The sequence below is a fragment of the Mesorhizobium montanum genome (genome assembly GCF_033977145.1).
Taxonomy (GTDB): domain Bacteria; phylum Pseudomonadota; class Alphaproteobacteria; order Rhizobiales; family Rhizobiaceae; genus Mesorhizobium; species Mesorhizobium montanum.
Genome location: NZ_JAVIJF010000009.1, coordinates 165,321 through 220,549 on the forward strand (window position 1 = coordinate 165,321; position 55,229 = coordinate 220,549).

The 55,229-nt window shown below is 63.6% G+C and carries 53 protein-coding genes and 1 pseudogene (2 of these 54 cut by a window edge); 22 read left to right on the forward strand and 32 right to left on the reverse strand.

Annotated features, from left to right (window positions below; translation table 11 throughout):
* From aztB to RFM68_RS14600, 3 genes are all read left to right on the forward strand, one after another.
* Positions 1-281 carry the 3' portion of a zinc ABC transporter permease AztB gene (gene aztB / locus RFM68_RS14590; RefSeq protein WP_320233749.1) on the forward strand. Its footprint begins 595 nt before the window's first position, so the window shows 281 of its 876 coding nt (coding positions 596-876); its start codon lies off the left edge, out of view; its stop codon occupies positions 279-281.
* Positions 282-313: 32 nt separating this feature from the next.
* Positions 314-1,255 carry a zinc ABC transporter substrate-binding protein AztC gene (aztC, locus tag RFM68_RS14595; RefSeq protein WP_320233678.1) on the forward strand — a complete coding sequence of 314 codons (942 nt, stop codon included), beginning with the start codon at positions 314-316 and terminating at the stop codon, positions 1,253-1,255.
* A 212-nt stretch (positions 1,256-1,467) separates the two neighbouring features.
* The gene (locus RFM68_RS14600) at positions 1,468-1,806 is read left to right on the forward strand and encodes a protein tyrosine phosphatase family protein (protein WP_320233679.1); all 339 of its coding nucleotides are present in this window, start codon (positions 1,468-1,470) and stop codon (positions 1,804-1,806) included.
* A gap of 19 nt (positions 1,807-1,825) precedes the next feature.
* Here RFM68_RS14600 and RFM68_RS14605 read toward each other — a convergent pair whose 3' ends face one another.
* On the reverse strand, positions 1,826-2,293 hold the full coding sequence (locus tag RFM68_RS14605) for an Lrp/AsnC family transcriptional regulator (RefSeq protein WP_320233680.1): 468 nt from the start codon (positions 2,291-2,293) through the stop codon (positions 1,826-1,828).
* A gap of 138 nt (positions 2,294-2,431) precedes the next feature.
* Here RFM68_RS14605 and hppD point away from each other — a divergent pair, with 138 nt between their 5' ends.
* From hppD to RFM68_RS14620, 3 genes are all read left to right on the forward strand, one after another.
* Positions 2,432-3,547 (forward strand): 4-hydroxyphenylpyruvate dioxygenase, encoded by a 1,116-nt coding sequence (gene hppD, locus RFM68_RS14610; RefSeq protein WP_320233682.1) that lies wholly within the window; start codon positions 2,432-2,434, stop codon positions 3,545-3,547.
* A 62-nt stretch (positions 3,548-3,609) separates the two neighbouring features.
* The gene (locus tag RFM68_RS14615; RefSeq protein ID WP_320233683.1) at positions 3,610-3,837 is read left to right on the forward strand and encodes a type II toxin-antitoxin system Phd/YefM family antitoxin; all 228 of its coding nucleotides are present in this window, start codon (positions 3,610-3,612) and stop codon (positions 3,835-3,837) included.
* A complete protein-coding gene (locus RFM68_RS14620) occupies positions 3,834-4,208 on the forward strand; it encodes a type II toxin-antitoxin system VapC family toxin (RefSeq protein WP_320233684.1) in 375 nt (124 codons plus the stop codon). The genes RFM68_RS14615 and RFM68_RS14620 overlap by 4 nt, the downstream gene beginning before the upstream one ends.
* Here the strand turns inward: RFM68_RS14620 and RFM68_RS14625 are convergent.
* Genes RFM68_RS14625 through hmgA form a run of 4 tightly spaced genes read right to left on the reverse strand, consistent with a single transcriptional unit; the run spans position 4,182 to position 7,983 of the window.
* On the reverse strand, positions 4,182-4,748 hold the full coding sequence (locus RFM68_RS14625; protein ID WP_320233685.1) for a DinB family protein: 567 nt from the start codon (positions 4,746-4,748) through the stop codon (positions 4,182-4,184). The genes RFM68_RS14620 and RFM68_RS14625 overlap by 27 nt on opposite strands.
* A 12-nt stretch (positions 4,749-4,760) precedes the next feature.
* On the reverse strand, positions 4,761-5,774 hold the full coding sequence (locus RFM68_RS14630; RefSeq protein ID WP_320233686.1) for a fumarylacetoacetate hydrolase family protein: 1,014 nt from the start codon (positions 5,772-5,774) through the stop codon (positions 4,761-4,763).
* On the reverse strand, positions 5,771-6,658 hold the full coding sequence (locus RFM68_RS14635; protein ID WP_320233687.1) for an MBL fold metallo-hydrolase: 888 nt from the start codon (positions 6,656-6,658) through the stop codon (positions 5,771-5,773). Before RFM68_RS14635 ends, RFM68_RS14630 begins: the two co-directional genes overlap by 4 nt.
* 11 nt (positions 6,659-6,669) lie before the next feature.
* A complete protein-coding gene (gene hmgA, locus RFM68_RS14640; RefSeq protein WP_320233688.1) occupies positions 6,670-7,983 on the reverse strand; it encodes a homogentisate 1,2-dioxygenase in 1,314 nt (437 codons plus the stop codon).
* A gap of 127 nt (positions 7,984-8,110) precedes the next feature.
* Here hmgA and RFM68_RS14645 point away from each other — a divergent pair, with 127 nt between their 5' ends.
* A complete protein-coding gene (locus RFM68_RS14645) occupies positions 8,111-8,554 on the forward strand; it encodes a MarR family winged helix-turn-helix transcriptional regulator (protein WP_320233689.1) in 444 nt (147 codons plus the stop codon).
* Between the two features lie 193 nt (positions 8,555-8,747).
* Here the strand turns inward: RFM68_RS14645 and tdh are convergent, their stop codons facing one another.
* Genes tdh through RFM68_RS14660 form a run of 3 tightly spaced genes read right to left on the reverse strand, consistent with a single transcriptional unit; the run spans position 8,748 to position 11,488 of the window.
* Positions 8,748-9,782: an L-threonine 3-dehydrogenase gene (tdh, locus tag RFM68_RS14650; protein ID WP_320233690.1), complete on the reverse strand. Its 1,035-nt coding sequence runs from the start codon at positions 9,780-9,782 to the stop codon at positions 8,748-8,750.
* Between the two features lie 46 nt (positions 9,783-9,828).
* Positions 9,829-10,272, reverse strand: a complete 444-nt coding sequence (locus RFM68_RS14655; RefSeq protein WP_320233691.1) for an SRPBCC family protein — start codon at positions 10,270-10,272, stop codon at positions 9,829-9,831.
* 28 nt (positions 10,273-10,300) lie between these two features.
* The gene (locus RFM68_RS14660) at positions 10,301-11,488 is read right to left on the reverse strand and encodes a glycine C-acetyltransferase (RefSeq protein ID WP_320233692.1); all 1,188 of its coding nucleotides are present in this window, start codon (positions 11,486-11,488) and stop codon (positions 10,301-10,303) included.
* A gap of 294 nt (positions 11,489-11,782) precedes the next feature.
* Between RFM68_RS14660 and RFM68_RS14665 the strand changes: the two genes are divergently transcribed.
* Complete coding sequence (locus tag RFM68_RS14665; RefSeq protein ID WP_320233693.1) at positions 11,783-13,852, forward strand: putative bifunctional diguanylate cyclase/phosphodiesterase; 2,070 nt, start codon at positions 11,783-11,785, stop codon at positions 13,850-13,852.
* On the opposite strand, the gene RFM68_RS14670 is transcribed toward RFM68_RS14665, so the two are convergent.
* A complete protein-coding gene (locus RFM68_RS14670; RefSeq protein WP_320233694.1) occupies positions 13,849-14,247 on the reverse strand; it encodes a MarR family winged helix-turn-helix transcriptional regulator in 399 nt (132 codons plus the stop codon). The genes RFM68_RS14665 and RFM68_RS14670 overlap by 4 nt on opposite strands.
* Before the next feature lie 171 nt (positions 14,248-14,418).
* On the opposite strand from RFM68_RS14670, the gene RFM68_RS14675 reads away from it, so the two are divergent.
* Entirely contained in the window at positions 14,419-14,826 is a 408-nt protein-coding gene (locus tag RFM68_RS14675; protein WP_320233695.1) for a hypothetical protein, read from the forward strand.
* A gap of 102 nt (positions 14,827-14,928) precedes the next feature.
* Here the strand turns inward: RFM68_RS14675 and RFM68_RS14680 are convergent, their stop codons facing one another.
* A complete protein-coding gene (locus tag RFM68_RS14680; protein ID WP_320233696.1) occupies positions 14,929-16,974 on the reverse strand; it encodes an oxidoreductase in 2,046 nt (681 codons plus the stop codon).
* Positions 16,975-17,182: 208 nt separating this feature from the next.
* Here RFM68_RS14680 and queF point away from each other — a divergent pair, with 208 nt between their 5' ends.
* The gene (gene queF, locus RFM68_RS14685) at positions 17,183-17,644 is read left to right on the forward strand and encodes a preQ(1) synthase (RefSeq protein ID WP_320233697.1); all 462 of its coding nucleotides are present in this window, start codon (positions 17,183-17,185) and stop codon (positions 17,642-17,644) included.
* Between the two features lie 11 nt (positions 17,645-17,655).
* Here the strand turns inward: queF and RFM68_RS14690 are convergent, their stop codons facing one another.
* The 4 genes from RFM68_RS14690 to RFM68_RS14705 form a co-directional block, all read right to left on the reverse strand.
* Complete coding sequence (locus RFM68_RS14690) at positions 17,656-18,243, reverse strand: YqhG/Tai3 family protein (RefSeq protein WP_320233698.1); 588 nt, start codon at positions 18,241-18,243, stop codon at positions 17,656-17,658.
* Positions 18,244-18,247: 4 nt separating this feature from the next.
* The gene (locus RFM68_RS14695) at positions 18,248-18,721 is read right to left on the reverse strand and encodes a DUF3828 domain-containing protein (RefSeq protein WP_320233699.1); all 474 of its coding nucleotides are present in this window, start codon (positions 18,719-18,721) and stop codon (positions 18,248-18,250) included.
* 94 nt (positions 18,722-18,815) lie between these two features.
* A complete protein-coding gene (locus RFM68_RS14700; RefSeq protein WP_320233700.1) occupies positions 18,816-20,465 on the reverse strand; it encodes an ABC transporter substrate-binding protein in 1,650 nt (549 codons plus the stop codon).
* A gap of 63 nt (positions 20,466-20,528) precedes the next feature.
* Positions 20,529-22,079: a trimethylamine methyltransferase family protein gene (locus tag RFM68_RS14705; RefSeq protein ID WP_320233701.1), complete on the reverse strand. Its 1,551-nt coding sequence runs from the start codon at positions 22,077-22,079 to the stop codon at positions 20,529-20,531.
* 89 nt (positions 22,080-22,168) lie between these two features.
* On the opposite strand from RFM68_RS14705, the gene RFM68_RS14710 reads away from it, so the two are divergent.
* Entirely contained in the window at positions 22,169-23,071 is a 903-nt protein-coding gene (locus tag RFM68_RS14710) for a LysR substrate-binding domain-containing protein (protein WP_320233702.1), read from the forward strand.
* 54 nt (positions 23,072-23,125) lie between these two features.
* Complete coding sequence (mutL, locus tag RFM68_RS14715) at positions 23,126-24,994, forward strand: DNA mismatch repair endonuclease MutL (RefSeq protein WP_320233750.1); 1,869 nt, start codon at positions 23,126-23,128, stop codon at positions 24,992-24,994.
* 204 nt (positions 24,995-25,198) lie between these two features.
* On the opposite strand, the gene RFM68_RS14720 is transcribed toward mutL, so the two are convergent.
* A complete protein-coding gene (locus tag RFM68_RS14720) occupies positions 25,199-26,092 on the reverse strand; it encodes a DMT family transporter (protein ID WP_320233751.1) in 894 nt (297 codons plus the stop codon).
* A 90-nt stretch (positions 26,093-26,182) separates the two neighbouring features.
* Between RFM68_RS14720 and RFM68_RS14725 the strand changes: the two genes are divergently transcribed.
* Positions 26,183-27,109, forward strand: a complete 927-nt coding sequence (locus RFM68_RS14725; RefSeq protein WP_320233703.1) for a LysR substrate-binding domain-containing protein — start codon at positions 26,183-26,185, stop codon at positions 27,107-27,109.
* 6 nt (positions 27,110-27,115) lie between these two features.
* On the opposite strand, the gene RFM68_RS14730 is transcribed toward RFM68_RS14725, so the two are convergent.
* Positions 27,116-27,712, reverse strand: coding sequence for a hypothetical protein (locus RFM68_RS14730; protein WP_320233704.1), 597 nt, complete (start codon positions 27,710-27,712; stop codon positions 27,116-27,118).
* A 115-nt stretch (positions 27,713-27,827) separates the two neighbouring features.
* Between RFM68_RS14730 and RFM68_RS14735 the strand changes: the two genes are divergently transcribed.
* The gene (locus RFM68_RS14735; RefSeq protein ID WP_095818449.1) at positions 27,828-28,061 is read left to right on the forward strand and encodes a DUF2093 domain-containing protein; all 234 of its coding nucleotides are present in this window, start codon (positions 27,828-27,830) and stop codon (positions 28,059-28,061) included.
* 234 nt (positions 28,062-28,295) lie between these two features.
* Positions 28,296-29,240, forward strand: coding sequence for a UDP-glucuronic acid decarboxylase family protein (locus tag RFM68_RS14740; protein WP_320233752.1), 945 nt, complete (start codon positions 28,296-28,298; stop codon positions 29,238-29,240).
* Between the two features lie 37 nt (positions 29,241-29,277).
* On the opposite strand, the gene lpxK is transcribed toward RFM68_RS14740, so the two are convergent.
* From lpxK to epmA, 7 genes are all read right to left on the reverse strand, one after another.
* Complete coding sequence (lpxK, locus tag RFM68_RS14745) at positions 29,278-30,306, reverse strand: tetraacyldisaccharide 4'-kinase (protein ID WP_320233753.1); 1,029 nt, start codon at positions 30,304-30,306, stop codon at positions 29,278-29,280.
* Between the two features lie 187 nt (positions 30,307-30,493).
* The gene (waaA, locus tag RFM68_RS14750; protein WP_320233705.1) at positions 30,494-31,810 is read right to left on the reverse strand and encodes a lipid IV(A) 3-deoxy-D-manno-octulosonic acid transferase; all 1,317 of its coding nucleotides are present in this window, start codon (positions 31,808-31,810) and stop codon (positions 30,494-30,496) included.
* Positions 31,807-32,586, reverse strand: a complete 780-nt coding sequence (locus RFM68_RS14755) for a lysophospholipid acyltransferase family protein (protein WP_320233706.1) — start codon at positions 32,584-32,586, stop codon at positions 31,807-31,809. The genes waaA and RFM68_RS14755 overlap by 4 nt, the downstream gene beginning before the upstream one ends.
* Positions 32,587-32,591: 5 nt before the next feature.
* Positions 32,592-32,837 (reverse strand): DUF4170 domain-containing protein, encoded by a 246-nt coding sequence (locus RFM68_RS14760; protein WP_320233707.1) that lies wholly within the window; start codon positions 32,835-32,837, stop codon positions 32,592-32,594.
* A gap of 75 nt (positions 32,838-32,912) precedes the next feature.
* Entirely contained in the window at positions 32,913-33,722 is an 810-nt protein-coding gene (locus tag RFM68_RS14765; protein WP_320233708.1) for a 3'(2'),5'-bisphosphate nucleotidase CysQ, read from the reverse strand.
* Positions 33,709-35,052: a TldD/PmbA family protein gene (locus tag RFM68_RS14770; RefSeq protein WP_320233709.1), complete on the reverse strand. Its 1,344-nt coding sequence runs from the start codon at positions 35,050-35,052 to the stop codon at positions 33,709-33,711. The genes RFM68_RS14765 and RFM68_RS14770 overlap by 14 nt, the downstream gene beginning before the upstream one ends.
* A 240-nt stretch (positions 35,053-35,292) precedes the next feature.
* Positions 35,293-36,336, reverse strand: a complete 1,044-nt coding sequence (gene epmA / locus RFM68_RS14775; RefSeq protein WP_320233710.1) for an EF-P lysine aminoacylase EpmA — start codon at positions 36,334-36,336, stop codon at positions 35,293-35,295.
* Positions 36,337-36,465: 129 nt separating this feature from the next.
* Between epmA and efp the strand changes: the two genes are divergently transcribed.
* Positions 36,466-37,035 (forward strand): elongation factor P, encoded by a 570-nt coding sequence (gene efp / locus RFM68_RS14780; protein ID WP_320233711.1) that lies wholly within the window; start codon positions 36,466-36,468, stop codon positions 37,033-37,035.
* Positions 37,036-37,200: 165 nt separating this feature from the next.
* Here efp and RFM68_RS14785 read toward each other — a convergent pair whose 3' ends face one another.
* Entirely contained in the window at positions 37,201-37,443 is a 243-nt protein-coding gene (locus tag RFM68_RS14785) for a YjiS-like domain-containing protein (protein WP_320233712.1), read from the reverse strand.
* Between the two features lie 171 nt (positions 37,444-37,614).
* Here RFM68_RS14785 and RFM68_RS14790 point away from each other — a divergent pair, with 171 nt between their 5' ends.
* Positions 37,615-39,609, forward strand: a complete 1,995-nt coding sequence (locus RFM68_RS14790; protein WP_320233713.1) for a BTAD domain-containing putative transcriptional regulator — start codon at positions 37,615-37,617, stop codon at positions 39,607-39,609.
* A gap of 20 nt (positions 39,610-39,629) precedes the next feature.
* On the opposite strand, the pseudogene RFM68_RS14795 reads toward RFM68_RS14790, so the two are convergent.
* A pseudogene (locus RFM68_RS14795) lies at positions 39,630-39,782 on the reverse strand (rhodanese-like domain-containing protein); the annotation flags it as partial.
* A 33-nt stretch (positions 39,783-39,815) separates the two neighbouring features.
* The gene (locus tag RFM68_RS14800) at positions 39,816-40,709 is read right to left on the reverse strand and encodes a LysR family transcriptional regulator (protein ID WP_320233714.1); all 894 of its coding nucleotides are present in this window, start codon (positions 40,707-40,709) and stop codon (positions 39,816-39,818) included.
* Positions 40,710-40,863: 154 nt separating this feature from the next.
* Between RFM68_RS14800 and RFM68_RS14805 the strand changes: the two genes are divergently transcribed.
* Positions 40,864-41,517 carry a hydrolase gene (locus RFM68_RS14805; protein ID WP_320233715.1) on the forward strand — a complete coding sequence of 218 codons (654 nt, stop codon included), beginning with the start codon at positions 40,864-40,866 and terminating at the stop codon, positions 41,515-41,517.
* Between the two features lie 316 nt (positions 41,518-41,833).
* On the opposite strand, the gene RFM68_RS14810 is transcribed toward RFM68_RS14805, so the two are convergent.
* The 4 genes from RFM68_RS14810 to RFM68_RS14825 all read right to left on the reverse strand — a co-directional run bounded on the left by RFM68_RS14810 (position 41,834) and on the right by RFM68_RS14825 (position 49,261).
* Positions 41,834-43,387, reverse strand: a complete 1,554-nt coding sequence (locus RFM68_RS14810; RefSeq protein ID WP_320233716.1) for a response regulator — start codon at positions 43,385-43,387, stop codon at positions 41,834-41,836.
* A 1-nt stretch (position 43,388) separates the two neighbouring features.
* Positions 43,389-43,730 (reverse strand): Hpt domain-containing protein, encoded by a 342-nt coding sequence (locus RFM68_RS14815; RefSeq protein ID WP_320233717.1) that lies wholly within the window; start codon positions 43,728-43,730, stop codon positions 43,389-43,391.
* Positions 43,731-43,879: 149 nt separating this feature from the next.
* Positions 43,880-48,256, reverse strand: coding sequence for a GAF domain-containing protein (locus RFM68_RS14820; RefSeq protein ID WP_320233718.1), 4,377 nt, complete (start codon positions 48,254-48,256; stop codon positions 43,880-43,882).
* Between the two features lie 327 nt (positions 48,257-48,583).
* A complete protein-coding gene (locus RFM68_RS14825) occupies positions 48,584-49,261 on the reverse strand; it encodes an ArsR/SmtB family transcription factor (RefSeq protein ID WP_320233719.1) in 678 nt (225 codons plus the stop codon).
* A gap of 110 nt (positions 49,262-49,371) precedes the next feature.
* Here RFM68_RS14825 and RFM68_RS14830 point away from each other — a divergent pair, with 110 nt between their 5' ends.
* The 3 genes from RFM68_RS14830 to RFM68_RS14840 all read left to right on the forward strand — a co-directional run bounded on the left by RFM68_RS14830 (position 49,372) and on the right by RFM68_RS14840 (position 52,557).
* The gene (locus RFM68_RS14830) at positions 49,372-50,103 is read left to right on the forward strand and encodes an MBL fold metallo-hydrolase (protein ID WP_320233720.1); all 732 of its coding nucleotides are present in this window, start codon (positions 49,372-49,374) and stop codon (positions 50,101-50,103) included.
* Positions 50,100-51,362, forward strand: a complete 1,263-nt coding sequence (locus RFM68_RS14835; RefSeq protein ID WP_320233721.1) for an MFS transporter — start codon at positions 50,100-50,102, stop codon at positions 51,360-51,362. Before RFM68_RS14830 ends, RFM68_RS14835 begins: the two co-directional genes overlap by 4 nt.
* A gap of 106 nt (positions 51,363-51,468) precedes the next feature.
* The gene (locus RFM68_RS14840) at positions 51,469-52,557 is read left to right on the forward strand and encodes an acyltransferase family protein (protein WP_320233722.1); all 1,089 of its coding nucleotides are present in this window, start codon (positions 51,469-51,471) and stop codon (positions 52,555-52,557) included.
* A gap of 25 nt (positions 52,558-52,582) precedes the next feature.
* Here RFM68_RS14840 and RFM68_RS14845 read toward each other — a convergent pair whose 3' ends face one another.
* Together RFM68_RS14845 and RFM68_RS14850 are read right to left on the reverse strand one after the other, a co-directional pair.
* On the reverse strand, positions 52,583-53,230 hold the full coding sequence (locus RFM68_RS14845) for a Vgb family protein (RefSeq protein WP_320233723.1): 648 nt from the start codon (positions 53,228-53,230) through the stop codon (positions 52,583-52,585).
* Positions 53,231-53,266: 36 nt separating this feature from the next.
* Complete coding sequence (locus RFM68_RS14850) at positions 53,267-54,487, reverse strand: helix-turn-helix domain-containing protein (RefSeq protein WP_320233724.1); 1,221 nt, start codon at positions 54,485-54,487, stop codon at positions 53,267-53,269.
* 124 nt (positions 54,488-54,611) lie between these two features.
* Between RFM68_RS14850 and RFM68_RS14855 the strand changes: the two genes are divergently transcribed.
* Positions 54,612-55,229, forward strand: the 5' portion of a protein-coding gene (locus tag RFM68_RS14855; protein ID WP_320233725.1) for a DUF899 domain-containing protein. 138 nt of this gene lie beyond the right edge of the window; only the first 618 of its 756 coding nucleotides appear in the window; its start codon is at positions 54,612-54,614; the stop codon falls past the right edge of the window.

A 55,229-nucleotide genomic window follows, 5' to 3' on the forward strand; every position in this document is an offset into this window, starting at 1 on the left:
GCTTCCAGGCGCTGGGCACGCTGCTCTCGGTCGGGTTGATGATGCTGCCCGCCGCTGCCGCCCGTTTCTGGACGATGCGCGTGGAACCGATGTGCGTTCTGGCGGTGCTGATCGGCTTTGCCTCCTGCATCGCCGGGCTGCTCTTGTCCTACCACGCCTCGCTGCCCTCGGGCCCGGCGATCATCCTTTCGGCCGGCGTCGTCTATTTCTGCTCGATCCTGTTCGGCACGCGCGGCGTGCTGCGCGCCCGCATCGTACACCACCGACACCGGACCGCCTGACCTCAATCCCCCCAGCAAGGAGACTTTCCCCAATGTTGAAATCCTTCCGTGCCGCCCTGGCACTGAGCGTTATAACATTAAGCGCTTTCGCAACGTCGACCGCCTTCGCGGCGCCGTTGAAAGTGGTGGCGAGCTTCACCGTCATTGCGGACTTTGCGAAAAATGTCGGCGGCGACCGGGTGAACATCACCACCATCGTCGGGCCGGACGGCGACGCGCATGTCTATGAGCCGAGCCCGGCCGACGCGGTGGCGATGGCTAAAGCCGACGTGGTGCTGGTCAACGGCCTGCATTTCGAAGGCTTCCTACAGCGCCTGGTCGACGCCAGCGCCACCAAGGCCTCGATCGTGACGCTGACCAAGGGCGTGACGCCGATCGACTTCAAGCCGGAATTCGCCGATGCCGACGCCGCCGAAGGCGCCGATACCGGTGGCGGCAAGACGGTCACCGACCCGCACGCCTTCCAGTCGATCGCCAATGCCAAGATCTATGTGAAGAACATCGCCGAGGCGTTCTGCACGGCCGACGGCGAGGGCTGCGACAGCTACAAGGCCAACGCCGCCGCCTACACCACAAAGCTCGATGCGCTGGAGACCGAAGTGAAGGCGGCTATCCAGTCGATCCCGGAGGCGAAGCGCGTCGTCATCACCTCGCATGACGCCTTCGGCTATTTCGAGCACGAATACGGGCTGACCTTCCTGGCGCCGCAGGGCATCTCGACCGACTCCGAGCCTTCGGCCGCGGACGTCGCAAAGCTGGTGAAACAGGTCAGGCAGGACAAGGCTACCGCGATCTTCATCGAGAACATCACCAATCCGCGGCTGATCGAGCAGATTTCCAGCGAATCCGGTATCAAGGTCGGCGGCACGCTCTACTCGGACGCGTTGTCGAGTTCGGACGGTCCGGCCTCGACCTATATCGACATGATGCACAACAACATCACGCAGATAAAAGGCGCGATCCTGGGAAGCTGAGTTGAGCGACAGTTCAGCGAAGACTGTCGATGCTGGCGCTGCCCCTCATCCGCCCTTCGGGCACCTTCTCCCCGTGAACGGGGAGAAGGAAGAACGACGGTTGGAATTTCCCGCGCGCGATGTCTATTTGGCAGAGAATTCCTTCAATGCGGATTGCCGCCCCTCTCCCGGAGTGGCAAGACTGCCGCCAAAGAGATCGCGAGGACGACACCATGGAATACCGCCAGATCAGCGACGACTATTCGGTCTCCGGCCAGATCCAGCCGCAGGATATCGTCGCCATCAAGGATGCCGGCTTCAAGAGCGTGATTTGCAACCGGCCGGACGACGAGCAGCCGGGCCAGCCCTCGGCCGGGAGCGTTCAGGCCGCGGCGGAAGCCGCGGGACTTACCTTCCGCTACATTCCGGTCATCAGCGGCCAGATCACCATGGACAATGTCGAGGACCAGGCCGCCGCGCTTGATGAGCTTGAGGGCCCGGTGTTTGCATACTGCCGGTCCGGAGCGCGCTGCACCAATCTTTATGGGCTGATCCAGCAGCAGCGTGGCTGAAGATTTGCCGCTGCGCGGCTCAAATCGGCAGCGCGCCGGTTTCCTTGAGCGTCTCCAGCACGATCGCCGTCTTCACATGCTGCACGGATTCGTGCGGCAAGAGCACGCCGTTGACGAACTCCGACAATGATTTGAGATCGGGCGTCACCACCTTCAGGATGTAATCCATCTCGCCGGTCAGCGCGTGGGCCTCCTGCACCTCGGGCAACCGCGCCACCAGTTCGCCGAAGCGGCGGGCATTGTCGCGGTTGTGGGTGGCCAGGGTCACCGAGATGACGTTGACCAGCGAAAAGCCGAGACGATCGCGGTCGAGCACGGCGCGATAGCCCCTGATATAGCCATCTTCCTCGAGCCGCAGGCGGCGGCGCGAGCATTGCGAAGGCGAGAGGTTCACGCGCTCCGAAAGGTCGTTGTTGGTGAACCGCGCATCGTCCTGCAGAAGCGCCATTATCTTGCGGTCAAATTGATCTATGCGCGCATCATCCATGAATATTCCTCCAATTGTGCACAACTTACGCACATGATGCGCATTTCAGGCGAGCGAATGCAAGCACCGTGCGGCGCCTCCGCGCTATCATGGTGGAAGATGGCCAAGCACGGCCGGCAACAGTTTTGGAGGACTGCCATGGGTCCCTTCCCGCACGACGCCCCGCCCGCCAGGATCAACAAGCAAAACCCCGCCGGCACCGACGGTTTCGAGTTCGTCGAGTTCGCGCATTCGGAGCCTACAAAACTCGCCGAGCTTTTCACCCGCATGGGCTATGTCGGGGTGGCGAAGCACCGTACCAAGGACATCACCGTCTGGCGCCAGGGCGACATCAACTATGTGGTCAATGCCGAGCCCGGCTCGCATGCGATGAAGTTCGTCGACAAGCACGGCCCCTGCGCCGCCTCGATGGCGTGGCGCGTGGTCGATGCCAGGCACGCTTTCAACCATGCCGTATCAAAGGGCGCCACGCCCTATGAAGGCACCGACAAGGCGCTGGACGTGCCGGCCATCGTCGGCATCGGCGGCTCGCTGCTCTATTTCATCGAGGCCTATGGCGAGAAGGGCTCGGCCTATGACGCCGAGTTCGAGTGGCTGGGCGAGCGCGACCCCAAGCCGGAAGGCGTCGGCTTCTACTTCCTCGACCACCTCACCCACAATGTCTATCGCGGCAACATGGACAAGTGGTGGGATTTCTATCGCGACCTGTTCGGCTTCAAGCAGATCCATTTCTTCGACATCGACGGCAAGATCACCGGCCTTGTCAGCCGCGCCATCACCTCGCCCTGTGGCAAGATCCGCATTCCGCTGAACGAGTCCAAGGACGAGACCAGCCAGATCGCCGAGTATCTGAAGAAGTACAATGGCGAGGGCATCCAGCACATCGCGGTCGGCACCGACGCCATCTACGAGGCCACCGACAAGCTCGCCGCCAACGGGCTGAAGTTCATGCCTGGCCCGCCCGACACCTACTACGAGATGTCGCACGAGCGCGTGCACGGCCATGAGGAGCCGATCGAGCGCATGAAGAAGCACGGCATCCTGATCGATGGCGAAGGCGTCGTCGACGGCGGCACGACCAAGATCCTGCTGCAGATCTTTTCAAAAACCGTGATCGGACCGATCTTCTTCGAGTTCATCCAGAGAAAGGGCGACGAAGGCTTTGGCGAAGGCAACTTCCGCGCCCTGTTCGAATCGATCGAGCAGGATCAGATCAAGCGCGGCGTGATCAAGCTGGACGGCAGGGCGGCGTAACGCAGGGCCTGCTTGCGGCTCGACCAATTATGACCTAAATTATGGTCATAAGAGGTCTGACAATGAACGTACCGATGGCAAAGGCGAAGGCCCAGCTCTCCGAGTTGGTGAAGCGTGCCCAAGCTGGCGAAGAGATCAATCTGACCCGGCATGGGGAAATCGTGGCGACCTTGAGCGCCCCTGCCCGACCCGGTGGGAGCAAAGGCCTGTTTGGGGCACTGAAAGGCCAAATTTGGATATCGGATGATTTTGATGAACTCGGTCCCGAATGGGACGAGTACATTAAATGAGCCGCAAATATCTGGTCGATACCCATATTCTACTTTGGGTACTCAGCGCGGATTCGCGCCTTTCGAACCACCATCGCGACATCTTTCTTGCGGGCGAGGATGTGGTCGTCAGCGCCATCTCGGTGGCAGAGATCGCCATTAAGAAATCGCTCGGCAAAGTCACGCTCACAGGCAACATCGTCGAAATCTTACAGTCGAACGGCATTCCGATCCTCAGCGTGAACGAACTGCATGCAGCGAGGCTTGAGCATCTACCGCTTCATCACCGTGATCCCTTCGACCGTCTGCTCATCGCACAGGCTCAAATTGAAGGCCTGACGGTGGCTACAGCGGATCGGCAATTTTCAGCCTATGACGTTGCGCTGGTCTGACCATTCCAACCTCAGTCGCTCGACCTCGTCCTTCCTGAGCTTGATGTCGTAGTCGAGCAGGAATTCGTCCAGCTGCGGCGGCGGAACGGAAGTGCCGGAGAGCATCGCATGCACCTGACCGCGGTGATGGATGTCGTGCAGGAAGACATGGGCGAGGATGTCGCCGATCCGTTCGGGGATCAGGCCGTCCTCGCGCCGGTCGGTGATGACGCGGCGGTCGAGGTCGGCCTCCGACAAGCGGTCGCAGAAGGCGACAAGCTTGCGGTCGAAATCGGCCTGCGCTTCCGCCAGGCTTGCCGCATCGCCGAACGGCATGAAGTCGTCGTAGGCCGAGGCGCCGCGGCCGCCGCCGGTCAGGAAATCGAGATAGAGATGGTCGACCGCGAGGATGTGATTGAGCGTCTCCTTGATCGAGGGAAAGAAGCTGGTGCGCCCTGCCCCGAACTCACCGGGCCGAAGCGCCAGCACGGCGCGGTAGAGCCGGTCGTTCGACCAGAGATTATTGCGCGCCATGCGGCGCAGGTGCTCGAGCAGGGTCACCGTTCGGGCGCCTCACCCTTCGTATTTCTCGACCTTCTGCTCGATGGCGCCGAAGATCGAATGGCCGGCCCTGTCCTTCATCTCGATGCGCACCGTGTCGCCGAAACGCAGGAAGGGCGTCTTCGGCTCGCCGCTCTCGATAGTCTCGATCATGCGCAGCTCGGCGATGCAGGAATAGCCCGCGCCGCCTGCCGAGACCGGCTTGCCCGGCCCGCCATCGAGCTTGTTGGAGACGGTGCCCGAGCCGATGATGGTGCCGGCAGCAAGCGGCCGGGTTTTCGAGGCATGCATGATCAGCGCCGGGAAATCGAAGGTCATGTCGATGCCGGCATTGGCGCGGCCGAACGGCTTGCCGTTGAGGTCGGCGAGCAGCGCCAGGTTGACCTTGCCGCCGTCCCAGGCGTCGCCCAGTTCGTCCGGCGTGACCGCGACCGGCGAGAAAGCGGAAGACGGCTTCGACTGGAAGAAGCCGAAGCCTTTCGCCAGCTCCGGCCCGGTGATGGCGCGCAGCGTCACGTCGTTGACCAGCATCACCAGCCGGATCGCGGCCCTCACTTGCTCCAGCCCGGCGCCCATGGGCACGTCGTCGACGATGACGGCGACTTCCGCTTCCATGTCGATGCCGAAGGCTTCGTCGGCCATGCGGATCGGGTCACGCGGCGCAATGAAGGAATCCGAGCCGCCCTGGTAGATCAGCGGATCGATCCAGAAGCTCGCCGGGATCTCGACGCCGCGCGCTTTGCGCACCAGTTCGACATGGTTCACATAGGCCGAGCCGTCCGCCCATTGATAGGCGCGCGGCAGCGGCGAATGCGCGTCATGCTCGTGGAAGCGCGCCGAGGGCACCGCGTTGGTCTCCAGTGATTCCGCCATCGCCGCCAGATGAGGCGAAATTCGCCGCCAGTCGTCGAGCGCGGCCTGCAATGTCGGCACCAGGAAGGAGGCGTCGGTGAACCGTGTCAGATCGCGCGAGACCACGACCAGTTTTCCGTCGCGCGTCCCGTTCTTCAAAGTGGCAAGCTTCATGCGGTTTCCTCTCCCGAAGCGGCCTTGGCGCCGCCTAACCCCACAACAAGGCCATCGCGGGCGATCGTCAAGTCACCGGCCCATGTTTTCCTGACAGCTGCCGTCCAGTCGGCCTCGCCGATGGCAGGATCGTCGGCCGGAATGAGATGGTTGAGCACCAACCTCTTCACGCCAGCATCGCCGGCGATGCGGCCCGCCTCCTCGGCAAGGCTATGGCTGGCGAACAGATGCTCGCGCAGCCGCGCGCCGTTGCCGGTCCGGGCGACCAGCCTCTCGACGCCTTTCTCCAGCATGGCTTCGTGGACGAGGATGTCGGCGCCGCGCGCAAACTCGGCCAGTGGCGGAAAGAATGCCGTGTCTGCCGAGAAAACCAAGCTCCTGCCGCTATGCTCGAAGCGGAGCGCAAAACAATCGGTCACCGGCGGATGGTCGACGCGCAATGCCGTCACCTTCAGGCGGCCGTCTTCCAGCACGAGCCCTTCGTCGAACTCCTCAACCGAGACCAGTTCGCGGATATCCGGCCGACCCTCGTCGACGATGCGGATCTCGATGTCGAATTCCATCGCCTGGCAGAAATGCTGCCAGTGACGGCCGGTGCCAGGCGGCCCATAAACCGCCACCGGCGTCGCCAGCCCCGCCGTCCAGGCGGTGTGGAGCAGCGGCCCGAGTTCCAGCACGTGGTCCGAATGGAGATGCGTAATGAAGACGAGGTCGAGCGCCTTCAGGCTGACCCCCGCATCGGTGAAGGCGCGCGTGACGCCCAGGCCGCAGTCGACGACTATCACCCGCCCGCCGATCTCAAGCAGCGACGAACTCGGCCAAGGGCCGCCGGGGCGGACCGCCGGCCCACCCTTGGAGCCGAGAAGGACGAGACGCTCCGACATTTCCCCGCCACTCAAGACCAATCGCCCTCCGGCGTGCCGTTGAAACGCTTCTTCAGGTCGGCCCAGCAATCGATGTAGTTCTCCTGCAAGGTTCCGAGCTCGGCGGCGTAGCGGGTCAGCATCTGCGCGAAGCGCGTCTCGAACATGAAGGCCATGGTGTTGTCGAGCTTGACCGGTTTCAAGTCCGCGCGGGTGGCTTTCTCAAAACCTGTCGTATCCGGCCCATGCGCCAGCATCTGGTTGTGCAGGCTGATGCCGCCGGGCACGAACCCTTCCTCCTTGGCGTCGTACTGGCCGTGGATCAGGCCCATGAACTCGCTCATGATGTTACGGTGGTACCAGGGCGGCCGAAACGTGTTTTCCGCCACCAGCCAGCGCGGCGGGAAGATGACGAAGTCCACATTGGCGGTTCCCTCCTCGCCGCTCGGCGCCGTCAGCACCGTGAAGATCGACGGATCGGGGTGGTCGAACAGGATGGCGCCGACCGGCGAAAACGTTGCAAGATCATATTTATAGGGCGCGTAGTTGCCGTGCCATGCGACGACGTCGAGCGGCGAATGGCCGAGCTCGGTGACGTGGAAGGCGCCGCACCATTTGACGATCAGGCGGCAAGGCGTTTCCTTCTCCTCGAACCATGCGCAGGGCGTTTTGAAGTCGCGCGGATTGGCCAGGCAATTGGCGCCGATCGGACCGCGGTCGGGCATGGTGAATTTGGCGCCATAGTTCTCGCAGACATAGCCGCGTGCCTCCTTGTCGGCGAGCTCGACCTTGAAGACGAGGCCGCGCGGCAGCACGGCAATCTCACCGGGGCGAAGCTCGATCACGCCCATCTCGGTGATGAAGCGCAGCGCGCCGATCTGCGGCACGACCAGCAATTCGCCATCGGCGTTGAAGAAATGGTCGTCGGTCATCGAGCGGTTGGCGACATAGACATGCGCGGCCATGCCGGACTGGCCGACAGCATCGCCAGCCGTGGTGAAGCTGCGCATGCCCGAAATGAAATCCGTCGGCTCGCTCGGCATCGGCGTCGGATTCCAGCGGTACTGGCCGAGCGCCAGCTCATGGTCGCCGATGTGAGGTCCGGTCTTCCATAAGGGATAGCTCACGCCTTTGAAGCGGCCAGTGTGTTTTACGCTCGGACGGATGCGATAGAGCCAGGAGCGCTCGTTGGTACCGCGCGGCGCCGTGAAGGGCGAGCCGGAAAGCTGCTCGGCATAGAGGCCGTAAGCCGGCCGCTGCGGCGAGTTGCGGCCCTGCGGCAACGATCCGGGCAGCGTCTCGGTCTCGAAATCATTGCCGAAGCCCGGCATGTAGGAAAAGGCCATCCGATCCTCCCTGATCCCGGCTTGCAAGCTCCATGAAGCCTGGTTCGCCGGTGCTGTTGACCAAACTGGTTTCATTTGTAACCATCGAAAATGTAACTATCAACGGCTGACGCATTCGTGGTGTGCCATGGAACCGGAAATCCTCGAGTTGGAAAGCTTCCTGCCTTATCGGCTCTACCGGCTGGCCGACACCGTCAGCCGCGAATTCTCAAAAATCTACAAGGATCGCCACGGGCTGACGCGACCGGAATGGCGCACGCTGTCAGGGCTGGGAGAGCGCGGCACGATGACGGCGACCGAGCTCGGCGAGCAATCGGCCATGCACAAGACCAAGGTATCGCGCGCGGTGGCCGAGTTGGAGCGGCGGCGCTGGCTGACGCGCACGCCGGACGAGACCGACCGCCGCGTCGAGCATCTGGCGCTGACCAAAGCGGGGCTCACCGCCTATCGCGAGATGGTGCCGCTGGCGAAAGCGTTTGAGCAGGATTTGTTGGCGAGGCTCAGCGCGGAAGAGCGGACGGCGATTGCAAAAGGGGTGGCGGCGCTGGAGGCGACGTTATCTGCTTCGTAGCGAAGGAACGCCATCCTATCCTTCGTCATTCTAGGGCGGAGCAAGGAGCGAAGCGACACGCGCAGACCCTAGAATGACGAAGGATAGGGCGGCGTTCCTCGCCTCCACATGGGCCTTCGAGGGGGAGATGTCCGGCAGGACAGAGGGGGGTGCCTCGCGCTGGCGTTTCATCGGATAGCGCTTCCGCCGCCCCTCACCAATCCATCACCACCTTGCCCGAGCTGCCGCTTCGCATAGCGTCGAACCCAGCCTGGAAATCGTCGATCCCGATGCGATGCGTGATCAGCCCCGAGACGTCGAGCGGGCCTTGCACCAAAGCAATCATCTTGTACCAGGTCTCGAACATTTCGCGACCGTAGATGCCCTTCAAGTGCAGCATCTTGAAGATGACCTTGTTCCAGTCGATCTCGAAGCCGGTCGGCGCGATGCCGAGGATGGCGATCTTGCCGCCATTGTTCATGGTGTCGATCATGTCGCGGAAGGCGGGTGCCGCGCCCGACATCTCAAGCCCGACGTCAAAACCCTCGGTCATGCCGAGCGCCGGCATCACGTCGCGCAGCTTCTCCTTCGAGGCGTCGACGACATGCTGGACGCCGAGCTTCTTTGCCAGCTCCAACCTGACCGGGTTGATGTCGGTGATGACGACCTTGCGCGCCCCGACGCACTGGGCCACCAGCGCGCCCATGATGCCGATCGGCCCGGCGCCGGTGACCAGCACGTCCTCGCCGACGAGATCGAAGGACAATGCCGTGTGGACGGCATTGCCCAGAGGATCGAAGATCGCGGCGACCTCGTCGGGCACGTCGTCGGGGATCGGCACGACATTGTGCTGCGGAATTGCCAGATACTCGCCGAAGGCACCAGGACGGTTGACGCCGACGCCGAGCGTGTTGCGGCAAAGATGTCCCCTCCCCGCGCGGCAGTTGCGGCAATGGCCGCAGACGATGTGGCCCTCGCCCGAGACGCGCTGGCCGACCTTGTATTCGGTCACCGCCGCGCCGAAATCGGCGACCGTGCCGACGAATTCATGGCCGGTCACCATTGGCACGGGCACCGTCTTCTGCGCCCACTGGTCCCAATTGTAGATGTGGACGTCGGTGCCGCAGATCGCGGTCTTCTTGACCTTGATCAGCACGTCGTTGGGGCCGATCTCCGGCACCGGCACCTCTTCCATCCAGATACCCGGCTCGGCCTTGGCCTTCACCAGCGCCTTCATCATGTTGGACATCGGACGCTCCTCAAAAATCTTGGCCTGTCTTGATGGATCGGCTTCATCAGTGCGCCGCCTCCAGAATGCTTTTCAGCCGGAGCAGGTCTCGATCGGTCGAACGCCGAACCGCCCGGGCGATCAACGGGGCCGCGAGACGGGAAAAGCCTGTCGGCGTGCCGCGGTTCCGGAGCGCCATATGGGTACGGCCTTCGAGGGTATCTCGCCATGCATAACTCGTTTCCATGGGAAACGGTCCTTCGGCGGTTCGCATCACGAGCCGCCCGCCCTGCACGAGATCGACAATTTCGTAGGTGTAGACAAGCCGCCGTCCGAGGAACTGTGCTACGAATGCAATTCTCGATCCTACCTGGGCCGGTCGGGGCGTCTTCCATTCGACCGATTTGATATTGACGTACCAGCGGGGCACGTTGTCCGGATCGGCGGAAAAGGCAGCGACGACCGCGCGTGGCCTGGCGATATCGATCCTGCTCGTGACATCGATTGTCATGGCCGACTTCTGTTTTCCTCGGCGCGGGTCAAGCGATTACACCCAGTTCTTTTCCCACGTCAAAAAACGCCTCGACCGCCCGGTCGATGTCGGCGCTCGAATGGGCTGCCGACATCTGCGTGCGGATGCGCGCCTGGCCTTTCGGCACCACCGGGAAGGAGAAGCCAATGACATAGATGCCGCGCTCCAGCATGCGCGCGGCCATCTCCTGCGCCAGCGTCGCATCACCGAGCATCACCGGTATGATCGGATGATCGGCGCCGGCTAAGGTGAAGCCAAGCTTGCCCATCCGGGACCTGAACCGCGCCGCATTGGCATATAGGCGTTCGCGCAGCGCATCGCCATTGCGAATCAAGTCGAACACCTTGATCGAGGCACCGGCGATCGCCGGCATCAGCGTGTTGGAGAAGAGATAGGGGCGCGAACGCTGGCGCAGCCAGTCGACGACCTGTTTCTTGCCCGAGGTGTAGCCGCCGGAGGCGCCGCCCAGCGCCTTGCCGAGCGTCCCGGTGATGATGTCCACCCTGCCCTCGACGCCGCAATGCTCGGCCGAGCCACGGCCGTTCTTGCCGACGAAGCCGACCGCGTGGCTGTCGTCGACCATGACCATGGCGTCGTATTTCTCTGCAAGGTCGCACACGCCCTTCAAATTGGCGATGATGCCGTCCATCGAAAAGACGCCGTCGGTGGCGATCAGCCGGAAACGGCAGTCCTTCGCCTCCTTCAGCCGGGCTTCGAGATCGGCCATGTCGTTGTTGACGTAGCGGAATCGCTTGGCCTTGGACAGCCGGACGCCGTCGATGATCGAGGCATGGTTCAGCGCGTCGGAGATGACGGCGTCGTCTTCGCCGAGCAGCGTCTCGAACAGGCCGCCATTGGCGTCGAAGCAGGAGCCGTAGAGAATGGTGTCGTCCATGCCGAGGAAGGAGGAGATCGTCGCCTCCAGCTCTTTGTGCTCTTCCTGCGTGCCGCAGATGAAGCGCACCGAGGCCATGCCGTAGCCATAGCGGTCGAGCGCGTGCTTTGCCGCGTCGCGCAGACCCTGGCTGTCGGCGAGGCCGAGATAGTTGTTGGCGCAGAAGTTCAGTACCTTTTCGCCGCCCACCTCGATCTCGGCGGACTGCATCGAGGAGATCACCCGCTCGGACTTGTAGAGCCCGGCCGATTTCAGGCCCTGCAGCTCGCTGTCGATGTGGGAAAGGAATGCTTTGCTCATGGTCCGGCCCTGTTCGGTTCGAGGCCGGACTGTCGCGCTACGGCCGCGAAAAATCCATCGCAAAAGCGACCGCTTCGGTGGCGTTGCGAAAGCTCGATCGCAATCCTTTGCGACGGCGCGGCGGCGATACTCGCAAAAATGGGGTGTGCGGGAAAGGACGTGATAACCATCTTGCGAGCTTTGTCGCGCCGCCGCGAGCCCCGCCGGCCTCCCTTGCCGACCTGTTAACCCTTTCAAGGCAAGCGTTTTCCCGCCACGAATCCAGGAATCCGTCGACCGGAGGGTCACCCAGTTATGTCGCAGCAGCCAGTGCATAGCGTTTCGCGCAAGCTGATCCTGCTCATCAAGACCGGCTACTGGCTGGCGCTCACCATCATTGCCGCCATGGTGGTGGCCTCCTTCATTCTCCTGCAGCAGTTGATGGCGCAGCAGCAGCATAACCACGCGCTGCTCGACATCGTCTCGACGCAGAAGGCGCTGTCGCAGCGCATCGTCTTCCTGGCGAGCGCCACCGGCGCCGCCTCGCGCGACAAGCAGCCGGCGCTGGTCACCGCGCTCAAGCAGGCGACGGGCGAGTTCGAAACCAGCTACGACCGGCTGCTCAAGGAAACCGGCGCCAATCCGCTGTCGCCGGCGCGCAATGATCCGAAGTCGATCGAATACGTGCTGTTCAGCAAGCCGTTCCACCTCGATTATTTCTCGGTCGGCCTCGTCGCCAACGGCGACAGGCTGGTCTCGGCCTTCGAGTCGCAGCTCGGCATGCAGAGCGACGGCTACAAGGGTGGCGGCGAACGCGTCGGCCTCGACGCTTCCGTCGCCAACGCGACCATGTCGGGCTATGCCGCGCTCGGCCAGCGCATCAGCGCCTTCGCCGACGAAAAGTCGAACAACATGCTCGACCTGCACCGCAAGCTGTTCTTCGCCACCCTCGGCGTCATCGTGCTGGTTGCGCTGCTCATCTTCCGGCCGATGTCCAACGCCATCCTGCGCAAGACGCGCGAGTTGGTCGATGCGCGCAACTCGATGGCCTTCATCGCCGTGCATGACGGCCTGACGGGCCTGCACAACCGCACCTTCCTCACCGACCATTTCGACACGCTGATCAAGGGGGCACAGCGCCGCCGCGAGCGCCTGGCGGTGATCCAGCTCGATCTCGACCGTTTCAAGCAGATCAACGATACGCTTGGCCATGCCGCCGGCGATTATGTGCTGGTGGTGACCGCGCAGCGCATGCGCGATTCCTGCCGCGCGTCGGATCTCTGCGCGCGGCTCGGCGGCGACGAGTTCGTCATGACCCTCAACGGCGCCGGCAGCACCGAGGACATCCATGCGCTGGCCAAGCGCATCCTTGACGAGATCAACGAGCCGATCACGTTCCAGGGCACGACCATCATGCCCGGCGCCAGCGCCGGCATCGCGGTCTATCCGGTGGACGCCGACAACGCGCAGGACCTGTTCGTCCATGCCGATCTCGCGCTCTATTCCGCCAAGAAGCTCGGCGGCGGCAATTTCTCCTTCTTCTCCGAGGAACTGCGGCGCGAGCTCGACTACCGCAAGCAGCTCGAACAGGACATCCGCACGGCGATCGCCAACAAGAGCTTCGAGGTCTATTTCCAGCCGCAGGTGTCGCTGACCACCGGCAAGATCAGCGGCATCGAGGCACTGGTGCGCTGGAAGCACGCGACGCGCGGCATGATCTCGCCCGGGGAGTTCATTCCCGTCGCCGAAAAATGCGGCTTCATGCCGGAGATCGGCCGCATCGTCATCGCCAAGGCGATCGAAGAAGCCGCGGAGTGGGACCGCGCCGGCATCGAATTCGGCCGCATTGCCGTCAACGTCTCGGGCACGGAGCTGCGCGAGGCCGATTTCGACGCCTTCCTGTTCGGCACGCTGGAGCGCGTGGGCCTGGCGCCGCAGAAGCTGGCGCTGGAGATCGTCGAATCCGTCATCCTCGACGACGAGAAGACCGGGATCGCCGCCAAGCTCCGCCATATCCGGGCCGCCGGCGTGCATCTCGAGCTCGACGATTTCGGCACCGGCTATGCCTCGCTCAGCCACGTCAACCCGAACGAGATCGACCGGCTGAAGATCGACCGCCGCTTTGTCCAGAACATCAACGAGAATGGCGACAACACCAAGATCGTGCGCGCCATCACCGAGCTTGCCCGGGGGCTTGGCATCTCGATCGTCGCCGAGGGCGCCGAAACCGAGGCAGAGCTGGACTCGCTAATGGCGATCGGCTGCGACCAGGTGCAGGGGTATTCGATCGCCTTCCCGATGCCGCAGGACAAGGCGCGCGAATGGCTGACGGCACGCAGCCCGAAGAAGGCGAAGCTCAAGGTGCTTCAAGGCAACCTCGCTTAACCCCCGGCATTCGCCCGCAACGCGGCGAGCACCTCCGAGAACTCCGCCAACCGTTCGTCCGGCAACCCAACCCGCAGCCGCTTGTCGAAGGCGACCGCTGCGAGACGGAGCTTTTCGAACAGCGCTTCGCCAGCGTCGGTCAGAGCCACCTGGTGGACCCTGCGGTTTTCCGGATCGCGGCGGCGCGTCAGCAACCCTTGCGCTTCCATGGCGTTGAGGTGATGCGTCAGCGTCGCGCCCTGGATGCCGATCATGCCGGCAAGCTCGCGCTGGTTGGCGAGTTCCTTCGATTTGACCGACAGCAAGGTCAGCCAGACCGGCAACGTACCGCCGGCCTCGACCATCGCGGCATCGAAAGCCTGCGCCACCACCTTCGAGGTGCGGGCGAGATTCATGCCAACGGGCGGGCGATCAAACGGTGTCATGATCTGACAGTAGAGCAAGCAGTGAGAGCGTGAAACTCGGCTTCATGATTGACATCTAACCGTTAGATATCTAACTTTGTCTTATTGATGGCGTCGCGACATGGCTGCGACGCGCGGCGGGCGGCAGAGAGGAATGCGGTCATGCAATATGTCTATATCGTCGTCATCGGCCTGCACGTCATGGCCGGCGTCTTCTGGGCCGGCACCACCATCGCGGTTGCCCGCGATCCGGACATCCGGGCGGAGCGGTTCTTCCGGCCGCAAATGGGCGCGGCCGTTTTGGCTTTCCTGACCGGTCTGCTGCTCTGGTATTTCTTCCATGAAGGTGCTTTCGGCTCGATGGAGAAGGTACTGGCGCTCGGCATTTTGACGGCGCTGATCGCCGCCGGCGTGCAGGGCGCGCTTGTCGGCTCCGCCAGCAGGCAGCTTGCCGGCGCCGATGCAGCGACACAGACCCGGTTGCGGGCGAAAATGACCAGGGGCGAACGCATCGCCGGCGGGCTTCTGGTCGTCACCGTGTTTTGCATGGCGACCGCCAAGATGTTTTAGAATCGCACGGCCGGTGAAAGCCGATCATGCGTTGGCGCGCAACCGACCAGAGCGGCAGGTGGCTCTCCTTGCAAAGGTCGGTTGCGCGCCACCTGACCGTGATCAGATCCTGATCCCGAATCGGATGCCGTCGTAGATGGCGGCGTGGATGTTGCGCGAGGCGACCGCATCGCCGATGCGAAACACGACGAAGCCACCTGCCGAATTGCGCGATGGGAAGATATCGCCGCCGCTCACCAGCCGCTCATAATCGACCGCGCCGCCATTCTTCGACAGCGGCTTCAGCGACAAATAGAGGTCGTCGAGCGGCGCCGTGCCATGCTCGACCACCACCTGGTCGACGCGCCGCTCGCCGCGCCAGCCATCGGCGAAGTCCGACGCCAGCTCGGCGATCAGCTGGTTGCCCTCGCGCCGCACCGAACGCAGGCGGGTGTTGATGGTGACGGTGACGCCTTTCTCGTGGAAGGCGCGCATATAGGGCACGTGGTTCAGGCCGCCCATTTCCGGCGCGAAGAAGCGCTCGGGCGAAACCAGCTCCAGTTTCGCGCCGCCATTGGCGATAAGCTCAGCGGCACCCATGCCCTGATGGCCGCCATTGTCGTCATAGAGCAGGACATTTTCGGCCGGTTTGACGCTGCCGGCCATGATGTCCCAGCTCGACGTGACAAGATTGTCGCCGGCCGTCAGCGGCGGGTTCTGCGGCAGGCCGCCGGTCGCAATGATCACAACATCCGGCGCCAGCGCCAGCACATCGTCCTTCTCGGCCCAGGTGTCGTAGCGGATCTCGACGCCGAGGCGGTCGAGCTCGGCAAGCCTCCAGTCGATGATGCCGATCAATTCCTTGCGGCGCGGATTCTGGGTTGCCAACCGCACTTGGCCACCGGCCTGGCTGGAGGCTTCGAGCACAGTCACCGCATGGCCTCGCTCTGCCGCGACGCGCGCTGCTTCAAGGCCGCCAGCGCCGGCGCCCACCACCGCGACTTTCTTCTTCGGTCCCTCGCTCTTCGCGATGACGTGCGGGACGGTCGCCTCCCGCCCGGTCGCGGCATTGTGGATGCACAGCGCCTCGCCGCCTTCATAGATGCGATCGAGGCAATAGGTGGCGCCGACGCAGGGCCTGATCTCGTGCTCGCGGCCCTCCATCACTTTGCGGATGATGTGCGGATCGGCGATATGGGCACGTGTCATGCCGACCATGTCGAGCTTGCCGGTGGCGATGGCGTGGCGGGCGGTGGCGACGTCGGAAATGCGCGCCGCATGGAAGGTCGGGAATTTCGTCGCCGCCCTCACCTCGCCGGCGAAATCGAGATGCGGCGACGAACGCATGCCGGTCACCGGGATGACCTTGGTCAGCGCCGCATCGGTCTCGATCGAGCCGCGGATGATGTTGAGGAAATCGACCTTGCCGGAGTTGGCCAGCCGCTTGGCGATCTCGACGCCTTCCTCCTTCGACAAGCCTTTTTCGAAATCCTCGTCGGCGACCATGCGAATGCCGACGATGAATTTTTCGCCGACGGCGGCGCGCACCGCGTCCAGCACCATGTCGGTGAAGCGCAGGCGGTTGTCGAGCGAGCCGCCGAACTCGTCGTCGCGATGGTTGGTCGCCGGCGACCAGAAGCCGTCCATCAGATGCCCGTAGGATTCGAATTCGATGCCGTCGAGGCCGGCCGCCCTGCAGCGCTGCGCGGCCGACGCATAGTCGGCGACGATGCGCTCGATGTCCCACTCCTCGATGGTCTTCGGGAAGGCGCGGTGCGCCGGCTCACGCACCGGCGAGGCCGACAGCACCGGCAGCCAGTCGGCCTTGTTCCAGCCGGTGCGGCGGCCAAGATGGGTGATCTGGATCATCACCTTGCAGTCATATTCATGACAGGCATCCGCCAGTTCGGCGAGCCACGGCACGATCCTGTCGTCATAGACATGCAGGTTGCCGAAGGCGGCCGGGCTGTCGCGCGAGACGATCGCCGAGCCTGCCGTCATGGTCAGCGCCATGCCGCCCTTGGCCTTTTCGGCATGGTAGAGGCGATAGCGCTCCTTCGGCATGCCATCCTCGGAATAGGCCGGCTCATGGCTGGTCGACATCACCCGGTTCTTCAGCGTCAGGTGCTTGAGCTGATAGGGTTGGAGAAGCGGGTCGTTGCTGGTCATCTTCTTCCTGCCGTTTCAATATGTGTGGGAGCGTTGTGCCGCTCCCGCTTCCATTTCACGCATCGGAGTCATCCGAAAACCGCTGCGCACTTTTCGGTCCGGTGCTAATGAGCGGCCCAAATTCCGCTGCATCTGGAAGATGCGGCCGCAATTTCCGCACTTGTTTTCCTGCCGCTCTGAAACCGATGACGGCAGCAAGGAGCCACCCATGACCGACGCCAAGAACCTTACCCAGCTCGGCAAGCACGTTGAGACGCCACAAAGCCCCGAACAGGCGGTCCTGGAGACCGTGCCCTTCCAGCGCGGCGACGGCCCGCCTCCGATCGTACGCTTCACCTGCCCTGAATTCACCTCGCTCTGTCCCGTCACCGGCCAGCCCGATTTCGCTCACATCGTCATCGACTATGCGCCCGACCAGGCGCTGGTGGAATCGAAGTCGCTGAAGCTGTTCATGACCTCGTTTCGCAACCATGGCGCCTTCCATGAAGAGTGCACAGTGATGATCGGCCGCCGCATCGTGGAGGCGACCAAGCCTCTCTGGCTGCGCGTCGGCGGCTACTGGTTCCCGCGCGGCGGCATCCCGATCGACGTGTTCTGGCAGACCGGCACGCCACCCAAGGACGCCTGGCTGCCGGATACCGGCGTTGCGCCCTATCGCGGAAGGGGCTGAGCGGATCGCCATCATTCGCACTGGTATTGGCTGAGCGCCCATTCGCCGGTCACCGACAAAAGATCGGAGATCTTCCAGTCGCCGCCGACCTTCTTCAGCTTCCATTCCAGCCGGTGCTGGTGGCCTTCGACGATGAAGGCGACGACCACCTTTGCCTCGTCGCCATTGACGGCCTCGATGGTGCGCAGGCTCTTGTCGATGGCGAGCTTGTCGTAGTCTGAATTGTCGAGCGCCATGTTGGGGTCGAGGCACTCGCCCTGCCCCGAGACGCGCAGCGCATCGCTCTTGTCGAGGACGCTCTTGGCCGGATCGATGAAGTTCTTGCGCTGGGCGGGATCGAGCTCGAGCCCGAGATGCTCGTAGAAAGGCTTCACCACCGCCGTCGGCGATCCGGGCAGGACGGGCGCGGCAGGCGCCTGTTCGGCCGGCTTGGTTTCCGGCGTTGCGGCAGGCGGCGACTTGTCGTCCGCAGGCGCATTGTCGCCTGAGGACGCGTTCGGCGGCGGCGAGCCGAGGAGCCCCTGCGCGCGGGCACCATCGCTCAGCCCAGCGGCCAGCATCGACAAGCTCGACAACGCGAAGACGAGACGGCGAAGCACGGCATCACTCCGTCGAGGAGCCGCATTCCAGCGCGCTGAGCTTCCAGTCGCTGGTCTTGGAGGTGATGTCGGCGATCTTCCACTTGCCGCCCACTTTCTTCAGCGACCACACCATTTCGCGTTTGGAGTCATCGCCTTCCGGGAAAAGATTGAAGTTTGCCGTCACCTCTGCGGTGTCGCCATTGACGGCCTCTGTGAGCTTCAGCGTCTTCGACAGGGACTTCTGATCGAAATCCTGGGCGTCGAGGCCGGGGTCGAAGTCGAGGCAGGACACCTCGTCGGGCTTCTCCTTCCGCGCCTTGTCGTTGGCCTCGAACAGCTTGGTGACCGGCTCGGTGAAACGGTCGCGGTATTTCGCGTCCGCCTCGAACTTCACTTCAGGCACGTAGAAGAACTTGACGGCGTTGGAAGCCGGCCCTGCGAGCGCGGCGCCGGGCAAGGCAATCGAAAGGACAGCGGCCAGCACTATCGGCTTCATGCAGGATCTCCGGACGTTCGGCGGCGTGGTGGCAAGATCACCACCACGCGTCCTGCATATCGGCTTTTTTGCGGTTCATGAAGTCCAGCAGCGCTCAGGCATCCAGCCAGACGTTCTGGAAGTCCATTTCGTAGGTCTGGTGCATCGTGTAGTTCTTCACCTTCTTGTTCATATGGCAGTACAGCTTCTGCCAGAACGGCTGGATGATGACGCCGGAATCCTGCAGGATCTGCTCGACGTCCTTCATCGTCTCCTTGCGCTTGGCGACGTCGATCTGCGAAAGCGCCTCCTTGAGCTTGGCGTCGAAATCCGGATTGGAATAGGCCGTCTCGTTCCAGGCCTCGCCGGTGCGGTAGCCGAGCGCCAACACCTGCACGCCGAGTGGGCGCATGTACCAGATCGTCATGGAATAAGGATATTTCGTCCAGTCGTTCCAGAAGGTCGAGCCCGGCAGGACCGTGCGCTTCACCTTGATGCCGGCGTCGCGCAGCTGGCCGGCGATGGCATCGCCGGTGTTCTTCTGCCATTCGTCCTCGACGGTGATCAGCTCATGCTCGAAGTCAGCCTGCCCGGCCTCGGCCATCAGCTTCTTGGCGCCGGCGGCGTCGCGCTCCTTCTTGGGCAGCGGGTAGTATTCGGGATGGATCGGGCTGACATGGTGGTTCTCGCCGACCGTGCCGCGGCCATTGTAGCCGAGCTGCATGACCTGGTTGTTGTCGACCGCCATCTGCAGTGCGTTGCGCACCCTTTTGTCATCGTAGGGCTTATGGGTGACGTTGGTGCGGGCAACCAGCGTCGTCGCCGTCGCGACCTCCGATTTCACCAGATTCATCTTGTCGAGGGGGTCGATGAAGTCGGCCGGTGTTTCGAAATCGAGGTCGATCTCTCCGGAATCGAAGGCATTGAGCGTGGCGTTGAAATCGGTGCCGTAGTCGATGAATTCCACCCCGTCGAGCGGTGCTTCGCCACCCCACCACTTGCCGTTCTCGCGACGCTTGACGACCGCCTTCGACCCGACGGCATAGGACACCAGCTCGAACGCGCCGGTGCCGATCGGCTTCTTGATCGGATCGGCGCCATCCTTGTCGAAGTCGCGATGCACGACCAGCGCCGGATAGTCGGTGAGGCCCGGGATGATGGCGATATCGGCTTCGTTGAGCTTCAGCTTGACCGTATGGTCATCGACCTTGGTGATCGCGCCATCCTTCGCCTTGCCGGTCTTGGTGTCGACCAGCGCGCCGACGCGGGCGGCCATTGAATTGCCGGAAGCCCCCTTCTCGCACCAGCGGTTCAGATTGGCGACCACGTCATCGGCGTTGAAGGCATCGCCATTGTTCCAGGTGACGCCCTTGCGCAGATGCAGCGTGTATTCGGTGGCGTCGTCGTTGACGTCCCAGCTTTCGAGCAGGACCGGCTCGAAGGTGAACTGGTGCGTGTAGCGCACCAGCGGCTCCAGCCAGGTGCGGGTGACGTTCGCCATCTCCGTCCAGTCATAGGTGCGCGGATCCTTCTGCGCCTTGACCGACATCGCGACATGCAGCGTCCCGCCCTTTTTCGGCTCGTCGGCGAGCGCCCTGGTCGGCGCGGCAAGGCCGATCATGCCATAGGCAAAAGCCGTCGATGCGCCGAAGGCGCTTGCCAGTGCCAGGAATTCGCGCCGGTCGACGCGGCCCGCGCGCGCTTCCTCGGCCATCGCCTCGATTGCGGCCGGGACCCGGTCACCATTGCTTCTGAAAAGTGTCATTCTCGTTCTCCCATTGATTTGATCGGGTCTTTGCCCGTTTGTTTGAACTGACGCCGCCGTCTATCAACTAACGCTATCGGGCAGCTTTTCCTCACGCCGCGCGATCAAATCCGCGAGACCCTCGGCAACGCCCTCGTCGAGCTTCGGCTCCTGGTAGTCGGCGAGCATGCTGCGCGCCTTTTCCCGGCCGCGCGTGTCATGGTCCTTAGCGCCCTCGGCGTTCCATTGCTCGAAGGAATTGAAGTCCATGATGTTCGGCATGAAGAAGGCACTTTCGAAATGCTCGAGCGTGTGCTGCGTGCCGAGGAAATGCCCTTGCGGACCGACCTCGCGGATCGCCGCCATGGCTTCCTTGAAATCGTCGAAAGGCACGCCGCCGGCATATTTGTACCAGCCGACCAACTGCTCGCAGTCGGTGGCGAATTTCGAGTAGCCACAGGTGAGGCCCGCTTCCAGCCAGCCGGCGGAATGCCAGATGTAATTGGCGCCGGCGAGGATCGCGGCATGCATCAGCATGTTCGCCTCATAGCCGGCCTGCGCATCGTTGAGTTTCGAGCCGACATGGAAGCCGGAGGTGCGCCAGGGCAGCTTGTATTTCCTGGCCAGCGCACCCATCAGATACATCATCTGCGCGGCCTCCGGCGTGCCGCCCATCGGCGCGCCGGTCTTCATGTCGACCGTCACCATGAACTGGCCGTAGATCTGCGGCGAGCCAGGACGGATGAGCTGGGTCAGCGCCACGCCGGCGAGCGCCTCGGCGTTGACCTGCGCCACCGCGCCGACGGCTGAGGCCGAGGTCGAGGCACCGCACAGCGCGAAAGGCGCCAGGATCAGCGGCTGGTTGTGGCTCGCATAGACCCGCATGGCGTCGATCATGGTGGCGTCCCACACCAGCGGCGAATTGCAGTTGGTGATCGCCACCAGGACCGGGTTGTCGCGCACGAATTCTTCGCCGAAGACGATGCCAGCCATGGCCATCGTGTCCTCGGCCCGATCCTTCGACGTCACGATGCCCATGAACGGCTTGTCGGAATGCTTCAGCGCCGAGTGGATGATATGCAGATGCCGCTTCGGCACCGGTATCTCCATCGGTTCGCAGATGATCGAGCTCGACGAATGCAGCGCCGGCGCCATGTAGGCCATCTTGTGGAAGTTGTTGAGGTCATTGAGCGTGCCGTAGCGCCGCTTGTTGTCGAGGTCGCGGACATAGGGCGCGCCATACATCGGCACGAAGATCGAGTTCTTGCCGCCGACGCGGACCGTGCGCTCGGGATTGCGCGCATTGAGCGTGAATTCCGCCGGAACCTTCGAGACCAGTTCCATCAGCAGCGCACGGTCGATGCGGACGCGCGTCTCCCTGACATCGGCTCCGGCCGCTTTCCAGAGCTCGATCGCTCCGTCGTCGCGGAATTCGCAACCCACCTCCTCGAGGATCTTGAGCGATTCCTCGTGGATCAGCTCCACCGCCTCACTGGGCACGATCTCGTAGGCAGGAATCTGCCGGACAAGGGTCGGGAAGGACGCAATCGGCGCGCTTCTGAGCGCCTTGCGCCCGAGGCGACCGCCGCCGCGGCGGTGGGTTTGTTCGGTCAATTCAACGGCCGGTGCGTTCATGGAGCCTCCTTCTTCCCGCCACCCACGTTAGCGACGCAAAATGTGGCTGTGACGCTGGAAAATCCTGATCTTCTGTATAAGCTGTGCTTATGCGAAGCCTACGCCACCTCCTGCCCTCGGCCGGCAGCCTCATCGTCTTCGAAGCTGCAGGCCGGCTTTCGAGCTTCACCGCCGCCGGACGCGAGCTAGGCATGACGCAGGCAGCGGTCTCGTATGCCGTGCGCGGGCTTGAGGATCAGCTTGGCGCGAAGCTGTTCCAGCGCCGCCACCGCCAGGTGCTTTTGACGGAGGCCGGCGAGCGCTTCCATGCCGACGTTTCGCTCGGCCTGTCGCATATCCGCAAGTCGGCGGAAGACCTTCGCCTGCAGGCGACCGGCGGCCATGTGACGCTTGCCGCCTCGACCGCCTTCGGCTCGTTCTGGATGATGCCTCGCCTGCAGCAGTTCCGCGACGAACTGCCGGGCATCGACCTGCGCATCCAGACCGCCGACCGCGACCTCGACATCATCGCCGAGGGGATTCCGCTCGGCGTGCGCGGCGGCGTGCCGCGCGATTGGCCTGACTATCACTCGCTGTCGCTCTCCGACGAAGAGATCTTCCCGGTCGCGGGGCCGAGCTATCTCGCCAAATTCGGCAAACCGAAAACGGTCGAGGAACTGGCCACCCACCGACTCATCCATCTCGAGGAGCCCTATCGCGAGGCCCCGAACTGGGACGAATGGTTCGTGTCCGCCGGAACCAGCCTGCGCAATGCCGAGCGCGGGCTGCGCATCAACGACTACGCCCTGGTGATCCAGGCGGTGATGGAGGGACAAGGCATCTCGCTTGGGTGGCGGCATCTGGTCGAGCGTCTGGTGGCATCAGGGCTGCTGGTGCCGGTGACCGATCATGTGATGCGAACCGGCATCGGGTTCCATGTCATCTGGCCAAAGAACCGCGATCTCAGCGACAATGCGCGCAGGGTGAGGGATTGGCTGGTGGCGCAGGCGTGAGGTTTTGGAAGTAACCCCTCCCCCATGCCGTTCGAATCCGCCTATAATCAACTCATGCCCATCCGCCAGCTTTCCGAAACGATGATCAACCAGATCGCCGCCGGCGAGGTTATCGAACGTCCGGCGAGCGTGGTGAAGGAGCTGGTCGAGAATGCGCTCGATGCCGGTGCGTCGCGCGTCGAAGTCGTCACGGCGGGCGGCGGTCTGAACCTGATCCGCGTCACCGACGACGGCTCGGGCATCGCCGAGCCGGAACTGGCGCTGGCGATTGCGCGCCATTGCACCTCGAAGCTTTCCGACGACATCCACGACATCCGCTCGCTCGGCTTCCGCGGCGAGGCGCTGCCCTCGATTGGTTCCGTCGCGCGGCTTTCGATCCGCTCGCGCACGGCAAGCGGCGACAGCGCGGCCGAGATCGGCATCGACGGCGGGCGCGTCTCGGCGGTCAAGCCGGCGGCGGCAAACCGCGGCACCACGGTCGAGGTGCGCGATCTCTTTTTCGCCACGCCGGCCAGACTCAAATTCATGAAGGGCGAACGCGCCGAAAGCTCGGCCACCAGCGATGTGGTGAAGCGCATCGCGATTGCCTTCCCCGCCGTGCGCTTCACGCTTGCCGGCCCCGACCGCTCGACGCTGGAATTGCCGGCGACCGACGACACGCCGGAAGGCCGGCTTGCGCGCGTCGCGCAAGTGATGGGCAAGGACTTTCCCGACAATGCCATTGCCATCGATGCCGCGCGGGAGGGTGTTCACCTCGCCGGCCACGTCTCGATCCCGTCCTACACGCGCGCCAACGCCCTGCAGCAATATGCCTACGTCAATGGACGGCCGGTGCGCGACAAGCTGATCGCCGGCGCGATCCGCGGCGCCTTCGCCGACGTGTTGCCGCGCGACCGGCATGCGGTGACGGTGCTCTTCCTGTCGCTCGATCCTTCGACCGTCGACGTCAACGTGCATCCGGCCAAGGCCGATGTACGCTTTCGCGATCCGGGCCTTGTGCGTGGGCTGATCGTCGGCGCCATCCGCGAGGCACTGGCCGGCGCGGGTATTCGCGCGGCAACGACGGGTGCCGCCGGCATGATGGCGGCATTCCGGCCGGGCACGGCGCCTTATTCGCATCCCGGTCCGGCCAATGGCCATCGCAGCTACGAAGCCGCTTATCGCGCTTCCGGCTCCAGCGGCTTCGATCCGTTGCGCTCACCGCAGCGGCCGCTCGACATGGGGCAAGCACGACCGCGCCAAGGCGGCTTTGGCGAAAACGACCAGACCGGTTTCGACACCGGACCGCTCGCCAGCGCCGATGCGCGGGCCGGCATCGCCGAGCCGGCCGAGGCACTGCTCGGCATGGTGCTGGGCGCGGCGCGGGCACAGGTGCATGAAAATTATATCGTCGCCCAGACTAGGGATTCGCTCGTCATCGTCGACCAGCATGCCGCGCATGAAAGGCTGGTCTACGAGGCGTTGAAGAACGCGCTGCACTCGCGCGCGGTGCCTTCGCAGATGCTTCTGCTGCCGGAGATCGTCGACCTACCGGAAGAGGATGCAGAACGGCTGGCGATGCATTCGGAGACACTCGCCAAATTCGGCCTCGGCCTCGAACGCTTCGGCCCCGGTGCGGTGGCGGTGCGCGAGACGCCCTCAATGCTCGGCGAGGCCAATGTGCAGCAGCTCGTGCGCGACCTTGCCGACGAGATCGCCGACCACGACACGGTCGAGACATTGAAAGAGCGGCTGGACAAAATAGCCGCCACCATGGCCTGCCATGGCTCGGTACGCTCAGGCCGGCTGCTCAAAGCCGAGGAGATGAACGCGCTGCTGCGCCAGATGGAGGCGACGCCCGGCTCCGGCACCTGCAACCACGGCCGCCCGACCTATATCGAGCTCAAGCTCGCCGATATCGAAAGGCTGTTCGGGCGGCGGTGAGGACAGAGCTAACCGTATTCGTCGGCGCAGACCCCCACCCCGCCGTTTCGCGGCGACCCTCCCCACAAGGGCCCACAAGGGGGAGGGTAAAGCGTGATGCCCGACCTCCCCCTTGTGGGGAGGTAGGGCCGCAGGTCCGGGTGGGGATACGAAAAAGAGCCGCTCGAAGCGGTCCTTTTTCGTACACAAACGAACGATCCCACCTCACCGCTTCAAATTCACCACGATGACGCCGCCCAGCGCCAGCGCGCCGCCGAGGATGCCGAGCAGCGAGGGCACTTCGCCCAGCCAGAAGAAGCCGATCAGCGCGGACGTTGGCGAGACCAAATAGAGGAAGTTCGAAGCGCGCGCGGCAGGCAGGCGCGATAACGCCGTCGCCCAGGCGGCATAGGCGATCAACGAGGGCACGATGCCGAGATAGATGACGGCGCCGAGACCGGCGGTATTGGCGACCGCTGCCTGCGAAAACGCTTCCGGCAGGAAGGGCGACAGGCAGAGCGCGCCGAGCACCATGTTGGAGGCGGCGATCGTCAGCGGATGATGGCGGGCAAAGAGCGGTTTCTGCACGATGGTGTTGACGGCGGAGCAGAGGGCCGAGCCCAGCACCAGCAATGCGCCGGCGTTGAAATGCAGGCCGTGCCCGTCAGCCACCGCGATGATGCCGATGCCGGTGAAGGAGATGACCGTGCCGAGCCAGGCGAGCCCCGAGAAGCGCTCGCCAAGCAGCGCCATCGCCATGAATGCCGTGAAGATCGGGCTGACGTTGATGATGAAGCCGGCCGCACCGGCCGAAACGGTGAGCTCGCCGAAATTGAGCATGGCTGTATAGAGCGCGACGAAGATGGCGCCGCCAAAGGCGAAGCGCCACAGCTCGCCGACCCTCGGCAGTGCCGGGCGCTTGACAGCAAGGAAGATCGCCGCCGGGACGGCCGCGATGCCAAAGCGCAGCGCGCCGAGTTCCAGCGGCTGGAAGGCGGCTAGGCCGGCGCGGATCGCCGGGAAAGCCGAAGCCCAGCCGATGACCGTCAACGTCACCGCGATCGCGGCGGTGCTGTCCATGCGCTGTGTCTCATTCAACGTGCCGGTGTAAGCGCTCATTGCCGCAGCCTCGTCTTTCAGTGTCATGGAGGCAGAAAACGCCATTGCCGGCCAATTGACAAACGACCAATTCGAGAGCCAGCTGTGAGCATGGATCACAGCTCAGAACAGATATTGCCGCTGGAAACCTTGCGCGCCTTCGATGCGGCTGCGCGTACCGGGAGTTTTTCCGCAGCGGCCGAAAAGCTCAACCTCACCCATGGTGCGGTGAGCCGCCAGATCGCCAAGCTGGAAGACTGGCTTGGCTTGAAAGTGTTCGAGCGCAATGCGCGCGGCGTCACGCTGACCAACGAGGGCAACCGGCTGCACCTTCGCACCACCGAAGCCTTCGCGCTGATTTCGGTCAACTCCGACCGCTGGGTCGAGCCGCGCGGCACCGCGGTGGTGCGGCTGGCTTCGATCCCCTCGGTCAGCGGGCTGTGGCTGATGCCGCGCATGGCCGCATTGGAGAACCATCCGACCAGGCTGCGCATCGTGCTCGATGTCGACAACCGCCAGGCCGATCTCGCCGATGAGGGCATTGACCTTTCGGTGCGCTGCGGGCGCGGGCGCATTCCCGGCCGCGTCTCGGTGCAGCTTTTCGAGGAGCATATCTTCCCGATCGCCTCGCCCGGGCTGGCCAAGGAGATCGGACGGGGCGACCCTGCCCGGCTGCTGAAATTCCCGCTGATCAACGATTCCGACGCATCCGGCTGGCGCGCCTGGTTCGCGGCGCAGGACATGGACTACCGCCCGCGCCCGCAGGACCGGCGGTTCGAGGACTATAATCTGGTGCTCGACGCGGCGGCGCACGGCCTCGGCATCGCGCTGGCGCGGCCGCCGTTGACGCAGGACCAGCTGAGGTCGGGCCGCATCGTCGGTGTCGACGAGCGCGTCGCGCTCAATCCGGTGTCCTATTGGCTGGACCGTCCGGTCGGCCGGCCGCGCGCGGCGGCCGCCGATCTCGCCGGGCGCATTGCCGGCCAGGCGGGGCTTGCCCCGGAAAAGCTGGAAGCTTTCCTCCAGGATGACGTTTAAGCGGGATTAGCGAAGCAGCAGAACCATGATCGTGGCGGTCACAGCCGAGACGACGGCCGTGACGACCGCTATCGTCCAGAGCGACACCGGGACGGAATCGGATCGCGGCGGATAGGAAGGGCGAACGCCTCCACGCGGCGGCGCGTTGGCATTGGCTGCGATCAGCGCGGGCGAAGAGAGCACGGTGGCCGCAACCGATGACGGTGGCTGCACCACGGGCGCGGCTCCGGCCGCGCTTGCGGCGACGGGCGGCTGAGCCGAAGCGTTGGCGCGTAGACCGTGGTCGGCATCGGCGACCGGCCTGCCCTGCGGCGTTCCGGCCGGCGTGTCTTCCGCGTCGGTATCCGGTTCCATCATCGCCCGGTAAGCGTCTTCGACCGGGCTGGAGGATGAGCGCTGCGAGGATCGGGCGGGCGGCACCTGCAGGGAGTTGGTCAGCGTCTGGGCCGCGAACTGCGCCGCTTGCACGCTTGGCGGTGCAGGCGGCTGGACCAGCGTCTTGATCAAAGCCGTCGTCGCCGGATCGGCCTTGGGCAACGGCACCGGCTGCGGGGTGAGCGCTTCGCCGATCAGCGTGTTCAAGCGGGTCGAGGTGATGTCCATGCCGGGCTCCCGGGAACCATTTGCCGCTCCAGCCATACCGGATGAGCATTGCGTCAAGCTTGACGTTGCTTGCGATTTGTGGCGATTGAAACCCGATGAACGCAAGCGTCCTTTCATGATGAACCGTTTCGAAGGCCCGGGCGGCAGGGAAGCCCGGATCCGCTACCTCGACGGCGACTTCCAGGTCACCAGTCCGGGCGCGTTCGTGCGCTGCGCGGTGACGGGCGAGAACATTCCCCTCGACGAGCTCAAATATTGGAGCGTCGCCCGGCAGGAGCCCTATGTGAACGCGGCGGTATCACTTGCCCGCGAGATCGAGATGCATCCGGAATTACGCAAGCGGGGATAATGCCGCTTAGGATTCGAGCGAGATTGCGCGAGCTGGCGGTATCGAGGGCACCCGGATTCAAGCTGACGGCTGTGCCATCTTCCGCCCCAGCAACTGCCTCTTTTCGCCACTCACGACCGCGCAGTCCTCTGGTCGATGGCAGCGGCGAAAGGCCTTGGCCGATCGCAGGTGACACTTTCGCGGCTCTACGGCTATAGAGACCAAACGGCTATAGAGACCAAAAAGCAGGGAGGTATGAGGATTAATGTGAAGGCTCTTGTGACCGGGGGGGCCGGCTTTATCGGTTCGCATCTATGCGACCTTTTGCTGGCACAAGGCCGAGACGTGGCATGTATCGACAATTTTTCGACCGGCTCGGATGACAACATCCGTCACCTTTCGAGCAATGCGCGGTTCAAGCTGTTGAGGCACGACGTCATCCTGCCCCTACAGGCCGAGGCCGATGAAATCTTCAATCTCGCCTGCCCGGCCTCGCCTGTTCACTATCAGCGCATTCCGGTCGAGACGACAAAGGCCTGCGTCTACGGAGCGATCAACATGCTCGATCTTGCATGTGCTTCCGGGGCGAGAATTCTTCAGGCCTCGACGTCCGAGGTTTATGGCGATCCGGAAGTCCATCCCCAGACCGAAGCCTATTGGGGCCATGTCAACCCGATCGGCACCCGCAGCTGTTACGACGAAGGCAAAAGATGCGCCGAAGCGCTGTTCTTCGACTATTGGCGGCGGTCGAAACTGCCGATCAAGGTGATGCGCATATTCAATACATATGGACCTCGCATGCAGCCGTCGGATGGACGCGTGGTCAGCAATTTCATAGTTCAGGCCTTGCGGAACGACCCCATAACCATCTACGGCGACGGAAGCCACACGCGGAGCTTTTGCTACGTTGACGACCTGGTGGATGCGATGGCCCGGATGATGGCAACGCCCGACGATTTCGTGGGACCAATCAACATTGGCAATCCGATGGAAGTCACGATCCTGGAGCTGGCCGAACTTGTGTTAGGCCTTGTCGGCGGCAAGTCCAAAATCGAGTTCAAGGCGCTGCCGCAAGACGATCCTCGCCAGCGCCAACCCGACATAAGTCTGGCGCGGTCGACGCTGGACTGGTCGCCTCGCGTTACGCTCGAAGATGGGCTTGGCGAAACCGTTCGCCACTTCCGCCGGCTTATCAACTGACGGCGAGGCGCCGGATCAACCAGGTGCCCTCAGAAACTCAGCCCCGCATCTTGCGCTGACGCCAGGCGTCGAGCGTCTCGTCGATGATGCGTCCGGGCACGTGATCGAGCTCGAACACGGCCTCGATGTCGAGCACGTCCAAGTGATCGAGGAAGCCCGCGGGCGTCTCGCCGTGGCGCAGCCGCGCGGCGTCCTTCGCCGTGGTGACGAGGCGCAGCCCCTCCTGCCGGGCAAGCGCCAGGAGGTCGGCAAGCTCGTCCTGGGCGTAGAAATGATGATCCGGAAAGGCGCGCGGCAGCGCGACTTCGCCGCCCGCGCCGCGCACCGTGTCGAAAAATTTCTCGGGATGACCGATGCCGGCGAAGGCAAGGAAGCGGCCGCCTGCGAAACGCGAGCGCTCCGCCGGCTCGACATGGGCGAGGAAGATCGGCCGGCCGGCGCGCGCCGCCTTGCGCACGACGCCGTCGGCGGCGGTCCCCTCGCCCATCTTCAGCAAGCCGCTGGTGAAGACGAGTTGATCGACGATTTTGGCGCGGAGCGGTCCGCCCGGAATGACGCGGCCGTTGCCGACGCCGAAGCGGGCATCGACCACCACCAGCGCATAGTCGATATGGATGCGCGCCGACTGGAAGCCGTCATCCATGATCAGGAAGTCGCAGCCACGTTCCTCGATGAGCAGCTTCGCGCCGGCGGCGCGGTTCGCCGTCACGGCGACCGGCGCATGTTCGGCCAGAAGCAGCGGCTCGTCGCCGACATGCTTGGCGGCGTCGTGATGGGCATCGACGACATGCGGCTTGGCAAACGAGCCGCCATGGCCGCGCGACAGGAAGCCGGGCGTGAGCTGCATGCGCCTGGCCTGTTTGGCCAGAGCAATGGCAACCGGCGTCTTGCCACTGCCGCCAACAGTAAGGTTGCCGACGCAAAGCACGGGTGCCGCGACCTTCTCGCGCGGGGCGTGGCGCATGCGGCGGCCGGCCACCAACCCGTAGGCCATCGAGGCCGGCGACAGGGCGAGCACCCGCCAGTCGGGCTTTTCCCACCAGAAGGGCGGCGCCTCGCTGGTCATCGCGGCTGTCCCACGCGTCCTGTCTTCGCGCACGAGCTTTTCCAAAAACCGGTTCCGATTTTTGGCGTCATGACTAGAGCATGATGCCGAAAAGTGTGAAGCGGCTTTCGGACGACATCATGCTCTATCTCCTTGATTTAGAGCCGGATTCAGATTTCAGGTCGATTCGACCTGAAATTATCCGGCTCTAGCGCCCGTTGGCGCCTTTCAGGCGCGCCTTGACGACCAGCGGCTGGATATAGGGCTCCAGCGATTTCAGCGTTCGGGCAAGCGCGCCGCGCATCTCGTCGACGGTGGCAGCGCCGGCCGCGATCATTTCGTGGCGCGCCACTTCGTTGGTCAAAAGGAAATTGACGGCACCGGCCAGCATGTCGCGGTCGCGCACCAGCTTGGCGCCGCCGCTGTCGAGCAGGCGCTGATAGGCCTCGCGGAAATTCTGCACGTTGCGGCCGGCAAGCACGGCGGTTTCGAGCATCGCCGGCTCGAGCGGGTTCTGGCCGCCTTGCGAAGTCAGCGAACGGCCGACGAACGCGATCTCGGTCAGCCGCAGGTAGAGACCCATTTCGCCGATCGTGTCGCCCAGAAGGATATCGGTGTCGGGCGAGATGCGGTCGCCCTTGCTGCGTCTCGCGACCGTCAGCCCCATGCCGGAGATCTGCGCGGCAAGCGCGCCCGCGCGGTCGGGATGGCGCGGCACGATGATGGTCAAAAGCCCATGATGGCGCTTGTGCAGGCTGGCATGGACCTCCGCGGCCACGACCTCCTCGCCGTCATGGGTCGAAATCGCCGCCCAGGTCGGGCGACCGCCGATCTGGCGCTGCAGCGTGGCGAGAACTCGCTCGTCGACCGGCGGCGGGTTGGTGTCGACCTTGAGGTTGCCGGAGACGGTGACCGGCCGGGCGCCGAGCGCGCGAAAGCGCTCGCCGTCGACATCCGACTGGGCGATGACATGGGCGAGATTCTCGAACAGCGCCTCGGCAACGCTGGCGCGCTTCTTCCACGAGAGGAAGGAGCGGTCCGACAGCCGGCCATTGACCAGAACCTGCGGCACGTTGCGGGCGCCGAGTTCCAGGATGGTCATCGGCCAGATTTCCGATTCGGCGATGATCGCCAGTTCCGGCCGCCAGTGGTCGAGGAAGCGACTCACCGCCGGCTTGAGATCGAGCGGCACATATTGGTGGATGATGCGGTCGCCGAGGCGCTCGTCGGCGACTTTCGCCGAGGTCACAGTGCCGGTGGTCAGGACGATGTTGACGCCATAGTCGAGGATGCTCTCGACCAGCGGCACAACCGCGATCGTCTCGCCGACGCTGGCGGCATGGATCCAGATCACCGGCCCCACCGGCCGAGGGCGGCCGGCAACGCCATAGCGCTCGCGGCGGCGGGCGCGATCCTCCTTGCCGCGCGAGGCGCGCCAGGCGACATAGGGACCGACGAGCGGGTAGGCGACTGCCCCCGCGTAGCGATAGGCCGTGAGGGCGGCACGCGCCCAGCGCTCGCTCATTTGCCGCCATCCACGAGGCGGTAGGCCTCAGCAGTCGCGGCGTTGAGGGAGGCGGTTACCTCCTGGCGCTTGCGCTCCATCTCGGCATCGTCGGCGTCGGCCGGCACGAAGACAGGCGTGCCGACGATGACTGCGGAGCGGCCAAAGGGCAGGTTGATGGTGGTCTTGTCCCAACTCTTCTCCAGCACCTTGCGGCGGCTGGTGGCGATGGCCGAGGGCAGGATCGGCCGGCCGGACAGCCTTGCCAGAAGAACGATGCCCAGCCCGGCGTCGCGCGGCGTGCCGTTCGGAATGTCGGCGATCATAGCGACATTCTTGCCGGTGACGAGCGACTTCTTGAGCGCAATCAGGGCCTTGGCGCCGCCTTTGTCGAGATGCCTCGAACTGTTGCGTCCGCCGGAGCCGCGCACCGCCTCGATGCCGAATTTCTCGATCATCAGCGCCTGGAGCTCGGCGTCGGCGCTGCGCGAAACCATGGCGACCAGCGGCCGGCCCTTGGGGTAATAGGCAGGGGTCAGAAGATGCTGGCCGTGCCACAGCGCGATGATGCCGGGCTCGAGATGCGCATAAGCGCCGCCGGCAACCTGGGTCGAGCCTTCGACCAGCGGGCTGGTGACGCGAATCAGACGCAGGAACCAGGCAAACAGGCTGGCGATGAAGTTCTTGACGAAACTCGACTGCGCCAACGGCTCGCGGATGCGCCGCCACAGGGTGCGCGTTCCGCGGCGTTTGGCGGCGCGCCGCCCGGTCGCCCCTTTCACCGCTTCATGCTCCATCGACGTCAACCGCCGACCTTCGCTTCTGGATCGAGCAAACGGTGCAGATGAACAACGAAATAGCGCATATGGGCATTGTCGACACTGGCCTGCGCCTTGGCTTTCCAAGCGCCAAGCGCGGTTTGATAGTCGGGATAGATGCCGACAATGTCGAGGGAGTCGAGATCACGGAACTCGGTTCCACCCAGCTTTTTCAGCTCGCCGCCGAAAACCAGGTGCAAAAGCTGCTTCTTTCCGTCTTCCACGGCCATGCCGATCCTTCGCAGATTCATGAATTTTGTGAAACGTTTAGACCAAAGTCGCCGATTTTGGAACCGTGTGCCGACTCACCCTTCGTCAGCTCCGGCAATGACGCCGGCAAGGACGTCCAGCAGCTCGCCGCTGCCGGCGGCGAGCGCGCCGTGGTTGATCACCTCGCCGGCATAGCGCGGCGGCTTGCCGCTGCGGTCGAGCAAGGCGCCGCCAGCCTCGGTGAGGATCAGATCGGCGGCGGCGATGTCCCAGTCATGCGCGCTCGGCTTGACGAAGGTCGCGTCGAGCTTGCCGGCGGCAATCATGGCCAGCCGGTAGGCAAGCGAAGGGATGTAGGCGGTCCGCCGCAGCCTGTCTTGCCAAGCCTCCGGCATCAAGTCGACCAGCGGCCTGGGTCCACCGATATCGACGCTTTGCCCAAGCGGACGCACATGGATGCGCTTGCCGTTGAGATAGGCGCCCTCGCCCGGCAGCGCCCAGTAGGTCTCGTGCTTGGCCGGGCATTCGAGCACGCCGGCAAGCGAGCGGCCGTCCTCGACCACGGCGACGCTGACGCACCAGGAATGAAGGCCGTCGAGAAAGCCGCGCGTGCCGTCGATCGGGTCGACGACGAAGGTGCGCCGTGCCGACAGCCTGGCATGATCGTCGGCGGTCTCTTCGGAGAGCCAGCCATAATCCGGACGTGCCCTGAGCAAGGTCTCGCGCAGATAGGCGTCCGCGGCATGGTCGGCCTCGCTCACCGGCGAGGTGCCGCCCTTCATCCACACCTGCGGGTTGTTACCGAAATAGCCCATGGCGATGACGCCGGCCTCGCGGGCCGCATCGCGCAGCAAAGCGAGATCGTCGCGGGCCTCGCTCGAAGTCAGTTGGTCAAGCGCCGGCAAGGGTCATCCCCTCGATCAGGAGCGTGGGCGCGGCCGTGCCGAAATTGCGATCGAGGTCGCTCGCGGGCATCATGTTGAGAAACATGGTCTGCAGGTTCGAGGCGATCGTCACCTCGGCCACCGGATAGGCCAACGCGCCGTTCTCGATCCAATAGCCGGAGGCGCCGCGGCTGTATTCGCCGGTCACCATGTCGACGCCCTGGCCGAACACCTCGGTGACATAGAAGCCGCGCTTCAACGACGCGATCAGATCTTCCGGCGAACGCTCGCCGGGCTCGATGGCAAGGTTGGTCGAGGACGGCGAGACGGACGAGCCGCTGCGCGAGCCGCGCCCATTGGTGGTGAGGCCGAGTTCGCGCGCGGCCGAGGTCGACAGGAACCAGTGGTTCAGGACGCCCTTCTCGACCATCAGGAGCTTTTCGCCCTCGACGCCCTCGCCATCGAAGGGGCGCGAGGCCTGGCCGCGCCGCCGCAAAGGCTCGTCGGTGACGGTGATCGCGACTGACGCCACTTGCTTACCCATCATGTCGCGCAGGAAGCTGGTCTTGCGCGCCACGGCGGCGCCGTTGATGGCGCCGGCGAGGTGGCCGGCAATGCCGCGCGCGACGCGCGGGTCGAACACCACGTCGACCGGGCCGGTCGCCGCCTTGCGGGCGCCGAGCCGGCGCACTGCGCGCTCGCCGGCCTTGCGGCCGATGTCTTCCGGCGCGTCGAGATCGGCGAAATGCTGGCGCGACGAGAATTCATAGTCGCGCTCCATCGCCGTGCCCTCGCCGGCAATGACGCTGGTCGAGCGCGAGAACCGCGAGGCGACATACTGGCCGACAAAGCCATGCGAGGTGGCGAGAACCAACCCGCCCAGGCCGGCGCCGGCGCTGCTGCCCGAGGAATTGGTGACGCCTTTGACCGCCAATGCGGCCGCTTCGGCGGCAAGTGCTGCTTCCTTCAACTGGTCGGCCGACACCTCGGTCGGATCGAAAAGATCGAGATCGCGCAAATTACGCGCAAGCAGCGCGGGATCGGCGAGGCCCTGGAACGGATCCTCCGGCGAGACCTTGGCCATCGCCACCGCGCGCTCGGCGAGCGCCTTCGGGTCGGAAGCGGCGGTGGCCGAGACGCTCGCCACACGCTGGCCGACGAAGACGCGCAGCGAGACATCCTCGCTCTCCGACGATTCGGTGCCTTCGACCTTGCCCAGCCGCACCGAGACGCCGGTGGAGCGGCCGCGCACCGCCACCGCGTCGGCCGCGTCGGCGCCGGCGCGCCTGGCAGCCTCGACGAGCGCCGCGACGCGATCGGTCAATTTCGCTGCGTCGAGCTTGTCGGTCATAAGGTTGTTCCTGTTTGTTCACGCAGTCAGTCAAGTTGGTGCGAGAGGCCAGCCCCAGCCGTACCATCCCCCGCACCGTCATGGATGCTGCGCACCATCCATGGATGCCATGGGCACCATCATGGATGCGTTCGCACCATCTATTGTTCCGCCGACGCTTGTGCAATGGCGGATGCGGCAATCTCAAGGCAATCGCCGCGGTTCGTGCGGGATGTTTGCCGCAGCGGTTCGAAGGTAGCGTCAGTCGGCCACCGGCGCCCAGATCACGTCGTCGATCTTGGCGGCCCCGGTCGCCAGCATCACCAGCCGATCGAAGCCCAGCGCCGAGCCGCTCGCCTGCGGCATGAGCGCCAAAGCCGCGAGGAAATCCTCGTCCAGCGGATAGCGCTCGCCATAGACGCGCTCTTTCTCATCCATCTCGGCGGCAAAGCGGCGGCGCTGTTCGGCCACATCGGTGAGCTCGCCAAAGGCGTTGGCGAGCTCGACGCCGCAGCAATAGAGCTCGAAGCGCTCGGCGACACGCGGATCCTGCGCGCTCGGCCGGGCGAGCGCGGCCTCCGAAATCGGATAGCCGTAAAGGATGGTGGCCCGCCCCTGCCCCAGCGCCGGCTCGATTTTCTCCACCATCACCCGGCTGAACAGGTCGGCCCAGTTGTCGTCAGGCGCGGTGCGCAGCCCGGCGCGGAGCAGCGCTTCGTGAAGCGCGTCGCGGTCCATGCTGGCGTCGACCGACACGGTCGCCAGAAGATCGATGCCGGCATAGCGCAGGAAAGCTTCCGCCACGCTGAGCCTTTCCGGCTCGGCGAAGGGATCCGCCTCGCGGCCGCGGAAACGGAAGCTTTTGGCGCCTGCTTTTTCCGCGGCGAGCGCCAGGATTTCGGCGCAGTCGGTCATCAGGCGCTCGTAGGTCTCGCCGGCGCGATACCATTCGAGCATGGTGAACTCGGGGTGGTGCAACGGCCCGCGCTCGCGGTTGCGCCAGACCGCGCCGAGGCTGAAGATGCGTTCCTCACCGGCGGCGAGCAGCTTCTTGCAGGCGAATTCCGGCGAGGTGTGGAGATAGAGCGGCCGGCGCGATGCGTCGGGCCCGATCGCCTCGGTGGCGAAGGCGGCAAGATGCGCCTCGTTGCCCGGCGAGACCTGCAGCGCCGACGTCGTCACCTCGATGAAATCGCGTTCCGCGAACCAGCCGCGCAGCGCCGCCGCGATAGCGTTGCGCGCCATCAGCCGTGGCCGGCGATCAGCATGGATATGCGGCGTCCACCAGGGCGAAGCGTCGGTCATGGGCAGGAAAATCGCTCGCGAGACTGGCGGTTCGGCGCAAGATGCGCTAGGGCGCAGGCGAAGGCCGCCGCAGCCGATTTACGGCAATCAACGCTTGCAGGCCGAAAAACTCGATTAGGATTGAATACCGTGGTCAAGGTCATCGCCAGTTCCTTACGCAAAGGCAACGTCGTCGATAAGGACGGCAAGCTCTATGTCATCCTCTTTGCCGAAAACATCCACCCTGGCAAGGGCACGCCGGTTACCCAGCTCGACATGCGCCGCATCGGCGACGGGGTGAAGGTCTCGGAGCGTTACCGCACGACCGAAATGGTCGAGCGCGCCTATGTCGAGGAACGCGAGCACACCTTCCTCTATTCCGATGGCGAAGGTTTTCATTTCATGAACCCGGAAAGCTATGACCAGGTCGTGGCTTCGGAAGGCGTGGTCGGCGACATGGCGCCCTATCTGCAGGAAGGCATGGCCGTGCAGCTGGCGCAATTCAACGACGTGCCGATCTCGCTGGTGCTGCCACAGCGCGCCACGTTCGAGGTTGTCGACACCGAGCCGGTCACCAAGGGCCAGACGGCGTCTTCCTCCTACAAGCCGGCGATGCTTTCCAACGGCGTGCGCACGACCGTGCCGCCGCACATCTCCGCCGGCACGCGTGTGGTGGTGATGACCGCCGACGGTTCGTATGTCGAGCGCGCCAAGGACTGAGAGTCCGTTCTGAGGTTCGCAGAAACCCTTACCAGGCGGACCGATTGTCAGCGCGATTTATCCGCTGCCCGGCTGTCGGGGTCTGACCCGATTTGGGTCTTGTGTGCGCCAGACGGAGGCCGGTTCCGGCCTCCGCACTGCGCAAGCGATCATCTGAATCCGCCCTCATCTCATTGACATCAGGTCCGTGATCAGGCCGACCCTGACGAAGAACGTAGGTCTGGGGGACTCCGTGCAGCCGATGTCCCTCAACTGATCAGGTGTCAGGTCTGCCAACGCCCTACGTCCTGCGACGGCCCTCCGCCAGGCTGTGAAGGCCGCGACAGCTGCTGCAACGCTGTTCGACACTGCCCCAAGCAGCCGGTGTTTCGATGCGCGGGTCTTCGCGTAAGCTTCTGTGCGAGCCATTTTTGCTCTCCCGTTTCAGGTTACGATCAGAGCTTGCCACAGCGGCGATTTGCGGTTGTTCAGCCGAGCGTGAACCGTCGAGGGGAGGCAGGCGGGCCGCCGTTAAATCCGCGTTAAATCGACCGGCGAAGATGGTATTGTGCCGGCGCATTCGAAATTCGGAGGGGCGCAGTGCGCATCCGGTTGCTTGGCGATCTCGAAGTGACTTCGGCAGAGGGACAGCCTGTCCGCTTCGCGACGCGCAAGTCCGCGCTTCTTTTTGCCGCCCTCGCCTTGGCGGGTCGCCGTGGCCACCATCGCGAACGGCTTTCCGAGGGGTTTTGGCCGGGGCGCGGCGATGCACAGTCGCGAAACAGCCTGCGCCAGGCCCTTGCCGATATCCGGCGATCGTTTCCCACCGACGGCGATGCAGCCATTTCCATCGAGGGCGTTCAGGAAACGGTCGCGCTGACGGCCGGCCCGGACGAAGCGGATATCTGGGTCTTTGAACGCAAGCTCGCCGAAAGCGGGACGGCGGACCTCGCCTTCGCCGCCGAGCTCTACCGTGGCGACGTGCTTGCGGGCGAAGTCATTCCCGACGGCCTGGATGAATGGTTCAGCCCGCATCAGATCAGGTACCGGCAGAAAGCGCTGCAATTGGTGGAACGCCTCAGCCTCGCGCTGCCCGAAGCCGGAACTGCGGAAAACGCGGCCTGCGAACGGCTCGCGGAAAGGCTGCTCGCCTCGGATCCGACCGCGGAGGCGGCTCATCGGGCATTGATGCGGATCCACGCCGCCGGGGGCCACGAAAATGCGGCCCTGCGCCAGTTCGAGTCCTGCCGAGCGTTGCTGAGGAAGCACCTGGACGTGGAGCCGGAGGCACAGACGAACGCACTGGCGGCGACGCTGCAAACGCGCGGCGGAAATCGCCTGACCGCTACGACGCACGACATCGCCCAGCCGCCTCAGCCTGTCTCCGTCCCGGCAAGACCGTATGACCAGCCCTCGGTGGCAGTGATGGCCTTCGACAATCTTGGCGGGGTGGACGACGAGTATTTTGCCGATGGCGTCGTCGAGGAGATCACCGCCGCGCTTTCGCGCATCCGGGACTTCTTCGTCATCGCCCGCCAGTCGGCCTTCACCTACAAGGGACGCTTCGTCGACGTGCGCGATGTCGGCAGGGAACTCGGCGTCAGCTACGTGGTCGAAGGCACCGTTCGGCGGGGCGGCGACCGGCTGCGCATTTCCGTGCAGCTGGTCGATGCCGAGACACGGACACAGCTCTGGTCCGAGCGTTACGAGGGCGCGACCGAGGACGTTTTCGAATTCCAGGACAGGATCGCGGCGCAGGTGGCGGGCGCCATCCATCCGGCCATCCGCGGCGCCGAGATCGAGCTGGCCAAGCGCAAGCCGCCGACCAGCCTGCGGGCCTATGATCTCGTCATGCGCGCCTATCCGAGCATCTGGGGCCGCCGCAAGGACACCAACAACCAGGCGATAGAGCTGCTCAAGAAAGCGATCGCAATCGATCCGGCCTATAGCCGCGCCCATGCGCTCTTGGCATGGTGCCACGCCTCGAACGCCGCTTATCTGTGGGCCGAGCAACCTGAAAGCGAGCTGGAGAAGGCGCGCGCGGCGGTTGAGGCCGCGGGCTCGATCGGCGATGATCCAACCGCTTTGGCCGCCGCCGGCTCGGCGTTGAGCATGTGCGGCGAGCAGGAGCGAGCCGCCACCTTCATCGAAAAGGCGCTCACGCTTGATCCGAACAATGCGTGGGCATGGGCTCGCCATGGCTGGATCGCGATCTACAAGGACGAAGCCGCCCGCGCGGCGGAACGGTTCCAGCGGGCGATGACGCTGAGCCCGATGGATCCCTTCGCATTCAACATGAGGCTGGGGATGGCAACCGCGATGGCCAAGACAGGTTCTTTCGCCCAGGCCGTCGCGATCGCCCGCGAGGTGATCGCCGCCCATCCCGACATCATCATGTCCTATCGATACCTCGCCGCCTGGTCGGCGATGAGCGGCGACCTGGAGACCGCCCGCTGGGCCGCGCAAAAGCTGCTCACTGCCCAACCGGACTTCACGATCGAGCGATACCGGTCGCTGCCTATCTTTCGGAACACAGCGAAATGGGCGGACCAGATCGTCGAAGCCTTGAAGCAGGTAGGATTGCCCGAGCGCTGACGATCCGTTTAGCCACACCCTCAGGCGGCTATTTCCACCGGCAGGCCGGCGGCCCTCCATTCCGGCATGCCATCCTCGAGGCGGCGCGCGGAATGGCCGAGCGAGCGCAACGCCGCGACCGCTTCGAAGGACATCACGCAACATGGGCCGCGGCAATAGGCGACGACTTCCCGGCTGGTGTCGGCACTGTTCGCCCCGTTCGTGTTTTAACGGTCGAGACCCCAGATGTCCGGATTTCGTGCGAAGCACTCGGTCAGCATTTCGGTGAGCACCCGCACTTTCCGCGTGGGATGCTGACCCGGCGGGCGCACGACATAGACGGCCCCCGGAGGTACCGGATAGCGTGTCATGATCGGGACGAGTGCGCCGGAGGCCACATATTCATATGTGATGCAATCGGGGAGCCAGGCGATGCCGAGCCCTGCCGCCGCCGCCGCGGCAAGCGCCGTGGCGCTGTCGGCCTTGAACCTGCCCTGCGGCTGGACCGTAACGATTTTCCTGCCATCCATGAACTGCCAGGTTTCCGTTCCCTGCATGAGGGCCTGATGGGTGACGATCTCATCTGGCGTCTGGGGTGAACCGCGCGTTTGGATGTAATCCGGGCTTGCGACAAGCTTTCCATGGATCGGCCCGACGCGCTTCGCGATCAGGTTGGAGTCCTGAAGGTAGGCGCCCCGGATCGCGCAATCGAAACCCTCGGCGATCAGATCGACGAAGCGATCGCCGTAGGAGGTATGAATGTGAAGCTGCGGATGCTGGCGTGCCATTTCCGCGAGCACCGGGGCGAAGTGGGTTGGCCCGAACGTAAGCGGCATGGCAACCCTCAGGCGGCCGCGAAGATCGCCGGTCGGGAGGATCGTTTCCCTGGCGGTGTCGATCTCCGCGCTGGCTCGGGCCGCATGATCCCTGAACGTGATCCCCGCTTCCGTAAGTGCAGCGCCGCGGGTTGTTCGTGCAAGAAGCTGGACGCCAAGTTCCGCTTCAACCCGAAAGAGCCGCCGGCTGACGATTGACTTGGAGACGCCGAGCCGGCGCGCGGCGGCCGATACGCCCCCGGCATCGGCCACTGCGACGAATGTCTGCAGATCTTCGATGTCCATTCCGGCGTTCCTCATTTCGCGACACAGCTTGCCTCACTATGGCACTATCGCATCACCGAAAGGAACAGCAAATTGCGTCCAGGCAACGTCGCCCGCTGGCGCATGTCTCCCGTGAACCCATTGCCGTCCATAGCGGCAGAGAAAGGAAGTCTTGATGACCCCTCGTAACGGCCTCGATTCGCTTCTTCGCCCCGAAGATTCGGTCCTCGTTCTGATCGACCATCAGCCTTATCAGCTCGCAAATCTCAACAGCCACGATCCGCACATGGTGGTCAACAACACGACCGCGCTGGCGAAGCTAGCAAAAGCCTTCAATGTTCCAACCATTCTCACCAGCGTGATCGCGGCGCGCGGTGGACTTCTCTTTAAGCAGATCACGGACGTATTTCCGGACCAGGAAGTCATCGATCGCACCTGGGTGAACACCTGGCGGGACGAGAATGTGGTGAACGTCGTCAAGGCGACCGGCCGCAAGCAGCTGATCATCGCCGGCCTGTGGACCGAGGTCTGCGTCGCAATGCCTGTGATCCAGGCCGCCGGCGAAGGCTGGGACGTGACGGTGATCACCGACGCGTCAGGCGGGATTTCGAAGGAGTCTCACGAAGTTGCCATCCAGCGAATGATCGTGGGCGGCGCGAACGTGATGACCGTGATGGCGCTCGCTGGCGAATGGCAACGCGATTGGGCGCGCACCGAGCATGTCGAGGAGCTGACCGAGATTCTCATCCAGCACTTCGGCGGGAGCGGCATCGCGTATCTTTGGGAGCAGCAGCTTCTCAACACGCCGGTGCCAAGCACGGTGCGCTGATTAGGGTGGGGGTGGCGAAAGTCTTGAGCGATCCGCTCCGAACAAGCTGATTGCTTATCGAGCTGCGTCATCCCCTCTCCACAAGACGGCTGGCCATGCCTGAATGCAGGGCGGCCGGCATGATCGGCGACTGCTTCCTTCAGTCGTTACCCACGACCGCAGCCAGCTTCTCCTCATGAAAAGGACCATGCAGTCAGGGACAACTTACCGCCCTTGCGCTTAATATAGCCAACTCGCCGGCTTGGCCGGCAGTACCGAAACTGCTGTCAGCCAATTGTCAGGTTGAATTCGCGAAATGACCGTTGCCCGGATCTTTTCATTCCGTGGGTGACGGCACCAGATCAAGCCGCGGGACGAATTCCTCCAACTCGTCGTCCAGTAGTGGCGGTTCTTCCTCGGCCTCCTGCTTGGGCTCGACCATCAGAAGACCAACGACTATCAGCGCCAGAGAAACCCAGGTCAGCGCCGGTATTGCTTCGCCCAACAACAACATACTCCAGCCTATGCCGGCCGCGGTCACGGCGTAGGCGTTCTGGCTGGCGAAAACCGCACCAGTGCTGGAGATTAGCACCATGAAGAGCAGCATCGCCAAATTCCCCGCGACAGCCATCAAAAGGACGATCACGCCAAGCCGACCGGCCAACAGGTCAAGCGGAATGAAATCCTGATAAAAAGCGGCCATTGGGACCAGCATCAGAACTGAAACAGAAAGGGTTATGCCGAACAGGGCAACGTTATCGATATGGGCAGGTTTGCCCTCCGAGAGATAGATATCTTCAGTCGCGTAAGTAACGGGGATGATAAGGGCGATGACGAGCCACAGCCAATCCGTGGTCATTTCCCCAGGCTCCCCATAGAGGAGTATGATGCAGATGCCAACGAGACCCAATCCAAGTCCCAGAAAGCGCTTCAAATTGGGAGCTTCGGTCCGCATCAGGGCGGCGAACAGGAATACGGCAAACCCCTCCAGCACGATGACTATGGAGACGATAAAAGCCGGAAGTTTGCTTGCGACCCAATAAACCAGGACCTGGTTGATCACAGAGCTTATGAGGGCAAAGCAGAGGATGAACTTCCAATCCGCTCGCGTGAGTTCTTTCAGGCTCGGCATCGTCTTCCGCTTCAAGCTTATTCCGATGCAGAACAGGGCTCCGATTATGTCGATGAGGGTCGCCAGTCCGACCGGATGGGCTTCGACGAGCGAAGCCATCTTCGAAAGTGGCACGACAAGGCCCCATAAGCCGCCGCACGCGAGCAGCAGCAAGGCGCCGCGAAACGTGCGGACGTTTTGACGCATCTTGCGCTCGCGCTCGTAGACCTTCTGGGCCATTGTCGCGAACACGGTTGCAAGTTTGCCAAGACCATCCGGGCGGCTTGCCACATCGCGGATGCCGAGCTTCGAAGGGTTGAACCGCCCGGTTTCCAAGGTTGCGGCCGCCTTGGTCAATTTGGCTACCTGCCGCAAATACTCCGTCTCAACGTCACGGAGCCTCTTCTTCTCAATGCAGGTAGCGACACGTGCCTTGAGGAGGGCGAGTTCGAAGTCCTTGGGCAGAAAGTCCTCGGCGCCGAGTTCAATCGCCTTTACGACGCTGCTCATCTCATCGTCGAGCGCGGAAATCACGATGACCGGCACATCCCGAGTCCTGGGGGAGGCCTTCAGCGTCTTGAGCACCTCGAAGCCGTCCATTTCGGGCATGATGATATCGAGAAGGATGACGTCATAGCTTTCGGTCGCAAGCCGATCGAGAGCCGCGCGGCCGCTCTCTACTGCCTCGGCTTGATGTCCGAGAACTTCGACCGATTTCTTGAGCTTGATCCTTATGGTCTGGGAGTCGTCTACAACGAGTATCCTGCCAGGGCTGCTCACGCTATCCTCCCAAAATCCCTCGGAGTTCAGCCACCGCCGCCTCGAAGGCATGCGTTGCGCTGTCGATTTCGCGTGGGTCGGGTGGTTCGCCACGCGCACAGCTACCCTCTAGGCGAGCGCAGACTTCGGCGAGTTCGGTCGCCCCCATGTCCCTGGCATTCGATTTTAGGGAATGCGCGGCGCGGCGGGTGGCATTCAGGTTGGAAGCCTGTGCGGATGCCCGCAAGTCTTGCATGATGGATGGTGCTTCTTCGAGAAAGGACCCCACCAGTTCTAAAAGATCGGACTCCGCGCCACCCACAAGCTGGCGGAGCTTTGCAAGCGCCCCTCTGTCGATTGCCAACGCTACCCCCCGAACGCACGGTTTCTTCTGGCCCTCAGCCAGACCGGGAAATCGAATATCGCAGCTATACTAATTTAGTGATAGCTCATAATTTGAAACAACTCTGCCACGGCAACAGAGGTGATTGCGCCAAGACTCACCCTTGCGTCCTACCCCTCCGCCACGCCAGTCTCCGCGAGATCTTTTGCTGCGTCACCGCGTCTCTGCCGGGCGGCCGGCACTGCTTTGTTCAGCGAGGCGATGAGGTCCTCGACACGTAGCGGCTTGCTGAGATAGTCGTCCATGCCCGCTTCCAGATATCGCTCCCGATCGCCGGCCATGGCGTTAGCGGTGAGCGCGACGATGAGAGGCTGCCGCGCGTTTTCGCTACCCGACGCCCGGATTAATCTCGTCGCCTCAAGGCCATCCATGTCCGGCATTTCGATATCCATCAGAATGACGTCATGACTGGCTTGGATGTAGGAGGAGACCGCCGACCGCCCATCGACTGCCAAATCCGGCCGGTAGCCCAGACGCTCGAGCACCTTGGAGCCGAGCTTTCTGTTGGTGGCATTGTCGTCCACGAGGAGTATCCGAAGCGGAAGCTTTTCCGCCATCGCGCTATCAAGCGCCGTTCCTTTCGGTTGATCAGGTCTGTGGTAGCGCGTAGGGGTTCCGGCGAAGATCGAGAGCAGCGCGTTCAACAACGGCGAAGGCTTGATCGGCTTGGAAAGCGCGGCCGCGAACTTTAGGCCTTCCATCTCCTTTTTCCTGTCTTCCGACATCGGAACCATCGAACTCAGCAACACCAGCGGAACGCTGTCCTTACTTTCGAGTGCCCGTATCTTTCTGGCCAGTTCGATCCCGTCCATGTCGGGCATGTTCATGTCGAGAACGATGACATCGAAGACTTCACCTGCCTCAAGCCTTAGCAGCGCGTCGGCCGGATGTTCGCTTGCCGATGCAACCATATTCCATGACTGCGCCTGCAGGGACATGATGCGCCGGTTCGTAGCGTTGTCATCGACGACCAGCAGTCGCTTGCCGGCCAGCTCGCCAGTTGCCGGCAGCGCTTTAGCCGCTTTTTGGCTCGAAGCCACTGGAGCGCGGATCGTGAAGAAGAATGTCGTGCCCTTTCCTTCTGCACTATCGACCCAGATCTCACCGCCCATCAACTCTACCAGACGCCTGCTGATGGCCAGACCGAGGCCAGTCCCGCCATAGCGCCTGGTCGTAGAGGCATCGACCTGGCTGAACGATTTGAAAAGGCGATCCATCCGGTCCCTCGGTATGCCGATACCCGTATCGCGCACGGCGAACTGGAGTGTGCACATGTTCCGCTCGCCGTCCGCTTGTGAACCGGCATTTGCGGCTGCGGACGGTACCGCCACCACCGAAAGGACGATCTCTCCCCGCTCAGTGAATTTGACAGCGTTGTTGAGGAGATTGATCAGCACCTGCCGCAGCCGGCTGCTATCGGCAATGATCGCTTCCGGCGTGCCCGGCTCGACGAGATAGCTGAGGTCCAACCCCTTCTCGGCCGTCCTTGGCGCGATCAGATCGATCGCACTTTCGAGGCACTCGCGCAGTTCGAACTGCCGAGGATCGAGATCGAGTTTGCCGGCCTCGACCTTGGAGAAGTCGAGGATGTCATTGATGACGGTCAGCAAAGCTTCCGCGCTGTTGTTTATCGTCTCGCCGATTTCCCGCTGCTCGTCGTCCAGCTTCGTGGCAAGCATCAAGTTGGCCATGCCGATTACGCCGTTCATCGGTGTGCGGATTTCATGGCTCATGGTTGCCAGAAACGTGCTCTTCGCCTCGTTGGCCGATTCGGCCGCCTCCTTCGCCTGCTGGAGAGCGAGGGACAATTGCTTCAACTCCGTCACGTCCTGAGTGGACGAGACGATGCGCGACCAGTCATTTGCCGGATCGCCAGGAAGCTGCACCGTCTCGACAAGGTAGAGATCGCGTCCGCTAAAATCCTGTTCGACGACCTCGGTTGAAGTGTGCAGGTGGCCATCGAGATATTGCGCTACGGCATCGGGATAGGTTGCCCAGGAATGTTCACCGGTGTCCGCCTCCAGTCGAGTTCGCAATGCATCCTTGCTTTCAGCGCCGTAGAGACGAACCAGAGCATCGTTGAAATCGATCCAGCGCACGGAAGCGTGGAGTGACTCCGCCACTTGTGGATTGTCTCGTAGGTAGTCGCGAATGTCGCCGATCCCCTGCCTTACCAAGCCGTCGACGATAACTTTGAGACCTGACCAATCCTCCTCCCAAAGCGGAATCGGAGCTGACTCGAAAAGTTGACGGAACCGTCCTTCGCTCTGGCGAACGGCGGCCTCGGTATACTTGAGATCGCTGAACAGCTGCGCATTGTGCAGGGCGGCACCGGCAGTGGCTGCGATGGTGGAGAGCAACCGGAGGGAGTCGTCGTCGAACATACCCTCGCGAGTTGTGCTCTGCACACTGATCACGCCGACGTTGCCCTGAGCGGTCTTGATCGGAACACCAAGATACGACAGTGCGTCCTTACCCACCGGAGTTGCCCCAATTTTCGCACCGCGTTCGGCCACATCCTGGTTGATGAGCAACGGCGCTCCGGTTTCCAGGATTTTACTCGTCAGGCCTTCGCCCAGCCGAAGCGTGGTAAAGGCTTCGCCGAATTGATAAGGGAAATGAATGAGCTTCGTCTTTGGATCGAGCAAAGCGACGTAGACGATGTCGGCGCTGAAGATTTCCTGCATCTGATCGCCGATCAACTGAATCGTGTTGCCAAGTTCGGCTTCGCCGATCAGTGCCTGGCTGACCTTACTGATCGCACCTAGTTCTGCCGCGCGCTGTTGCGTCTCCTTGAGAAGCCTCTGGGTCTCGTCGAACAGGCGGGCGTTGGCGATCGCGACACCCATGTTGGAGGCTATCGTCTGCAACAAGCGTACGTGGTTCTCGTCGAACGCGTTCTTTTCGTAGCTTTGTACGCTAACCACGCCGAGCGTTCTTTCGCCCGAATTTATCGGCACGCCAATGTAGGACGAGGTCCTGTCCTCTTCATAAGGAAAATAGGCGCCGCGCCTTCTTCCCTCTTCCATGGTGCTGAAAACCAACGGCTTTCCCGTGGAGATGATTTCCGATGTAAGACCGATCCCGAGTGGGAACGGCTCGATGGCCTTGTAACCCCTGTAGTAAGCGTAAGGCACTCGAACCAATCCGGATTGGCTGTCGTGCAACAGAATCTCGCTGACATCGGTGCCGAAGGCCTCCCTGACCTTGTCGCCTACCAGCCGGATGACGGTGTCGACGTTCAACGACTTCGTCATCGCTTCGCCGACGCTGTTGAGAATGGCGAGTTCCTTGGCCCGGTCTTGCGCCACCTTGAGGAGTCGCTGCGTCTCGTCGAACAGGTATGCGTTGGCAATGGCAACGCCCATGCTGGACGAGAGCCCTTGCAGCAGGCGCACATGATCTTCGTTGAATACATTCTTTTGGTAGCTCTGGACGCTAACCACACCCAGCGTTCTGTCGCCGGCAATGATCGGGACGCCGAGATAGGACTCGGTCCGGTCGTCCTGCGTCGGCATCAGCGCGCCCAGAGCAATGTGCTCCTCTATATTCCCTAACAGCAGTGGCTTGCCCGACAGTATGACTTTCGAAGTCAGGCCTTCGCCCATTACAAATGGTTCAGGATCCTGGTAGTCGCGGTAGAATGCGTAAGGGACAGTGATCAGATCGGACGTCTCATCGCGCAGCAAGATTTCGGTTACCTCAGTGCCGAAGATCTCGCGAACCTTGTCGCCGACAATTCGGGTCACTGTCTTCACATTCAACGTCTTCGCCATCGCTTCGCCGACGCTATTGAGAATGGCGAGTTCCTTTGCGCGGTCCTCTGTTACTTTCAGCAGCCGCTGAGTTTCGTCGAAAAGGCGCGCGTTGGCAATCGCGACGCCCATGCTAGAGGATAACCCTTGCAACAGGCGCATATGATCTTCGTTGAACGCATTCTTCTCGTAACTCTGCACGCTGACAACGCCCAGGGTTCTGCCTCCGGCGATGATCGGCACGCCGATGTAGGATTCGGCTCTCTCCGCTTCAGTGAGTGCGATGACACCGAACTCAAGGGACTGTTCGAAAGTCCCTAAATTCAGAGGCTTTCCGGAGAGGATAACCTTGGAGGTCAATCCTCCGCCCAAAGCAAACGGTTCGACATCCTGATACTCGCGATAGAATGAATACGGGACGGTGATCAGATCAGAGATCTCATCGCGTAACAGGATTTCGGTAATGTCCGCCCCGAATATTTCGCGCACCTGATCGCCGACGATGCGGGTCACCGTCTTGACATTCAGCGTCTTCGCCATCGCATCGCCGACGCTGTTAAGAATGGCCAGTTCCTTGGTCCGTTCTTCGTTGACTTGAATCAGTCGGTTGTTTTCCACGGCAAGACGGTCAAGTTCGATCACCGCGACCGCATTGGCACTTTCCAATTCGGTTATGCGCTGGTTAGCGGATGCCAGGCGGCTGGCGAGGTCGCCTTCAACTGAGCCCTGCATATCGGCTTCTCCCAAAGGGACATTCCGCCAAGAGTTCGGCATCCTTCCCCCAACTGCCCATCGCATATTAGCAGGTAATGTTACATACCAAGCACTTGATTGACAGTACCTGGCGCGCGCTGCTCTTTGCGCCGCCGGCTCAGGACGTCCTCCTGCGATGTCTGCTTCTGACGCAATCGCGACCTCAGCATCGGCACCAGCAATGTCCGCTTTTGGTAGGCGGCCAAGTCGGCCGTTCGTCGGCCCACTCAGCCATTCCCCATATTGTAATCAGGCGTCTGGAATTGGGCGCTTAGTCGCCTTTGGGCCCGCGAGCATTCCGCGCTGCTAGCCCCGATACCAGGCGGCCATCTCCACCGGCAGGCCGGCGGCTCTCCATTCCGGCATGCCGTCCTCCAGGCGCCGGGCGGAATGGCCGAGCGAGCGCAGCGCCGCGACGGCCTCGAAGGACATCACGCACCACGGACCGCGGCAATAGGCGACGATTTCCCTGCCGGCGTCGGCGCTGCCGGACCACGTCTTGATTTCACCCAACGGAACATTGATCGCGCCGGGCACGTGGCCGAGCGCGAACTCGTCCGCCGGGCGGACGTCGATCAGCGTCACCAGCCCGTCGCGCATCAGCGCCTGGAGCTCGTCGCGCGTCACCGGCCGCATGTCGTCGCGCGCATCGAAATAGCGGCGCACGATGCGATCGACTTCGGCGAGGCGCCGCTCGGCAACGCCGCGCACCGAGGCGAAGGCCGACAGCACGCTGGTATCGCTCAGCGAATAATGCACGAACTTGCCGTCGCGCTCGGCCGAGACGATGCCGGCACGGCGCAGCGCCTGCAGATGCTGGGAGACGTTGGCGACCGGCTGGCCGAGCTTGGCGGCCAGCGCCTCGACACTGCGCGCGCCTTGCGCCAGATGCTCGATCATCTCAAGGCGCAGCGGGTGCCCGAGTGCCTTGGCCACGATCGCGAATTGTTCGTAGAGCGCCTGTTTCGGATTGCGGATTGACATCGGCCTTTCTGCAACGCATCGTCATTCAATGTAATAATTGAATGACAGTTTCGACCTGCTGTCAAGCCGGGCGGCTCGCCCGGTGCAGCTGCCCGTCCGGAGGAAAAGCGATGATTTTCAGGCAGTTCCTGCATAGCGACCCGGTCGCCGCCTCCTATCTGTTCGGCTGCGGCGGCAAGGCTTCCGCGGCGATCGTCGATCCGGTCGGCGACATCGCGCCCTATGTCGAGGCGGCGCGCGCGACCGGCATGCGCATTCTCTATGTCGTCGACACGCATATCCATGCCGACCACATCTCGGCAGGGCGATCGCTCGCCGAGGCGACCGGGGCCGAATACGTGCTCTTCGAGGGCGCCGAGGCAGGCTTCCCGTTCCGGCGCGTGAAGGACGGCGAGGTGCTGGAGCTCGGCAATGTGACGGCGACGGTGATGCACACGCCGGGCCACACGCCGGAGCATCTGAGCCTTCTGGTCACCGACCGGACGCGGTCGACCGAGCCCTGGTTCGTGCTCACCGGGCATACGCTGATGGTCGGCGATCTCGGCCGCACCGAGCTTGCTTCGAGCGCGCAGGACGGGGCGCGCGCGCTTTATGCCAGCGTGCGCCGGCTGAAGGAATTGCCCGACCATATCGAGGTGCTGCCCGGCGCCTATTCGGGCTCGGTCTGCGGCCGCTCCCTGAGCGGCAAGCCGACATCGACAATCGGCTTCGAGCGGCGCTTCAACAAGGCCTTCCGCATCGAGGATGAGGGTGAGTTCGTCGCCGCCATGACCGCCGACATCCCTCCCCCGCCGCCGGAGGCCGCCCGGACCCGGGCGGTCAACGCCGGGGCGAAATCTTGAGCGCAGCGGCGCCCGCCGTCGCGCTTGGCCTCAAGGCCAACTGGAAGCAATTCGCGCTCTTGGTGCTGATCAACGCCTTCGTCGGCGGCATGGTCGGCATCGAGCGGACCGTCGTGCCGCTGATCGGCGCGGAGGAATTCGGCGTCGCCTCGACCACGCTCATCGTCTCCTTCATCGTCAGCTTCGGCGTGGTCAAGGCCTGCGCCAATCTCGTCTCCGGCCAGCTCGCCGACACATGGGGCCGCAAGCGCGTGCTGATACTCGGCTGGCTGTTCGGCCTGCCGGTGCCCTTCATCATCATCTGGGCGCCGAGCTGGGGCTGGATCGTCGCCGCCAATGCACTGCTCGGCATCAACCAGGGGTTCGCCTGGTCGATGACGGTGATCATGAAGGTCGACCTGGTCGGGCCGAAATCGCGCGGGCTTGCCGTCGGCCTCAACGAGTTCGCCGGCTATCTCGCCGTCGGCGTCACCGCTTTCCTGACAGGTTATCTGGCGAGCCGCTACGGGCTGCGCCCGGTGCCGATCTATCTCGGGGTCGGCTATGCGATCCTGGGCGCGGCGCTGTCGATCCTGCTTGTGCGCGACACGCGCGGGCATGTGCGGCTGGAACTGGCCAACCATCCAAAACAGGCTTCGCCGCTCAGCTTTCGCGAGATCTTCATGCTGACCTCGTTTGGCGACCGAAATCTTTTCGCCGCATCGCAAGCCGGCCTGGTGAACAATCTGAACGACGGCATGAGCTGGGGGCTGTTTCCGCTCTTCTTCGTCGCCAATGGGCTCAGCGTCGAGCGCATCGGCATCCTCAAGGCGGTTTATCCGGCGGTGTGGGGCATCCTCCAGGTCGCGACCGGGCCGCTGAGCGACCGCTGGGGCCGCAAAGGGCTGATCGTCGCCGGCATGTGGGTGCAGGCGGCGGGGCTTCTGCTCACCGCCATGACGCACGATTTCGGCTGGTGGCTGCTGGCGAGCGCCATCCTCGGCCTCGGTACGGCAATGGTCTATCCTAGCCTGATTGCCGCGGTGTCGGACGCCTCGCATCCGTCCTGGCGGGCACGCTCGCTCAGCGTCTATCGCTTCTGGCGCGACCTCGGCTATGCGATCGGAGCGCTGTGCGCCGGCCTGATCGCCGATTTCTTCGGCTTCGTCGCGGCGATCGGGGCCATCGCCGCGCTGACCTTCCTGTCGGGCGCGATCGTCGCAGTGGCGATGCGCGAGCAGCGGACCGCTGCACTTCCTGCGGCATCAGGCAAAGGTTAACGCCGGCCCCGAACAAGGAACCCGTTTACGATATCGTAAGCTTGTTGCTGCGGGGCATCGGCCGGTCCGCTACAATCGCGGAAGTTGAATTTCCTCGAGATCGCGCATGAGCAGCCCGAACCGCATGCCGTGGGTGGACACGGCAAAAGGCCTTTCCATCATCCTGGTGGTGATGATGTATGCCGCCTACAACACCGGCGAATACACCAACGGCGTCGGCTTCCTGCATTATGCGATTGGCTTCGCGACGCCCTTCCGCATGCCCGAGTTCTTCCTGATCTCTGGCCTTTTCCTGTCGCAAGTGATCGACCGGCCATGGCGGCGCTATGTCGACCGGCGCGTCGTCCATTACCTCTATTTCTACGTGCTATGGGCGATCATCTCGATCGGGCTGAAGATCGGCATCTTCAGCCGCGATCCCGCCGGAATGCTGCATGACCTGGCAATGGCCGTCGTCCAGCCCTATGGCGTCTTGTGGTTCATCTATATGCTCGCCGTGTTCGGCCTCGTGGCGCGCCTCGTGCGCGAGCTTCATGTGCCGCACTGGATCGTCATAGCAATCGCGGCCGCGCTGCAGATGTGGGCGCCGCGTCCGGACAGCTACGCCCTCGAGCAGTTCGCGGCCTATTTCGTGTTCTTCTATCTTGGCTTCGTCCTGGCGCCGCTGGTGTTCCGGCTCGTCGCGTGGACGCAAGGCCGGCCGGCGATTGCCGTTGCGGGCCTGCTCGCGTGGGCGCTCGTCAACGGCCTGCTCGTCTATTCGCCGGGCTACGCTATGCAGCCGGTCGGCATGCAGATGGGCCTGGCGGCATGGCCGCCGCTGCATCTGGTTCTCGCGGTCGCCGGTGCCGTGGCGCTGTGCGTTGCGGGCGGTTTCCTGTCGAAATTCGCCTCGATGGAATGGCTGCGCTGGCTCGGCGAGCATTCGCTCGTCGTCTATGTCGCCTTCACCATCCCGATGTCGATCTTCCGCGGCGCAGCGCTGGCAAGCGGTCTTCTGACCGACACCGGCATGCTGAGCCTTGCGGTCCTGCTCGTTTCGGTCATCAGCCCGGTGGTGCTCTACTTCATCGTCAAGCGCATCGGCTTCGGCAACTTCCTGTTCGAGCGGCCCGCCTGGGCGCATATCGACGGGCCGAACGCCGCGAAGGCCTCCAACAAGCCCATGACGCGGCCGGCGCGCGAAGCGGCCTGATCGGACCGCCTCTTCAGGCGAGCGGTCACGTGCCGGCATCGTATCCCGGACGGCGCACGGCCCGGACCTTGCCGCTGCCGCCGCCACCGCAGAAGAAGCAGCCCTTGCCATCGGATTCCAGCCCGGACACGCCGGTCCCGGCCGGCATCTCCAGCGTCTGCAGCACCTCGCCCGAGCGCGGATCGACGCGGCGCAGATCGCTCTCGTCGCCTTCCCAGGTGCCATGCCAAAGCTCGCCGTCGACCCAGGTGACGCCGGTGACGACGCGGTTGGATTCGATGGTGCGGATGATCTTGCCGGTCTCGGGATCGATCTGATGGATCCTGCGGGCCCGATGCTGGCCGACCCAGAGCGAACCCTCGGCCCAGGCAAGACCTGAGTCGCCGCCATTGCCCGGCGCCGGGATGGTCGCGATAACCTTGCCGGTGCCCGGATCGATCTTGTGGATGCGGTCCTCGGCGATCTGGTAGAGATGCTTGCCGTCGAACGCTGTGCCCGCATGCGAAGCGACGTCGATCGACTGCACGATCGCGCCGCTTTCGGGATCAAGGGCGTTCACCTTGTCGCCATCGGCGAACCACACTTTCTTACCGTCATAGGTGACGCCATTGACGCGCTCGGCGCCCGGAAAGGGTCCGTATTCACGCAGGATCTCGGCGGCTGCTCTTTTCATTTCTAATCTCCATCGATCTGAACGATCTGCAGCAAACTAATCGCTCGGCAGCGGGCCCGGGAGTAACAAGACAGTCGGGAATCCGGTCACCGGCGGCATCATCCAGCGGCGCGCCCGGCCGCGGCCGACCGCCTGCACCTTGTCCTCGCCCGACAGCCGCTCCAGAGCGCGCTGCACGGTGCGCGCGCTGGCGCCAAGCGCGATCGCCAGCGCCGAACTCGACCAGGCCTCGCCATCGGCCAGGAAGGCGAGCATCGCGCCGTGCTCGTCCTCGACCGGCGGCGCCAGCACGGCGACCTCGGCGACGTTCAGCGGCGTGAGCGCAAAACCGGCCGCCGTCGCGTCGATCCCTGCCAGCGCGGCGAGCTCGGCCCGCAGCCGTCCCATCTCGACCCTGAGCCGCGCACGATGCGACTCGTCGGCATGCTTTGCCCGGAAGGCGCGCCTCAGCAGCGTCTCGCGCGATGCATCGGCCGGCCATGCCTCGGCGAGCGTGCGCGCCAGCGCGAACAGCACCGGCCGGGTTGCCAGCGAAACGACCGCGTCGGCTTCACGCACGACGTTGCGGCAGGCATCGATGACCAGCGCGCCCGAACTCAGCAGTGCCTCGACCTCGTCGAGCAGAAGCTCTTTCTGCGCGCCGCGCGCGATCAGCCGGCCGACCGGGGTGTTCAGAACCAGCGATGCCGCTTCGACTTCGGCCCGCAACGCCGGGATGTTGGCTTCGTAAGCGGCAAGCGATGCCCTGCCGAACGCCGAGCGCGCCGCCTTGGTCCTGAGACGCCGGACCGCGATGCCGGCGGCGGCCAATTCATGCGCGACGCGCGCGACCGGCGGCAGCGGCGCCGGATCGAAATCCGAAAGCAGGCGCTCGGCCTCGTCGAGACGGCCGATCAGGATGAGGCGGCGCGCCTCGAGGCTGCCGGCATAGGCGGCGTTCAGCCGGTCGCCATGCGCGGCAAGCGTCGCGCGGGCGGATCGCAAAGCCTTCTCCGGCCAGCCGAGGTCGCGCGAAACCAGCGCGATCTCGGCCTCCGCCACGACGCAGCGGGCGCGCGCCACCGCTTCCCTCGGGCTGAAGGCGCGGGCGGCGTCCTTCAGCAGCGCCTTGGCCTTGGCGAAATCGCCAAGCTGCGCCATCGCGATTCCGCGCAGCGCCAACGCCGGCGCGTCGTCGCGCAGCGCCACGCGCTTCAGGGCGCCGAGCGGATCGCCGGCGGCAAGCGCGCGGCCCGCAGCATTGATCAGCGAGTCCATGAAGAACCCGCCTCAAAGCTTGCCGCAGCAAATCGCGTCACACTTGTAACTCTCACCATCGAACCGTGCGGCCCTATGTCTGTCCTCGTCACCCCCAACCAAACCCAAGAACGGGACAAGAGCAATGACCCAACACATGAAGACACCACCGGTCGTTTCGCAGGAAGCATGGGAAGGCGCGTATGGAGAGATGCTGGTTAAGGAAAAGTCCCTGACCCGCGCCCGCGACGCTTTGGCCGCCGAACGCCGCCGCATGCCGTGGATGGAAGTCAAGAAGGACTATGGCTTCGAAGGCCCGAACGGCAAGGCGAGCCTGCTCGATCTGTTCGAAGGCCGCCGCCAGCTTGTCGTCTACCGCGCCTTCTTCGAGCCCGGCGTCTTTGGCTGGCCGGAGCACGCCTGCCGCGGCTGCTCGCTCGGCGCCGACCAGGTCGGCAACCTCGCCCATCTCAACGCCCGCGACACCACCCTTGCCTATGCCTCGCGCGCGCCGCAGGCCGACATCCAGCGGCTGAAGCAGCGGATGGACTGGAAGATGCCCTGGTACACCATCACCGACAGCTGGGATAAGGATTTCGGCGTCGACGAATGGCACGGCCACAACGTCTTCATCCACGACGGCAAGCGCATCTTTCGCACCTATTTCGTCAACAACCGCGGCGACGAAGCCTTTGGCACCGTCTGGAGCTATCTCGACGTCACGCCGCTCGGCCGCCAGGAGGTGTGGGAGGATTCGCCCGAG

Excerpts from the sequence above, each read along its gene's own strand:
- RFM68_RS14655 (WP_320233691.1), bottom strand. The coding sequence starts at position 10,272 with ATGACAATCGATGTCACGAGCAGGATCGATATCGCCAGGCCACGCGCG.
- waaA (WP_320233705.1), bottom strand. The coding sequence starts at position 31,810 with ATGAGCGAGCGCTGGGCGCGTGCCGCCCTCACGGCCTATCGCTACGCG.
- RFM68_RS14670 (WP_320233694.1), bottom strand. The coding sequence starts at position 14,247 with ATGAATCTCGCCCGCACCTCGAAGGTGGTGGCGCAGGCTTTCGATGCC.
- RFM68_RS14825 (WP_320233719.1), bottom strand. The coding sequence starts at position 49,261 with ATGTCAATCCGCAATCCGAAACAGGCGCTCTACGAACAATTCGCGATC.
- mutL (WP_320233750.1), top strand. The coding sequence starts at position 23,126 with ATGCCCATCCGCCAGCTTTCCGAAACGATGATCAACCAGATCGCCGCC.
- RFM68_RS14800 (WP_320233714.1), bottom strand. The coding sequence starts at position 40,709 with ATGGACATCGAAGATCTGCAGACATTCGTCGCAGTGGCCGATGCCGGG.
- RFM68_RS14630 (WP_320233686.1), bottom strand. The coding sequence starts at position 5,774 with ATGAAGCTTGCCACTTTGAAGAACGGGACGCGCGACGGAAAACTGGTC.
- aztC (WP_320233678.1), top strand. The coding sequence starts at position 314 with ATGTTGAAATCCTTCCGTGCCGCCCTGGCACTGAGCGTTATAACATTA.
- RFM68_RS14730 (WP_320233704.1), bottom strand. The coding sequence starts at position 27,712 with ATGGACATCACCTCGACCCGCTTGAACACGCTGATCGGCGAAGCGCTC.
- RFM68_RS14695 (WP_320233699.1), bottom strand. The coding sequence starts at position 18,721 with ATGAAGCCGATAGTGCTGGCCGCTGTCCTTTCGATTGCCTTGCCCGGC.
- RFM68_RS14840 (WP_320233722.1), top strand. The coding sequence starts at position 51,469 with ATGAGCAGCCCGAACCGCATGCCGTGGGTGGACACGGCAAAAGGCCTT.
- RFM68_RS14700 (WP_320233700.1), bottom strand. The coding sequence starts at position 20,465 with ATGACACTTTTCAGAAGCAATGGTGACCGGGTCCCGGCCGCAATCGAG.
- RFM68_RS14735 (WP_095818449.1), top strand. The coding sequence starts at position 27,828 with ATGATGAACCGTTTCGAAGGCCCGGGCGGCAGGGAAGCCCGGATCCGC.
- RFM68_RS14615 (WP_320233683.1), top strand. The coding sequence starts at position 3,610 with ATGAACGTACCGATGGCAAAGGCGAAGGCCCAGCTCTCCGAGTTGGTG.
- lpxK (WP_320233753.1), bottom strand. The coding sequence starts at position 30,306 with ATGACCAGCGAGGCGCCGCCCTTCTGGTGGGAAAAGCCCGACTGGCGG.
- RFM68_RS14680 (WP_320233696.1), bottom strand. The coding sequence starts at position 16,974 with ATGACCAGCAACGACCCGCTTCTCCAACCCTATCAGCTCAAGCACCTG.
- RFM68_RS14785 (WP_320233712.1), bottom strand. The coding sequence starts at position 37,443 with ATGGCTCGCACAGAAGCTTACGCGAAGACCCGCGCATCGAAACACCGG.
- RFM68_RS14740 (WP_320233752.1), top strand. The coding sequence starts at position 28,296 with ATGAGGATTAATGTGAAGGCTCTTGTGACCGGGGGGGCCGGCTTTATC.
- RFM68_RS14600 (WP_320233679.1), top strand. The coding sequence starts at position 1,468 with ATGGAATACCGCCAGATCAGCGACGACTATTCGGTCTCCGGCCAGATC.
- RFM68_RS14635 (WP_320233687.1), bottom strand. The coding sequence starts at position 6,658 with ATGTCGGAGCGTCTCGTCCTTCTCGGCTCCAAGGGTGGGCCGGCGGTC.
- RFM68_RS14805 (WP_320233715.1), top strand. The coding sequence starts at position 40,864 with ATGACCCCTCGTAACGGCCTCGATTCGCTTCTTCGCCCCGAAGATTCG.
- RFM68_RS14845 (WP_320233723.1), bottom strand. The coding sequence starts at position 53,230 with ATGAAAAGAGCAGCCGCCGAGATCCTGCGTGAATACGGACCCTTTCCG.
- RFM68_RS14760 (WP_320233707.1), bottom strand. The coding sequence starts at position 32,837 with ATGGCCGTGGAAGACGGAAAGAAGCAGCTTTTGCACCTGGTTTTCGGC.
- RFM68_RS14720 (WP_320233751.1), bottom strand. The coding sequence starts at position 26,092 with ATGAGCGCTTACACCGGCACGTTGAATGAGACACAGCGCATGGACAGC.
- epmA (WP_320233710.1), bottom strand. The coding sequence starts at position 36,336 with ATGACCGACGCTTCGCCCTGGTGGACGCCGCATATCCATGCTGATCGC.
- RFM68_RS14725 (WP_320233703.1), top strand. The coding sequence starts at position 26,183 with ATGGATCACAGCTCAGAACAGATATTGCCGCTGGAAACCTTGCGCGCC.
- hppD (WP_320233682.1), top strand. The coding sequence starts at position 2,432 with ATGGGTCCCTTCCCGCACGACGCCCCGCCCGCCAGGATCAACAAGCAA.
- RFM68_RS14830 (WP_320233720.1), top strand. The coding sequence starts at position 49,372 with ATGATTTTCAGGCAGTTCCTGCATAGCGACCCGGTCGCCGCCTCCTAT.
- RFM68_RS14755 (WP_320233706.1), bottom strand. The coding sequence starts at position 32,586 with ATGGAGCATGAAGCGGTGAAAGGGGCGACCGGGCGGCGCGCCGCCAAA.
- RFM68_RS14665 (WP_320233693.1), top strand. The coding sequence starts at position 11,783 with ATGTCGCAGCAGCCAGTGCATAGCGTTTCGCGCAAGCTGATCCTGCTC.
- RFM68_RS14645 (WP_320233689.1), top strand. The coding sequence starts at position 8,111 with ATGGAACCGGAAATCCTCGAGTTGGAAAGCTTCCTGCCTTATCGGCTC.
- RFM68_RS14850 (WP_320233724.1), bottom strand. The coding sequence starts at position 54,487 with ATGGACTCGCTGATCAATGCTGCGGGCCGCGCGCTTGCCGCCGGCGAT.
- RFM68_RS14820 (WP_320233718.1), bottom strand. The coding sequence starts at position 48,256 with ATGCAGGGCTCAGTTGAAGGCGACCTCGCCAGCCGCCTGGCATCCGCT.
- RFM68_RS14675 (WP_320233695.1), top strand. The coding sequence starts at position 14,419 with ATGCAATATGTCTATATCGTCGTCATCGGCCTGCACGTCATGGCCGGC.
- RFM68_RS14620 (WP_320233684.1), top strand. The coding sequence starts at position 3,834 with ATGAGCCGCAAATATCTGGTCGATACCCATATTCTACTTTGGGTACTC.
- RFM68_RS14770 (WP_320233709.1), bottom strand. The coding sequence starts at position 35,052 with ATGACCGACAAGCTCGACGCAGCGAAATTGACCGATCGCGTCGCGGCG.
- tdh (WP_320233690.1), bottom strand. The coding sequence starts at position 9,782 with ATGTCCAACATGATGAAGGCGCTGGTGAAGGCCAAGGCCGAGCCGGGT.
- RFM68_RS14705 (WP_320233701.1), bottom strand. The coding sequence starts at position 22,079 with ATGAACGCACCGGCCGTTGAATTGACCGAACAAACCCACCGCCGCGGC.
- hmgA (WP_320233688.1), bottom strand. The coding sequence starts at position 7,983 with ATGGCCTTTTCCTACATGCCGGGCTTCGGCAATGATTTCGAGACCGAG.
- RFM68_RS14660 (WP_320233692.1), bottom strand. The coding sequence starts at position 11,488 with ATGAGCAAAGCATTCCTTTCCCACATCGACAGCGAGCTGCAGGGCCTG.
- RFM68_RS14605 (WP_320233680.1), bottom strand. The coding sequence starts at position 2,293 with ATGGATGATGCGCGCATAGATCAATTTGACCGCAAGATAATGGCGCTT.
- RFM68_RS14710 (WP_320233702.1), top strand. The coding sequence starts at position 22,169 with ATGCGAAGCCTACGCCACCTCCTGCCCTCGGCCGGCAGCCTCATCGTC.
- queF (WP_320233697.1), top strand. The coding sequence starts at position 17,183 with ATGACCGACGCCAAGAACCTTACCCAGCTCGGCAAGCACGTTGAGACG.